48 protein-coding genes and 2 pseudogenes (2 of these 50 only partly in view) are annotated in these 56,869 nt (G+C 70.3%); 10 read left to right on the top strand and 40 right to left on the bottom strand.

What is annotated here, in order from left to right; all coding sequences use genetic code 11:
* A protein-coding gene (gene acnA, locus AB0M26_RS10505; protein WP_365257711.1) for an aconitate hydratase AcnA crosses the window boundary here: on the bottom strand, positions 1–2,518 show its 5' portion. It extends 227 nt beyond the left edge of the window; the window shows 2,518 of its 2,745 coding nt (coding positions 1–2,518); its start codon is at positions 2,516–2,518; its stop codon lies beyond the left edge, outside the window.
* Between the two features lie 480 nt (positions 2,519–2,998).
* On the opposite strand from acnA, the gene AB0M26_RS10500 reads away from it, so the two are divergent.
* Positions 2,999–4,528, top strand: a complete 1,530-nt coding sequence (locus AB0M26_RS10500) for a UDP-N-acetylglucosamine 1-carboxyvinyltransferase (protein WP_365257708.1) — start codon at positions 2,999–3,001, stop codon at positions 4,526–4,528.
* Between the two features lie 128 nt (positions 4,529–4,656).
* On the opposite strand, the gene AB0M26_RS10495 is transcribed toward AB0M26_RS10500, so the two are convergent.
* From AB0M26_RS10495 to AB0M26_RS10485, 3 genes and pseudogenes are all read right to left on the bottom strand, one after another.
* The gene (locus AB0M26_RS10495) at positions 4,657–5,178 is read right to left on the bottom strand and encodes an integrase (RefSeq protein ID WP_365257706.1); all 522 of its coding nucleotides are present in this window, start codon (positions 5,176–5,178) and stop codon (positions 4,657–4,659) included.
* A complete protein-coding gene (locus tag AB0M26_RS10490; protein ID WP_365257703.1) occupies positions 5,175–5,537 on the bottom strand; it encodes a hypothetical protein in 363 nt (120 codons plus the stop codon). Before AB0M26_RS10490 ends, AB0M26_RS10495 begins: the two co-directional genes overlap by 4 nt.
* A 2-nt stretch (positions 5,538–5,539) precedes the next feature.
* Positions 5,540–6,282, bottom strand: a pseudogene (locus AB0M26_RS10485) (IS5 family transposase).
* A gap of 378 nt (positions 6,283–6,660) precedes the next feature.
* Between AB0M26_RS10485 and AB0M26_RS10480 the strand changes: the two are divergent.
* The gene (locus AB0M26_RS10480) at positions 6,661–6,933 is read left to right on the top strand and encodes a transposase (protein WP_365257700.1); all 273 of its coding nucleotides are present in this window, start codon (positions 6,661–6,663) and stop codon (positions 6,931–6,933) included.
* Positions 6,934–7,495: 562 nt separating this feature from the next.
* On the opposite strand, the gene AB0M26_RS10475 is transcribed toward AB0M26_RS10480, so the two are convergent.
* A complete protein-coding gene (locus AB0M26_RS10475) occupies positions 7,496–10,918 on the bottom strand; it encodes a hypothetical protein (protein WP_365257698.1) in 3,423 nt (1,140 codons plus the stop codon).
* Between the two features lie 331 nt (positions 10,919–11,249).
* Here AB0M26_RS10475 and AB0M26_RS10470 point away from each other — a divergent pair, with 331 nt between their 5' ends.
* Positions 11,250–11,714, top strand: coding sequence for a sporulation protein (locus tag AB0M26_RS10470; protein ID WP_365257695.1), 465 nt, complete (start codon positions 11,250–11,252; stop codon positions 11,712–11,714).
* On the opposite strand, the gene AB0M26_RS10465 is transcribed toward AB0M26_RS10470, so the two are convergent.
* Positions 11,689–12,027, bottom strand: coding sequence for a hypothetical protein (locus AB0M26_RS10465; protein ID WP_365257692.1), 339 nt, complete (start codon positions 12,025–12,027; stop codon positions 11,689–11,691). The two genes, AB0M26_RS10470 and AB0M26_RS10465, sit on opposite strands and share 26 nt — an antisense overlap.
* Positions 12,028–12,182: 155 nt before the next feature.
* A complete protein-coding gene (locus AB0M26_RS10460; RefSeq protein WP_365257689.1) occupies positions 12,183–12,317 on the bottom strand; it encodes a hypothetical protein in 135 nt (44 codons plus the stop codon).
* A gap of 197 nt (positions 12,318–12,514) precedes the next feature.
* On the opposite strand from AB0M26_RS10460, the gene AB0M26_RS10455 reads away from it, so the two are divergent.
* Positions 12,515–12,910, top strand: coding sequence for a hypothetical protein (locus AB0M26_RS10455; protein WP_365257686.1), 396 nt, complete (start codon positions 12,515–12,517; stop codon positions 12,908–12,910).
* A gap of 109 nt (positions 12,911–13,019) precedes the next feature.
* A complete protein-coding gene (locus AB0M26_RS10450; protein ID WP_365257683.1) occupies positions 13,020–13,739 on the top strand; it encodes a response regulator transcription factor in 720 nt (239 codons plus the stop codon).
* Positions 13,740–14,062: 323 nt separating this feature from the next.
* Here the strand turns inward: AB0M26_RS10450 and AB0M26_RS10445 are convergent, their stop codons facing one another.
* Together AB0M26_RS10445 and AB0M26_RS10440 are read right to left on the bottom strand one after the other, a co-directional pair.
* Positions 14,063–14,494 carry a RidA family protein gene (locus AB0M26_RS10445; RefSeq protein ID WP_365257680.1) on the bottom strand — a complete coding sequence of 144 codons (432 nt, stop codon included), beginning with the start codon at positions 14,492–14,494 and terminating at the stop codon, positions 14,063–14,065.
* On the bottom strand, positions 14,491–15,651 hold the full coding sequence (locus AB0M26_RS10440; protein WP_365257753.1) for an acyl-CoA dehydrogenase family protein: 1,161 nt from the start codon (positions 15,649–15,651) through the stop codon (positions 14,491–14,493). Before AB0M26_RS10440 ends, AB0M26_RS10445 begins: the two co-directional genes overlap by 4 nt.
* 123 nt (positions 15,652–15,774) lie before the next feature.
* Here AB0M26_RS10440 and AB0M26_RS10435 point away from each other — a divergent pair, with 123 nt between their 5' ends.
* The 3 genes and pseudogenes from AB0M26_RS10435 to AB0M26_RS10425 all read left to right on the top strand — a co-directional run bounded on the left by AB0M26_RS10435 (position 15,775) and on the right by AB0M26_RS10425 (position 18,962).
* Positions 15,775–17,469 carry an AMP-binding protein gene (locus tag AB0M26_RS10435; RefSeq protein WP_365257677.1) on the top strand — a complete coding sequence of 565 codons (1,695 nt, stop codon included), beginning with the start codon at positions 15,775–15,777 and terminating at the stop codon, positions 17,467–17,469.
* A 4-nt stretch (positions 17,470–17,473) separates the two neighbouring features.
* A complete protein-coding gene (locus tag AB0M26_RS10430; protein ID WP_365257674.1) occupies positions 17,474–18,301 on the top strand; it encodes a PaaX family transcriptional regulator C-terminal domain-containing protein in 828 nt (275 codons plus the stop codon).
* A 107-nt stretch (positions 18,302–18,408) separates the two neighbouring features.
* Positions 18,409–18,962, top strand: a pseudogene (locus AB0M26_RS10425) (Uma2 family endonuclease).
* Between the two features lie 12 nt (positions 18,963–18,974).
* Here the strand turns inward: AB0M26_RS10425 and AB0M26_RS10420 are convergent.
* The 30 genes from AB0M26_RS10420 to AB0M26_RS10275 form a co-directional block, all read right to left on the bottom strand.
* Complete coding sequence (locus AB0M26_RS10420) at positions 18,975–21,281, bottom strand: bifunctional salicylyl-CoA 5-hydroxylase/oxidoreductase (protein ID WP_365257750.1); 2,307 nt, start codon at positions 21,279–21,281, stop codon at positions 18,975–18,977.
* Positions 21,282–21,295: 14 nt separating this feature from the next.
* Entirely contained in the window at positions 21,296–22,123 is an 828-nt protein-coding gene (locus tag AB0M26_RS10415; RefSeq protein WP_365257671.1) for an enoyl-CoA hydratase family protein, read from the bottom strand.
* 236 nt (positions 22,124–22,359) lie between these two features.
* Positions 22,360–23,370, bottom strand: coding sequence for an ornithine carbamoyltransferase (argF, locus tag AB0M26_RS10410; RefSeq protein ID WP_365257669.1), 1,011 nt, complete (start codon positions 23,368–23,370; stop codon positions 22,360–22,362).
* A 101-nt stretch (positions 23,371–23,471) separates the two neighbouring features.
* Positions 23,472–24,701 carry an arginine deiminase gene (locus AB0M26_RS10405; RefSeq protein WP_365257666.1) on the bottom strand — a complete coding sequence of 410 codons (1,230 nt, stop codon included), beginning with the start codon at positions 24,699–24,701 and terminating at the stop codon, positions 23,472–23,474.
* Positions 24,702–24,781: 80 nt separating this feature from the next.
* Complete coding sequence (locus AB0M26_RS10400) at positions 24,782–26,503, bottom strand: acyl-CoA dehydrogenase family protein (RefSeq protein WP_365257663.1); 1,722 nt, start codon at positions 26,501–26,503, stop codon at positions 24,782–24,784.
* A 238-nt stretch (positions 26,504–26,741) separates the two neighbouring features.
* The gene (locus AB0M26_RS10395) at positions 26,742–27,290 is read right to left on the bottom strand and encodes a PadR family transcriptional regulator (RefSeq protein ID WP_365257660.1); all 549 of its coding nucleotides are present in this window, start codon (positions 27,288–27,290) and stop codon (positions 26,742–26,744) included.
* Positions 27,291–27,664: 374 nt separating this feature from the next.
* Positions 27,665–30,307: a polynucleotide kinase-phosphatase gene (locus tag AB0M26_RS10390; protein WP_365257657.1), complete on the bottom strand. Its 2,643-nt coding sequence runs from the start codon at positions 30,305–30,307 to the stop codon at positions 27,665–27,667.
* The gene (locus tag AB0M26_RS10385) at positions 30,304–31,812 is read right to left on the bottom strand and encodes a 3' terminal RNA ribose 2'-O-methyltransferase Hen1 (RefSeq protein WP_365257654.1); all 1,509 of its coding nucleotides are present in this window, start codon (positions 31,810–31,812) and stop codon (positions 30,304–30,306) included. The genes AB0M26_RS10390 and AB0M26_RS10385 overlap by 4 nt, the downstream gene beginning before the upstream one ends.
* Positions 31,813–32,014: 202 nt before the next feature.
* Positions 32,015–32,926: a homocysteine S-methyltransferase gene (mmuM, locus tag AB0M26_RS10380; protein WP_365257651.1), complete on the bottom strand. Its 912-nt coding sequence runs from the start codon at positions 32,924–32,926 to the stop codon at positions 32,015–32,017.
* Positions 32,927–32,935: 9 nt separating this feature from the next.
* Positions 32,936–33,859 (bottom strand): LLM class F420-dependent oxidoreductase, encoded by a 924-nt coding sequence (locus AB0M26_RS10375; protein ID WP_365257648.1) that lies wholly within the window; start codon positions 33,857–33,859, stop codon positions 32,936–32,938.
* 41 nt (positions 33,860–33,900) lie between these two features.
* The gene (locus AB0M26_RS10370; RefSeq protein WP_365257645.1) at positions 33,901–34,371 is read right to left on the bottom strand and encodes a DUF6099 family protein; all 471 of its coding nucleotides are present in this window, start codon (positions 34,369–34,371) and stop codon (positions 33,901–33,903) included.
* A 138-nt stretch (positions 34,372–34,509) separates the two neighbouring features.
* On the bottom strand, positions 34,510–34,896 hold the full coding sequence (locus tag AB0M26_RS10365) for a nucleotide pyrophosphohydrolase (protein WP_365257642.1): 387 nt from the start codon (positions 34,894–34,896) through the stop codon (positions 34,510–34,512).
* On the bottom strand, positions 34,893–36,119 hold the full coding sequence (locus AB0M26_RS10360) for an ATP-binding protein (RefSeq protein ID WP_365257639.1): 1,227 nt from the start codon (positions 36,117–36,119) through the stop codon (positions 34,893–34,895). The genes AB0M26_RS10365 and AB0M26_RS10360 overlap by 4 nt, the downstream gene beginning before the upstream one ends.
* 75 nt (positions 36,120–36,194) lie before the next feature.
* A complete protein-coding gene (locus tag AB0M26_RS10355) occupies positions 36,195–36,596 on the bottom strand; it encodes a cell division protein SepF (protein WP_365257636.1) in 402 nt (133 codons plus the stop codon).
* Positions 36,597–36,866: 270 nt separating this feature from the next.
* Complete coding sequence (locus tag AB0M26_RS10350; RefSeq protein WP_365257633.1) at positions 36,867–38,294, bottom strand: alpha/beta hydrolase; 1,428 nt, start codon at positions 38,292–38,294, stop codon at positions 36,867–36,869.
* A gap of 196 nt (positions 38,295–38,490) precedes the next feature.
* Complete coding sequence (locus AB0M26_RS10345) at positions 38,491–40,164, bottom strand: AMP-binding protein (RefSeq protein WP_365257630.1); 1,674 nt, start codon at positions 40,162–40,164, stop codon at positions 38,491–38,493.
* Positions 40,165–40,182: 18 nt separating this feature from the next.
* Positions 40,183–40,749, bottom strand: a complete 567-nt coding sequence (locus AB0M26_RS10340; RefSeq protein WP_365257627.1) for an isoprenylcysteine carboxylmethyltransferase family protein — start codon at positions 40,747–40,749, stop codon at positions 40,183–40,185.
* Between the two features lie 12 nt (positions 40,750–40,761).
* Positions 40,762–43,122: an MMPL family transporter gene (locus AB0M26_RS10335; protein WP_365257624.1), complete on the bottom strand. Its 2,361-nt coding sequence runs from the start codon at positions 43,120–43,122 to the stop codon at positions 40,762–40,764.
* Entirely contained in the window at positions 43,115–44,020 is a 906-nt protein-coding gene (locus tag AB0M26_RS10330; RefSeq protein WP_365257621.1) for a 4'-phosphopantetheinyl transferase superfamily protein, read from the bottom strand. Before AB0M26_RS10330 ends, AB0M26_RS10335 begins: the two co-directional genes overlap by 8 nt.
* Positions 44,017–44,619 carry a ferritin-like domain-containing protein gene (locus AB0M26_RS10325; RefSeq protein WP_365257618.1) on the bottom strand — a complete coding sequence of 201 codons (603 nt, stop codon included), beginning with the start codon at positions 44,617–44,619 and terminating at the stop codon, positions 44,017–44,019. The genes AB0M26_RS10330 and AB0M26_RS10325 overlap by 4 nt, the downstream gene beginning before the upstream one ends.
* Positions 44,616–45,731 (bottom strand): SDR family oxidoreductase, encoded by a 1,116-nt coding sequence (locus tag AB0M26_RS10320; protein ID WP_365257615.1) that lies wholly within the window; start codon positions 45,729–45,731, stop codon positions 44,616–44,618. The genes AB0M26_RS10325 and AB0M26_RS10320 overlap by 4 nt, the downstream gene beginning before the upstream one ends.
* Positions 45,728–46,630 carry a hypothetical protein gene (locus AB0M26_RS10315; RefSeq protein WP_365257612.1) on the bottom strand — a complete coding sequence of 301 codons (903 nt, stop codon included), beginning with the start codon at positions 46,628–46,630 and terminating at the stop codon, positions 45,728–45,730. The genes AB0M26_RS10320 and AB0M26_RS10315 overlap by 4 nt, the downstream gene beginning before the upstream one ends.
* Complete coding sequence (locus AB0M26_RS10310; RefSeq protein ID WP_365257609.1) at positions 46,627–46,890, bottom strand: hypothetical protein; 264 nt, start codon at positions 46,888–46,890, stop codon at positions 46,627–46,629. Before AB0M26_RS10310 ends, AB0M26_RS10315 begins: the two co-directional genes overlap by 4 nt.
* Positions 46,877–47,776 carry a diiron oxygenase gene (locus tag AB0M26_RS10305; protein WP_365257606.1) on the bottom strand — a complete coding sequence of 300 codons (900 nt, stop codon included), beginning with the start codon at positions 47,774–47,776 and terminating at the stop codon, positions 46,877–46,879. The genes AB0M26_RS10310 and AB0M26_RS10305 overlap by 14 nt, the downstream gene beginning before the upstream one ends.
* Positions 47,773–48,735 carry a 3-oxoacyl-[acyl-carrier-protein] synthase III C-terminal domain-containing protein gene (locus AB0M26_RS10300; RefSeq protein ID WP_365257603.1) on the bottom strand — a complete coding sequence of 321 codons (963 nt, stop codon included), beginning with the start codon at positions 48,733–48,735 and terminating at the stop codon, positions 47,773–47,775. Before AB0M26_RS10300 ends, AB0M26_RS10305 begins: the two co-directional genes overlap by 4 nt.
* A 594-nt stretch (positions 48,736–49,329) precedes the next feature.
* Positions 49,330–49,614 (bottom strand): hypothetical protein, encoded by a 285-nt coding sequence (locus AB0M26_RS10295; RefSeq protein ID WP_365257600.1) that lies wholly within the window; start codon positions 49,612–49,614, stop codon positions 49,330–49,332.
* 4 nt (positions 49,615–49,618) lie between these two features.
* Positions 49,619–49,780 carry a hypothetical protein gene (locus AB0M26_RS10290; RefSeq protein ID WP_365257597.1) on the bottom strand — a complete coding sequence of 54 codons (162 nt, stop codon included), beginning with the start codon at positions 49,778–49,780 and terminating at the stop codon, positions 49,619–49,621.
* A 171-nt stretch (positions 49,781–49,951) separates the two neighbouring features.
* Complete coding sequence (locus tag AB0M26_RS10285; protein WP_365257594.1) at positions 49,952–51,487, bottom strand: aldehyde dehydrogenase family protein; 1,536 nt, start codon at positions 51,485–51,487, stop codon at positions 49,952–49,954.
* A gap of 49 nt (positions 51,488–51,536) precedes the next feature.
* Positions 51,537–52,928 (bottom strand): VOC family protein, encoded by a 1,392-nt coding sequence (locus tag AB0M26_RS10280; RefSeq protein WP_365257591.1) that lies wholly within the window; start codon positions 52,926–52,928, stop codon positions 51,537–51,539.
* Between the two features lie 31 nt (positions 52,929–52,959).
* Positions 52,960–54,129 (bottom strand): FAD-binding oxidoreductase, encoded by a 1,170-nt coding sequence (locus AB0M26_RS10275; RefSeq protein WP_365257747.1) that lies wholly within the window; start codon positions 54,127–54,129, stop codon positions 52,960–52,962.
* Positions 54,130–54,371: 242 nt separating this feature from the next.
* Here AB0M26_RS10275 and AB0M26_RS10270 point away from each other — a divergent pair, with 242 nt between their 5' ends.
* Both AB0M26_RS10270 and AB0M26_RS10265 read left to right on the top strand, forming a co-directional pair.
* Positions 54,372–55,283: a LysR substrate-binding domain-containing protein gene (locus AB0M26_RS10270; RefSeq protein ID WP_365257588.1), complete on the top strand. Its 912-nt coding sequence runs from the start codon at positions 54,372–54,374 to the stop codon at positions 55,281–55,283.
* Between the two features lie 552 nt (positions 55,284–55,835).
* The gene (locus AB0M26_RS10265; protein ID WP_365257585.1) at positions 55,836–56,453 is read left to right on the top strand and encodes a TOPRIM nucleotidyl transferase/hydrolase domain-containing protein; all 618 of its coding nucleotides are present in this window, start codon (positions 55,836–55,838) and stop codon (positions 56,451–56,453) included.
* A gap of 50 nt (positions 56,454–56,503) precedes the next feature.
* Here AB0M26_RS10265 and AB0M26_RS10260 read toward each other — a convergent pair whose 3' ends face one another.
* Positions 56,504–56,869, bottom strand: the 3' end of a protein-coding gene (locus AB0M26_RS10260) for a diacylglycerol kinase (protein WP_365257582.1). Its footprint extends 516 nt past the window's final position; 366 of the gene's 882 nt are visible here — the last part of the coding sequence; the start codon falls outside the window, past its right edge; the stop codon is at positions 56,504–56,506.

Below are 56,869 nucleotides of genomic sequence, written 5' to 3'. Positions count from 1 at the left end.
ACTGCAGCGGCAGGACGCCCATGCCGATGAGGTTCGAGCGGTGGATGCGCTCGTACGACTCGGCGATGACGGCCTTGACGCCGAGCAGCGCGGTGCCCTTGGCGGCCCAGTCGCGGGAGGAGCCGGAGCCGTACTCCTTGCCGGCGAGCACGACCAAGGGGGTGCCCTGCGCGATGTAGTTGCGCGAGGCGTCGTAGATGAAGGAGACCGGTCCGCCGTCCTGGGTGAAGTCGCGGGTGTAGCCGCCCTCGGTGCCCGGCGCGATCTGGTTGCGCAGGCGGATGTTAGCGAAGGTGCCGCGGATCATGACCTCGTGGTTGCCGCGACGGGAGCCGTAGGAGTTGAAGTCACGCCGCTCGACGCCGTGCTCGGTGAGGTACGTGCCGGCCGGGGTGTCGGCCTTGATCGCACCGGCCGGGGAGATGTGGTCGGTGGTGACGGAGTCGCCCAGCTTGGCGAGCACGCGGGCGCCCGCGATGTCCTCGATGGGGGTGGTCTCCATCGTCAGGCCCTCGAAGTACGGGGGCTTGCGGACGTAGGTGGACTCCGGGTCCCATTCGAAGGTGTTGCCCGTCGGGACGGGGAGCGCCTGCCACTGGGCGTCGCCGGCGAAGACGTCGGCGTAGCTGGTGGAGAACATCTCCTGGCCGATCGCGGAGGCCACGACCTCCTCGACCTCCTTCTCGGAGGGCCAGATGTCCTCGAGGTGGACCGGGTTGCCGTCCTTGTCGGTGCCCAGGGCGTCCTTGGTGATGTCCACCTTCATGGAGCCGGCGATGGCGTATGCGACGACGAGCGGTGGGGACGCCAGGTAGTTCATCTTGACGTCAGGGTTGATCCGGCCCTCGAAGTTGCGGTTGCCGGACAGCACGGAGACAACGGCGAGGTCGGCGTCGTTGACGGCCTTGGAGACCTCGTCCGGCAGCGGACCGGAGTTGCCGATGCAGGTGGTGCAGCCGTAGCCGACGAGGTTGAAGCCCAGCTTGTCGAGGTACGGGGTGAGGCCGGCGCGGTCGTAGTAGTCCATGACGACCTTGGACCCGGGGGCCAGGGTGGTCTTGACCCACGGCTTGCGGGTGAGGCCCTTCTCGACCGCCTTCTTGGCCACCAGCGCGGCGGCGACCATGACGTACGGGTTCGAGGTGTTGGTGCAGGAGGTGATCGCGGCTACGGTGACGGCGCCGTGGTCGATCTCGTACTGGCTGCCGTCGGGGGCGATCACCGGGGTGGGCTTGGTCGGCATGCCGTTGGTGACGGCCGGGGCGTCGGAGGCCGGGAAGGACTCGATGCCCGCCTCGTCGAGGTCGGCGACGGGGACGTAGTTGCGGACGTCCTGCGCGAACTTCTCGGCGGCCTCGGCCAGGACGATGCGGTCCTGCGGGCGCTTCGGGCCGGCGATCGAGGGGACGACCGTGGAGAGGTCCAGCTCCAGCTTCTCGGAGAAGTCGGGCTCCGCGGTAAGGGCATCCCCGCCGGAGGCAGGGGAAGGGTCGAGCCACAGGCCCTGCTCCTTGGCGTACGCCTCGACGAGCGCGAGCTGCTCCTGCGAACGACCGGTGAGCTTCAGGTAGTTGATGGTCTCGGCGTCGATCGGGAACATCGCGGCGGTGGAGCCGAACTCCGGCGACATGTTGCCGATGGTGGCGCGGTTGGCCAGCGGCACGGACGCGACGCCCTCACCGTAGAACTCGACGAACTTGCCGACGACGCCGTGCTTGCGCAGCATCTCGGTGATCGTGAGGACGAGGTCGGTGGCGGTGGTGCCGGTGGGCAGCTCACCGGTCAGCTTGAAGCCGACGACGCGCGGGATGAGCATCGAGACCGGCTGGCCGAGCATCGCGGCCTCGGCCTCGATGCCACCGACGCCCCAGCCGAGGACTCCCAGGCCGTTGACCATGGTGGTGTGCGAGTCGGTGCCGACGAGGGTGTCGGGGTAGGCCTGGCCGTTCCGGACCATGACGGTGCGGGCCAAGTGCTCGATGTTGACCTGGTGGACGATGCCGGTGCCGGGGGGCACGACCTTGAATTCGTCGAAGGCCGTCTGGCCCCAGCGCAGGAACTGGTAGCGCTCCTTGTTGCGGCCGTACTCCAGCTCCACGTTCTGGACGAAGGCGTCGGGGGTGCCGAAGCGGTCGGCGATGACGGAGTGGTCGATGACCAGCTCGGCCGGGGCCAGCGGGTTGATCTTCGCCGGGTCGCCGCCGAGCTCCTTGACGGCCTCGCGCATGGTGGCGAGGTCGACCACGCACGGCACACCGGTGAAGTCCTGCATGATCACGCGGGCCGGGGTGAACTGGATCTCCTGGCTGGGCTGGGCGCTCGCGTCCCAGCTGCCCAGCGCGCGGATGTGGTCGGCGGTGATGTTCGCGCCGTCCTCGGTGCGGAGCAGGTTCTCCAGCAGCACCTTCAGGCTGTACGGCAGGCGGGCGGAGCCCTCGACCTTGTCCAGCCGGAAAATCTCGTACGACTCGTCGCCCACGCGCAGTGTGCTGCGGGCGTCGAAGCTGTTCGCCGACACGACAGTCTCCTTCATCAATTGCGCGTTACTCACGCGATCCTGCCGCCCCGGCTCATGGCCGATCCGCTAAGGTAAGGCTAAGTTAGGTAACCCTTACCGATGGGCGGCGGCGGTGCGCCTCTCGCAAGATATCTCGATGTCGAGATAACTCTAGTACATCACCGCTGCCCGGTCATGCCCCCACCGCTGGCCAGGCACGAAGCGCGCGGCACTCACGGCGCCCCTCGGTGCCCCCCGTATCCCAGGCGAGGACGGGGGCCGTCGCGGGCGCGCCCATGCGGGACGCAACCGGCCACACCTCCCGGAACCGTGCGGACCGTGCGGACCGTGCGGACCGTGCGGACCGTGCGGTGAAAGCATCGTGACACGCATTGTGCCGACATCAAGAGCCGCAAGAGGAGGTCGCTTTATACCGTTGCGACCGAAACACACCACGACACGATGTCATCCTCATCTCATATCTGAGATAGTCTCGACCTCATGGCAGACGACTACCTCGTACGCATCGGCAAGCTCATCCGTGACGCGCGGCAGCACCGGGGGTGGACGCAGACGCAACTCGCCGAGGCACTGGGCACCAGCCAAAGCGCCGTCAATCGGATCGAGCGCGGGAACCAGAACATCAGCCTGGAGATGATCGCCCGCATCGGTGAGGCGCTCGACAGCGAGATCGTCTCCCTCGGCTACGCGGGCCCGATGCACTTGCGGGTCGTCGGCGGGCGCCCCCTGTCCGGCAGCATCGACGTGAAGACGAGCAAGAACGCGTGCGTGGCGCTGCTGTGCGGTTCGCTGCTCAACTCCGGCCGCACCACGCTCCGCCGGGTCGCGCGGATCGAGGAGGTCTATCGCATCCTCGAGGTGCTGGGCAGCATCGGCGTCCGCACGCGGTGGCTCAACGACGACGGCGACCTGGAGATCGTCCCGCCGGCCAAACTCGATCTCGACGCGATGGACATGGCGGCGGCGCGCAGGACCCGGAGCGTCATCATGTTCCTGGGCCCGTTGCTGCACCGCACGGAGCAATTCCGCCTTCCGTACGCGGGCGGCTGCGACCTCGGAACCCGCACCGTACAGCCCCATATGACGGCCCTTCGGCACTTCGGTCTCGAAGTCACCGCGACCGAAGGCACCTACCACGCCCGGGTCGACCGCACCGTCACGCCCGGCCGCCCCATCGTGCTGACCGAGCGCGGCGACACCGTGACCGAGAACGCACTGCTGGCCGCGGCACGCCACGACGGTGTGACGGTCATCCGCAACGCCAGCTCCAACTACATGGTCCAGGACCTGTGCTTCTTCCTGGAGCAGCTGGGTGTCAAGGTCGAGGGCATCGGCACCACGACCCTCACCGTGCACGGCACGTCGGCCATTGACCGCGATGTGGACTACGCGCCGTCCGAGGACCCGGTGGAGGCGATGAGCCTGCTGGCCGCGGCCGTGGTCACGGAGTCGGAACTGACCATCCGTCGCGTGCCGGTGGAGTTCCTGGAGATCGAACTTGCCGTTCTGGAGGAGATGGGCCTCGACACGGAGCGCACGGCGGAGTACGCGGCGGACAACGGCCGCACCCGGCTGACCGACCTCACCGTACGGCCGTCAAAGCTGCGGGCGCCGATCGACAAGATCCACCCGATGCCGTTCCCCGGCGTGAACATCGACAACGTGCCGTTCTTCGCGGCGATCGCCGCAACGGCCGAGGGCTCGACCCTGATCCACGACTGGGTCTACGACAACCGGGCCATCTATCTGACGGACCTCAACCGCCTCGGCGCGGACGTCAAACTCCTCGACCCGCACCGCCTGCTGGTCGAGGGCCCGACGCGCTGGCGTGCGGCCGAGATGATGTGCCCGCCGGCGCTGCGACCCGCCGTGGTCGTCCTGCTGGCGATGATGGCCGCGGAAGGCACGTCCGTCCTGCGCAACGTCTATGTCATCAACCGGGGTTACGAGGACCTGGCGGAGCGGCTGAATTCCGTGGGCGCGCAGATCGAGATCTTCCGCGACATCTGAACGGCGCGTGCCGCCGCACCTGGCTGACCTGCTGCTTAGCGCGTCAGACAACGTGCGGCGGCATCTCTGGGACTGGAGTTTTGGGCCTGCGGCGGGCTGCGGGCCACGCTCCGGGGCCCTACCTACGGCTACGCGAAAACCGCGTCGATGGCGGCGCTGCCCCGTGCGCCGGCGCGGGGCAGGAAGTGGGAGTACTTCCGCAGCGTGAAGCCGGGGTCCGAGTGCCCAAGCCAGCGTGCCAGGGAGACGACCGATTCGCCAGCCTCCAGTTCCTCGGAGGCGTAGAAGTGGCGCAGGGCGTGGAAGCCGTGCTCCCGGGACGGCTCCCACACGCGAGCACCGTCGATGCTGCCCTCGTCCAGCGGGGCGATCACTCCCGCCGTGGCCAGAGCGGGCTTCCACACGTAGGAGTTGAAGTAGTTCCGGTTGATGGTCTTCCGCTCGCGTCCCGTCACCAGGAGGCTGTAGGTCCTCGGCCGCCGGTGTTTGGCCTCCACCGGCGTCTCGGCCGGAGTCGGGTCGTCCCAGGGCAGCGTGACCGGCACCGGCGCGAACAGCTCCATATGCTGCTGGATGGCCCGGGCCACGCTGGTCGGCAACGGCACGTCCCGGACCTTGCGGCCCTTGGGGAGTGCGAAACACACCTTCACCGCACCACCTTGACCTGCCGCCGGACGTGCACGACTTCCTTCTCGAAGTCGATGTCGTCCGCCGAGAGACCGAGCGCCTCCCCTTGGCGGAGCACGAGACCTGCTCCGATCACGAGAAGGAGCCGGTACCGGTCCGGCAGGGCCTCCCGTACCGCCAGAACCCGTTCGGGCGGCCACGCTTCGACCCTTCCGGGTGCGGCGGCCCGAGGGCCGACCGTGCTGGACCGGCATGGGTTGCGTCCCAGGCGTCGGTCCTCGACCGCAGCCCGGAGGACGCTGGAGAGAGTCGCCCAGACCAGACGGATGGAGGTCGGACCGAGGTCCTTCTCCAGCCGCTTCTTCCAGTGAGCCTTTTCCAACCTCAGTTTGAGCAGGTCAGGTGCAGGGTGAGGACGGCTTGAACGAGGTTGGTGATGCGGGTTGTGGAGCATCGCGGCTTGCGCAGGAGCCGCCAGGTCTTGAGGGTGGCCGTGGCTTGCTCGACGAGTGCGCGGATCTTCGCGTGCGAGCGGTTGACGGCCTGCTGACCTGTGGAAAGCGTCTCCCAGCGACCCCAGTAGGGCACCCGTATGCTGCCGCCGGCGCCTCGGTAGGCCTTGTCGGCCCAACACTCCACGGCGGCTTCCTCCAGGGCGTCGATGATGCCGTGGGTTCGCGCGGCCTTGATGTCGTGGACTGCTCCAGGCAACGCGAGCGATGCCCACAGCAGCCGCCCCGCCGGATCGGTGATCACCTGCACGTTCATGCCGTGCTTCTTGTGTTTCCCGGAGTAGAAGGGCCGGTCGGCGGCGATCCGGTCGATCGGCAGCAGCGTCCCGTCGAGGATCACGAATGCCTTGGTGGACGCGGTCTTCATCGCTTCGGCGAGGGTCGGTGCGAGGGCGGCCAGGACATCGATGGCCTCGGCGATGTACCGGTAGGCAGTCGTGGTGCCGACGCGAATCCGACGGCGAGTTGAGCGTAGGTATGGCCGGAGCGCAGGTGCGCGAGGACAAGCAGGGCCTGACCCCCCACGCTCACCCGGCGCCAACGTGTTCCGCGTTCCTGGCGGCGGGCCCGCAGGTGAGCGGACAGGAAGCGCAGGGTCGAGGTGGACACATCGATGCCGGACGGTAGACAAGCACGCGGAAGCTCCTGATGGACAGGCGATCTTGGTCGTGAACCCGTCTACCAGGAGCTTCTTCACGTCCGGACACCGCCCTCCAGCCCAACTACCCACCCATCCAGCCAGGTTGGAAAAGGCTCATTGAAGTGGACGACTTCGGCCCGGCCCTCGCTGATGGCCACCTCCTTGGACACAGCGACGGATGCCGAAACGCCACAGCGGTGAAACGTGTGACGGCACCGATCCGATCGAGGGACGGGAACCAGCAGGACGCCGGCTCTCGCATGTCACCGGCCGCCACCTCGTTGGGTGCATGAGGACTCCAGCCCTTCAGATACGGCTGGAGTTCATCTGGTGTCGGAGCACGCAGAGTCGGCATGCCCGGAGGATGCCAAGGAAAGATCGGCCGCATCCTGCTGACCGCGTGGATCGCCAAGGAGTGCCTGCGCAACCTCCTCGCCCTGGCCCGCACCGGCGCCGACCGCCACCCCATCGGCCACGCGCGGTGGAGGTTCCTGACCTGGTACGCGGACGCCGATATCCCCGAAGTCCGCCGGCTCGCCGTCACCGTCGGCCGCTGGTGGACCGAGATCTCCGCGTTCATCGACTCCGGCCACAGCAACGCCAAAGCCAAGGGATCAACCGCGTGATCAAGCTCGGGCACCTCCGCACCGCTCAACTTTGAAGACCCGCGTTGTCAGGGGAGAGCCGCGCGGCGTGCCGGTTCGGCGACGACGAGCCGCCCCCTTCCGGGTCGGCCGGTGCAGGGCCTGCGGGGCCACCGGGGTGGGGCGAGGTCCCGCCCCCACCACACTCCCACCGGCAACGACGACAGCGGGCACGCCTTCCTGGGTGAGCCGCCACCGCTGCACCCGCGAATTCCCCTTCTTCCGCATGCCACTCCCCTACGTCACGGCCTGCGGGCGGTCCTCAATGACATGGACCACCCCTGGTCCCGGTCGGCTGCTCGGGCCAGGGGTGGCCCTTTTGTCCGAAGCGTTCCCACTCTCCCCTCGGCGGGTGGGAACGGCACCGGATGACTTCTGGCTTGGCTGGCTGACGCAAGGAAGAGCCGCGAAGACCTCAGCTCCTGGAACGAGGAGCCCCCAGCGGCGGTTTCACTTCGCTAGGCCATTGGGGTCCCGTCCCCTGGACCAGCCAGTGTTGACCCCCTTGTGGGACAAGCCCGAGGTCGGTGGTGTCAGCCCCGCTTTACCGGTTGGTTGTGCGGATGTTGGTGGAGTGGTCGATGGCGGTGCAGTGGGTGTGCGTGGTGCTGCTGCCGGTGGTGGAAAGGGTGAGGTTGTTGGGGTTGGCGCAGGCGTTGTCCTGCCGGCCTTCCTGGGCGATGTTCTGCTGGAACAGCCCGGCCGTGCTGGAGCCGCCTTCAGCCTGGGCGCCGCCGCCGATCTCTGCGGTGCCCAGATTCGCGGAGTGGTCCAGCGTCTTGCAGCCCACCCTCGACCGGCCACCGTTCCCGGTGATATCCGTTTCGTTGGGGTTGTCGCAGGCGTTGTTCTGCCGGCCTTCCTGGGCGATGTTCTGCTGGCTCACGGTGGCGCCTGTGCTGGAGCCGCCTTCGGCTCGAGCGCCGCCGGTGACCTTCTTTGTTCCCAGGTTCTCGGACTCATCGGTTGTCTTGCAGCGGCTCTCAAGCCGGCCCTCGGTCGCCGTAATTGGCGAGTTGTTGAAGTTGGCGCAGGCGTTGTTCTGCCGGCCTTCCTGAGCGATGTTCTGCTGAACCACGGCGCCGCCTGTGCTGGAGCCGCCTTCGACGCGGGCGCCACCGCTCTTGACCAGCACCTTCTTGCTGAAGGAGCGGTCTTTGTTGCCGCAGTTGCGGTCCAGGCGGTTGTCGGTCACCACAAAAGGCGATTGGTTGAGGTTGGCGCAGGCGTTGTTCTGCCGGCCTTCCTGGGCGATGTTCTGCTGGTTCAGCAGACCTGTGCCGGAGCCGCCTTCGACGCGGGCGCCACCGCTCTTGACCAGCACCTTCTTGCTGAAGGAATGGTCCTTGTTGTGGCACGTACGGTCCAGCCGACTGCGGGTCACACTGAATTCAGTAGCGTCGTTGAGGTTGGCGCAGGCGTTGTTCTGCCGGCCTTCCTGGGCGATGTTCTGCTGATTCGCGTTGCCAGCGGTGCTGGAGCCGCCTTCGACGCGGGTGCCACCGCTCTTGACCAGCACCTTCTTGCTGTACGAGTGGTCCTTGTTGCCGCACCGGTTCTTCACCTGGACATCCTCCAGCACAAAATCGGTGCTGTTGGGTGACGCACAGGTGTTGTTCTGCCGGCCTTCCTGCGCGATGTTCTGCTGCTCGAGGGCAATGGCTGTGGCTGAGCCGCCGTTGGCCTTGGCACCGCCGTTCTTGACCATCACCTTCTTGCTGTACGAGCGGTCCTTGTTCCCGCAACGGTCATCCACCTGGCCACGGTTCAGGTCGTCGAAGAAGCTCCTGTTGAGGTTGGAGCAGTTGTTGTTCTGCCGCCCTTCCTGCGCCACGTTCCTCTGCCTGGCCACCGTTGGCCCGCGCCCCCCGTTGGCCTCGGCACCGCCGCTCTTGTTCACCGTGTGCTTGCTGAACGAGTGGTCCTTGTTCCCGCAACGGCTTACAAATCGGGCATCGATGATACTGATGAAACTGTCGTTGGGGTTGGAGCAGTTGTTGTTCTGCCGCCCTTCCTGCGCCATGTTCTGCTGGTTCACGTTGCTGGCTGAGCCGCCTTGGGCTCGCGCACCCCCGCCCTTGTTCACGGTGTGCTTGCTGAACGAGTGGTCCTTGTTCCCGCAATGGCTGTCCAGCCGGCTCCTCGTCAGTCTGATGTCCGTGCCGGCGTTGGTGTTACCGCAGGTGTTGTTCTGCCGGCCTTCCTGAGCGATGTTCTGCTGGCTCAGCGCGGCTGTTGCGCTGCCGCCGTTGGCTCGGGCGCCACCGCCCTTGGAATAGGTGTGCTTGCTGAAGGAGTGGTCCTTGTTCCCGCAACGGCCCTCCCGCCGACCCTCCGTCACAACGATGGCAAACAGCTCGTCGTTGGTGTTGCTGCACGTGTTGTTCTGGCGGCCTTCCTGCGCGATGTTCTGCTGGATCAGGCTGTTGGCTGAGCCGCCGTCTGCTCGCGCACCGCCGCCCTTGATATGGGTGTGCTTACTGAAGGAGAAGTCCTGGTCCGCACAGCGGCCCTCGACCCGGGTCTCCGTCAGGTCCACAAACGGGACGTTGGGGTTGCTGCAGATGTTGTTCTGCCGGCCTTCCTGCGCGATGTTCTGCTGATTCACATCGGCTCCCTCGCCTGTGGCTGAGCCGCCTTGGGCTCGGGCGCCGCCCCCCTTGATACGGGTGTGCTTGCTGAACGAGGCGTCCTTGGTCCGGCAGTGGCTTGTTTCCTGGCTGCCCGCTAGCGTGTTGGTGAGCGCGGCGTTGGTGTTGTTGCAGGTGTTGTTCTGCCGGCCCTCCTGCGCGATGTTCTGCTGGTCCACGCTGTTGGCTGAGCCGCCTTGGGCTCGGGCGCCGCCCCCCTTGATACGGGTGTGCTTGCTGAACGAAGTGTCCTTATTCCGGCAGTGGCTTGTTTCCCGGCTGCCCCCCTCCACCGTGACCGGGGAGTTGTTGGGGTTGTTGCAGGTGTTGTTCTGCCGGCCCTCCTGCGCGATGTTCTGCTGGTTGACGTCACTGAGTGTGCCGGAGCCGCCTTCGGCTCGGGCACCGCCCCCCTTGATACGGGTGTGCTTGCTGAACGAGAAGTCCTTGTTCCCGCAACGGCTCCTCTCCTGGCCACCGGTGAGGCTGGAGAGGTTACGGTTGTTGCAGGTGTTGTTCTGGCGGCCCTCCTGCGCGACGTTCTGCTGTTCCACGAAGCTGGCTGCGCTACTTCCGCCCTCGGCTCGCGCGCCGCCGCCCTTGATACGGGTGTACTTGTTGAGGGAGCCGTCCTTGTTCCCGCAACGCAGGACCTGGCTGCCGTCTGTCAGCGCGAGGTTCGCGTCGTCGGGGTTGTTGCAGTTGTTGTTCTGCCGGCCTTCCTGCGCCACGTTCTGCTGGATCATGGGAACGGCGGCGTTAGAACCGCCTTCTGCCCGGGCGCCACCCCCCTTGATACGCGAATGCGTGCTCAGCGAAATGTCCTGGTCTGTGCAGCGGCCCTCCACCCGGCTGCTGTCCAGCGTGATGGACGACTCGTTGACGTTGTTGCAGCTGTTGTTCTGCCGTCCGCGCTGGGCGATGTTCTGCTGAACCACGCTTGCGGTCGATGAACCGCCTTGGGCGTGGGCGGGACCGTTGTGGACGCGGGAGAGCGCTGTCAGGGAACCGTCGGTGGTCACGCACCGGCCCGTTGCCCGGCTATCGGTGAGCGTCACCGCTCGTGGTCCGAATACACCCCCCGTGTTGGGGTTGTTGCAGTTGTTGTTCTGCCGGGCGGACTGCGCGAAGTTCTGCTGGAAGAGATCCGCGCCGGTGGACGATCCTCCCTCCGCCCTGGCCCTCGCCTTCCCATGGGCAGGGCCTTTGTCGGCAGCCTTCGCCTTCCCGTCATGCGCGGGGCCCTTGTCGGCGAATGCCGTCGTGGATCCTGCTACTCCCCATCCGCTTACTGCCAGGACCAGCATGGTGGCGGTCGCGATCTTGTTTGCTCGCATCCCCGATCTCCCTTGTGTCATCAGCCGGGCAAGCCATTCCCCCTTCCTTGTTCAACGTCGTTCCGGCCTTTTCTGACATGGCACTACCGCGTCCCTCACCCTGACAGCCCAGCCCCTTCCCCCGGATGCGATGTGCCTTGCGGTAATAGCTGTAACGCGTCACCCATCCGGCGGTCTTTGGGAACTTCTCTACCGCGTCAGGTAGTTCTGGTGCCGACGGCTGCGGCGGGCTTCACCGCCGGGCCGTGCAACGACCAGTGCGATCAGTGAAAGAGCGGCACCGTCATGGTGTTCAACGGCTGCTCCGGGCCTTCGGTGTGGGCGGTCCTCGGTGGACACGGTGCTGGACGGCGATGCCGTGCCGCCGGGCGGGGCACTGTCGGGGAAGGTGCATCTGCAGGGCGGCGGTTCGGCCGTGGAGATCGAGCACATGACCCTGGAGCTCGTCGCCCGGGTCGAAGCCGAACACGAGGAGGGCGAGAGCGAGGGCTTCGTCGTCTTCGAGCGGTGCACTGTCGGCGGCGGGTCCCGGCTCGGTGAGGAGGAGCACCGCACCGTGCCGTTCAGTGTGACGCCGCCGTGGGAGACGCCGGTGAGCGAGCTGTACGGGCAGCCGCTGGGCATTGTGCTCGGCGTGCGCACCGAGCTGGCCGTGGCCGGCGCGGAGGAAAAGGCGACCTCGACGCGCTCACCTCCGCCCGCTGCCCTGTTCACCTTCGGCCGTGAGGACAGCTCGACCGCGGCGCGGTCAGGCGCCTCGTCGCGTCTCTTTATCGAAGCTGCTGGAGCCGGGTGACGCGCTGGCCGCGACCGCAGCGTCGGACCTGGAGTTCGTCTCCTCGGTGCCGTTCGGCGGCACCTACGTCCTCGACCACCTGTGGCACCAGTTGAAGATCGACCAGATCGTGGGCCGGGTCGGACAGCCCAAGCATGGCCGTCGCCGGGACATGACGGCCACCGAGCGGGTGCTGTTCGCCCTGGTCGCCAACCGGGCGCTGGCGCCTTCGTCCAAGCTCGCCGCCGCGGACTGGATCACCCATGACGCGCGCATCGACCGCCTGGCCGAGATCGGCGAGCAGTCCTGCTATCGGGCGATGGACTGGCTCCATGAAGTGACCGACGACCTGGAGAAGCAGGTCTTAAGACAAGGTCGCCAACCTCCTGTAGCTGGATGTGGCCGAGTAGCCAGGGGGATCTCACCCCTCGGCTCTCACAGATCCGTACGTGACAGTCTCCCGTCATACGGCTCTTGTCGTTCTGATCATCAGACCGATACGGCGTGCATGGTCAGACGCCATTGGGCGAACACGCGGGCGTATCGCCGGGCGATCTCCTGCATCTTCGCGACGGCCTTCCGTTTGGCCACGAGCCGCTCGTACTTCTGGCGGATCCAGCGCACAGGTCTGCATGGGGGCCTCGAAGGCAACGTGTGGCCGAGACCAAGAAGCACTCCTGGGTCCGCATCCCCCGCTTCGACTACAACCCCTCCGACCGCCTGCGCTTCATCCCTCCGCGGCGAATCCCCACCGAGCCAGCGAATGGGCCGACACCCCCGACCGCCCCCTGGGAGGCCAACTCGCAGAGATCGCACAGGAAGTGACCCTCCTCGGAGTAGCCGCCGAACGCAAGCGGCTGGCAGACCTGGAGACGGCCAGACAGCAGAGACTGCGTTGGGAAGCGGCGATGCAGCAGGCTCGCCTCGACTACGCCGAGGCATGCCACGTGAAGCACCTCGAGATCCAGGCGGAAGCATGGCACCACGCGACGCGGCTGGCCGAATACGTGGCCTCCGTCCGAGCCCAAGTAGAAGCCCTGCCGGCCGGGCAGGAAAGGACCAAAGCCGAGGCATGGCTCGGGTTCGCCTACGCACATCTCGAGCGCCTGAACCCTCCGAGTACGGCTCCCTGGCTACCCGATGTCCCGGAACCCCGGCCTGACGACCTGCGGCCCTTCCTCCACCACTGGAGCCCGCACGGCCCCAACTCCTACTGACTCGGCAATGTTCCGGCAAAGCCCTCGGCCAGATCCCAGCCCTCGCGGGCTACTGACCTGCAGCCCAACACCTGACGACACGTCAGGACGTGCGTCAGACATGCGCCGTATGCGTCAAACGTGCGTCAAGGTATCGTCCGTAACGCGCATAACGCGCATAACGCGCACCACACGGGCGGTCGTCGCCGACGACCAGGCCATGGTGCGCAGTGCCTTTGTGAATCTGCTGGCGACGCAGGACGACATCGACGTGGTCGGTGAGGCGCGGAACGGGGAGGAAGCGGTCCGGGTGGTGGCCGAGCGGCGCCCGGACGTCGCACTGCTCGACATCCGAATGCCGGGGATGAACGGCATCGAGGCCGCCCGCACGATCCTGGCCCCGCCCTCCGGGGGGACGAAGGTCCTGATGCTCACCACCTTCGGCCTGGACGAGTACGTCTACGACGCCCTGGCCGCAGGGGCCAGCGGCTTTCTGCTCAAGGACGCGACCTTCGCCGAACTGCTCCATGCGGTACGGGTGGTCGCGGACGGCAACGCCCTGCTGGCCCCCGAGGTGACGAAACGCCTCATCGCCGACTACGTCCGCCGGCGGCGTCCCGGGCCTCCCGCGGCCTCCACCGGGGATCTCACGGCGCGCGAGGTCGAGGTGCTGACCCTCATCGGCCAAGGCCTGTCCAACGCCGAGATCGCTCAGGCCCTCACGATCAGCGACAACACGCTGAAGACACACATCAACCGGCTGTTCGGCAAGATGCGGCTGCGGGACCGGGCGCAGGCGGTGATCCTCGCCTACGAGCTGCGTCTGGTCGTCCCGGGCGCGGCGGACTGACCCCACGCCCCGCCCGGTTCCGTACGGCCACACGCCCCGTTCCGGACTGCCACACGCCCCCCGGTCCCGTACGGTCACACGCCCCCCCGGTCCCGTACGGCCACATGCCCCGCCCGGTTCCGTACGTCCGCGGGCCGCCGCGCGCCGGTTGTTCCGACCATGGGCGTTGTTGACGCTCGCGGGGGCTGATCAAGGGTGAAGACCTCCGGCGTGGTTGAGGTGTCCGGGCGCCACACCACGCGCTGAGGTCTTCATGTCGCACCGTAATGCCCGGCTGACCGTGCACGGGCGGCTGCTGGTCGATCGCGTCCGGTCGGGCGGCGCTACGGCAGGACCGCGAACCCGTCCACCTCCACCATCGCCTGCTCGTCCCACAGCCTGACCACCCCGATCACCGCCATCGCCGGGTAGTCCCGCCCCGCCAACCGCCGCCAGATACGGCCGATTTCGGCCGCGTGGCGGCGGTAGGCGGCGACGTCCGTGGCGTAGACCGTGACGCGCGCCAGGTGCTCCGGTCCCCCGCCCGCGGCACGCAGGGCCGCGAGGAGGTTGGTGAGCGCCGTCCCGAACTGCTCCGGCAGCGTGTCCCCCACGACTTTGCCGTCGCCGTCGAGGGCCGTCTGACCGGCCAGGAAGACCAGTCGGCCGCCGGTCGCCTGCACGGCGTGGCTGAAGCCGGTCGGAGGGGACAGCTCGGGCGGATTGACACGCGTCAGGGCGGGACCGACCGGTCCGCCGTCCGTGTGCTCGCTCATCGGTACAGCTCCTTCGCGATGATGGTGCGCTGGACCTCGGTGGCGCCCTCATAGATTCGCGGGGCCCGGACCTCGCGATAGAGGTGCTCCAGCAGATGCCCTGTTTGCAGGGCACGGGCGCCGTGGATCTGGACCGCCGTGTCGACCACGTACTGCGCCGTCTCCGTGGCGAGCAGCTTGGCCATGGCCGAACGCTTGGCGACATCGGGGGCGCCGCTGTCGTACGCGGCCGCGGCGGCGTGGACGAGCAGCCGCGCCGCCTCCGTACGCGTGGCCATCTCGGCGAGCTGGTGGGAGACGGACTGGAGGTCCTTCAGCGGCCCGCCGAACGCGGTGCGCCGCGCCGCATGCGCCAGGGCGGCGTCCAGCGCGGCCTGCGCCATCCCGACGGCGAACGCGCCGACGCTCGGGCGGAAGAGGTTGAGGGTCCGCATGGCGACGCCGAAGCCCTGGCCGGGTTCGCCAAGGACATCGGCGGCGGTGACCGGAACGCCGTCGAAACGCACCGCGCCGATGGGGTGCGGGGAGAGCATGTCGAGCCGTTCGCCCGACAGGCCAGGGCGGTCGGCGGGCACGAGGAATGCCGTGATGCCCCGGGCGGCCGCGCCCTCACCCGTGCGGGCGAAGACGCTGTAGAAATCGGCCTCGGGGGCGTTGGAGATCCAGCACTTCTCGCCGTTCAGCCGCCAAGCACCGTCTCCGTCGGGTTCCGCCGCCAGCTCCAGCGCCGCCGCGTCGGAGCCCGCGCCCGGCTCGCTCAGCGCGAACGCGGCGACCGCCCGCCCGGCCACCACCCCGGGGATCCAACGCTCCCGCTGCTCGTCACTGCCCGCCTGGACCACCGGGTACGCGCCCAGACCCTGCAGGGCGAGCGCGGTCTCCGCCTCCGTGCACTCCCGGGCCAGGGACTCGCGCAGCAGGCACAGGTCCAGGGCGGAGACGCGCCGTCCCTCCGCGGGGACGCCCGACGGCGCGCCCGGCTGCCGTCCGGGGAACACCCGCTCCAGCAGGCCGAGTTCGCCGAGGGCCGCCACCAAGGGCCGGTTCACCCGCCCGGGCTCGCCCTTCTCCGCGAGCGGCCGCAGCCGTTCCGCGGCCAGGCCGCGCACCTGCGCGCACCATTCCTCTTGCTCCGGATCGAGCGCGAACACGGGCATCTGCACCCTCTTCTCGTATCGCGGGCTGTTGACTGTCGTCACCATCACGTTACGCTCGTCTGCAACCGCACGGGCCTGAATCCACCCCATTCCAGGACCGGCGTTCGAGGGGGCGCATCCGCCATGGAGCTCAAGCCGTCAGCTCACCAGGACACCTTCGCACGCGATCATCTGCCGCCGCCGGACCAGTGGCCGGAGCTGCACTTCGACCTGCCCGCTCTGCGCTACCCGGACCGGCTCAACTGCGGCGCCGAGCTGCTGGACGCCACGGTGGAGCGGTTCGGCGCCGACCGGCCGGCGTTCGTCGGCGGCGCGGGCGAGGTCTGGTCGTACGGCGAGCTGCGCGCCCGGGTCGACCGGATCGCGCATGTCCTCACCTCCGATCTCGGCCTCGTACCGGGCAATCGCGTCCTGCTGCGCGGCCCCACCACGCCCCATCTCGCCGCCTGCTGGCTCGCCGTGATGAAGGCGGGCGGGGTCGCCGTCACCGTACTCGCCTCGCAGCGCCCGCTGGAGCTCGCCGGCATCTGCGAGAAGGCCCGGGTCCGGCACGCGCTGTGCGACATCCGCTCCGTGGACGACCTGGTCAAGGCCGAGGTCCCGGACCTGCGGATCTGCACCTACGGCGGGGAGGGGTCCGAGGACCTGCTCTCCCGGAGCGCGTCCTACCCCGAGGTCTACGAGGCGGTCGCCACCTCCGCGGACGACGTGGCGCTCATCGCCTTCACGTCCGGCACCACGGGACGGCCCAAGGGGTGCATGCACTTCCACCGCGATGTGCTCGCCATCGCGGACACCTTCTCCGAGCACGTCCTCAAGCCGCGGCCCGACGACCGGTTCGCGGGCAGCCCGCCGCTCGGTTTCACCTTCGGCCTCGGCGGGCTGGTGATCTTCCCGATGCGGGCCGGGGCAAGTGCGCTGCTGCTGGAGCAGGCCGGACCGCGGCAGCTCCCGGAGGCGATCGAACGCCACCGGGTGTCGGTCCTCTTCACCGCCCCCACCGCGTACCGGGTAATGCTCGACCTGCTCGACACCCACGATCTGTCCTCGCTGCGCCGCTGCGTCTCGGCCGGGGAGAACCTGCCCGAGGCCGTCTGGAGCGCCTGGCGCGAGCGGACCGGGATCCCCGTCATCAACGGCATCGGCGCGACCGAACTGCTGCACATCTTCATCTCGGCCGCCGACGAGCTGATCCGGCCCGGTACCACCGGTGTCCTCGTGCCCGGCTTCCAGGCCCGGGTCGTCGGCGCGGACGGACTGCCCGTCCCGGACGGGGAGCCCGGGCTGCTCGCGGTCCGCGGCCCGACGGGCTGCCGCTATCTGGCCGACGAGCGGCAGCAGGAATACGTCCGGGACGGCTGGAACATGACCGGCGACACCTATGTACGGGAGCCCGACGGCTGGTTCCGCTACGTGGCCCGCGCCGACGACATGATCATTTCCGCCGGGTACAACATTGCCGGACCCGAGGTCGAGGACGCCCTGCTCCGCCACCCCGACGTCCTGGAGGCGGCGGTCGTCGGCCGCCCGGACGAGGAGCGCGGCCAGGTCGTCGTGGCCTACGCGGTCCTGCGCGAGGGCGCGCGCCGCGACGGACAAGCCGTGTCCTCCCTGCGGGAGTTCGTCAAGGCGGGGATAGCGCCGTACAAGTGCCCGCGCGAGATCGTCTTCCTCGACGCGCTGCCCCGTACGGCGACCGGCAAGCTGCAGCGCTTCCGGCTCCGCGACGCGAACGGCGGGCCGGCGGCTACGGAAACCGGACGGGCGGGGGCGGACGCCCGACGGACAACCGCACCGTCCGCTCACCCTCTAAAGTGATCACGTGGCCGAGCACACCCCGCGTTCCCTGATCGTCACGCTCTACGGTGCGTACGGGCGCGGGCGCGCACCCGGGGACGGACCGTTGCCGATCGCCGCGCTGATCCGCCTCCTGGGAGCGGTCGATGTCGACCCGCCGTCGGTGCGCTCAGCCGTCTCCCGGCTGAAGCGGCGCGGGCTGCTGGTCCCGGCCCGTACGCCCGGCGGCGCGGCCGGTTACATGCTCTCCGAGGGCGCCCGGCAGCTTCTGGACGACGGCGACCGCCGCATCTTCGGCCGCCGGTCCCCGCGGCTCTCCGACGGCTGGGTCCTGGCCGTCTTCTCGGTCCCCGAGCAGGAGCGCAACAAGCGCCATCTGCTCCGCTCGCGCCTGGCCCGGCTCGGCTTCGGCACGGCCGCACCCGGTGTGTGGATCGCCCCCGCGCATCTGCTGGAGGAGACCCGCCACACCCTCGACCGCCTCGAACTCGCCCCGTACGTCGACCTGTTCACCGGTACGCACACCGGCTTCGAGCCCACACCCGGTGCGGTGGCGCGCTGGTGGGACCTGGACGCTATCGCGAAACTGCACCGGGCGTTCCTGGACGAGCACGCGCCGCTGCTCCGGCGCTGGACGTCCCGCCGGACCGCGGACCGCGCGGAGGCGTACCGCGACCATCTGCTGATGCTCGACTCCTGGCGCCACCTCCCGTACGAGGACCCGGGCCTGCCTCCGGAGCTGCTTCCCGCCGACTGGCCGGGCGGGCGCAGCTCGGAGGTCTTCACGGCTCTCCACGCGAAACTCCGCACCCCGGCGGCGGCACACGCGAGGAGCGTGCTGTCGGAGGCGTGACCGCGGGCGCTGGTGATCGTTGGTTCATCCGACCGCTTCCCCGCGCGGGGACTGTTCTGACCATGTCGGGGCGGACCTTTGGTGACCAGGAGGGAGCAGCGATGGCGATGCCCGCAATGGAGCATTCCGGCCAGGCAGAGGGGGACTCCATGCTTGCTGCCTTCCTCGAACTCACGGTTCCCGAGGGCTACCGCGCCGAGCTCATCGAGGGGGAGATCGTCGTGACCCCGCCGCCCGACGGAGACCACGAGGACATGGTCGGCCGACTGATCGGGCAGATCAGCCGACATTCCGCTGCGGACCTCTACGCAGCGGGCACCAAGAGGCTCATCACGCCACTGGGTCGGTTCATCCCGATGCCACCATCGGCCCCACCGGTACGTTCCGCGGCATGGATGCATGGGCAAAACCCGAGGGCGTCGTGATGACGGTGGAGGTCACGTCCCCCCGCCCCGACAAGGACCGTGGCCCCAAGCGGCGCGGCTACGCGGCCGCGGGCATCCCCTTCTACCTGCTCGTCGACCGTTCGGACGGCACCGTGACACTGCATGCCGAGCCTCATGACGGCGACTCCAAGCAGTCCACCCGCGTACCCTTCGGCAAGCCCTTGGACCTGCCCGAGGCGTTCGCCTTCGCCCTCGACACCGCGGTTTTCGCCTGATCCGTTGTTCCGTCAGCTGCTCCGGCCCGTGCCCAGGCTCAGCCTCGGCTTCGGGGCGTCCGTGCGGCCCGTCGGCGGGGTGCGGCTGCCTGCCTGGTACGGCAGGGGCCAGGGGGCGCCGGGGCCGGTGTAGCCCTGTTCGGCCGCGGCGTGAAGCGTCCAGTGCGGGTCGTAGAGGTGCGGGCGGGCGAGGGCGCAGAGGTCGGCGCGGCCTGCGAGCACCAGTGAATTGACGTCGTCCCAGGAGGAGATGGCGCCGACCGCGATGACCGGAATGCCCAGGGTGTTGCGGATCCGGTCGGCGTACGGCGTCTGGTATGAGCGACCGTACTCCGGCCGCTCCTCGGGCACGACCTGTCCGGTGGAGACGTCGATGGCATCCGCCCCGTGGGCGGCGAAGGCGCGGGCGATTCCGATCGCGTCCTCGCTCGTGGTGCCGCCCTCCGCCCAGTCCGTGGCCGAGATCCTGACGGTCATCGGACGGTCGTCCGGCCACACCGACCGTACGGCGTCGAAGACTTCGAGGGGGAAGCGAAGCCGGGCGGTGAGGTCGCCGCCGTAGGCGTCGGTGCGCCGGTTGGTCAGCGGGGAGAGGAAGCTGGAGAGCAAATAGCCGTGGGCGCAGTGGAGTTCGAGGAGATCGAAGCCTGCGTCCGCGGCGCGGCGGGCCGAGGCCGTGAACTGTTCGCGGATGTCCGCCAGTTCAAAGGCGCCCAGCGCATGCGGCACCTGGTTGACGCCAGCCCGGTACGGCAGCGGCGAGGGGGCGACCACCGGCCAGTTGCCGTCCGGGAGCGGCTGGTCGATGCCCTCCCACATCAGCCGGGTGGAGCCCTTGCGGCCGGAGTGACCGAGCTGGACGCCGATCGCCGTGCCCGGCGACGCGGCGTGCACGAAGTCGGTGACGCGCCGCCACGCCGCCTCGTGCCCGGGCTCGTACAGGCCCGCGCAGCCCGGGGTGATGCGCCCCTCGCGGCTCACGCACACCATCTCGGTCATGACCAGTCCGGCGCCTCCGAGGGCGCGCGCCCCGAGGTGGACGAGGTGGAAGTCGCCCGGGACGCCGTCACCGGCGGAGTACATGTCCATGGGCGAGACGACGACGCGGTTGCGCAGGGTCAGACCGCGGAGCCGGAACGGCGTGAACATCGGCGGTGTGCCGGGTTCCACGCCCTCGTCGCGCTCGACGGCGGCGACGAACCCCGGGTCGCGCAGCCGCAGATTGTCATGGGTGATGCGGCGGCTTCGGGTGAGCAGGTTGAACGCGAACTGCCGCGGCGGCTGGCCGAGATACGTGCCGAGGTCCTCGAACCACTCCAGGCTCGCGCGGGCGGCGCGCTGCGTCGACTCGACGACGGGGCGCCGCTCGGCCTCGTAGGCGGCCAGTGCGGCGGGCAGGTCGGGCTGCTCCTCCAGGCATGCGGCGAGCGCGAGGGCGTCCTCGACTGCGAGCTTGGTGCCGGAGCCGATGGAGAAGTGGGCGGTGTGGGCCGCATCGCCGAGGAGCACGGTATTGCCGTGCGACCAGCGCTCGTTGACGACCGTGCGGAAGGCGATCCAGCTCGAGTTGTTGCCCCGGAGCGGGCGGCCGCCGAGTGCGTCGGCGAAGATCTTGGCGCACGCTTCCGTGGACTCGGTCTCGTCGAACCGGTCGAGGCCGGCGCCGCGCCAGACCTCCTCCCGCATCTCGACGATGACGGTGGACGCACCGTCGGGGTGCGCGCCCGTGCCGGGGCGTGCGTAGGGGTAGCCGTGGAGTTGCATGACGCCGTGCTCGGTCTCGGCGATCTCGAAGCGGAAGGCGTCGAAGGCGAAGTCGACGGCGAGCCAGATGTAGCGGCAGCGGTGGGTCTCGATACGGGGGCGGTACGCGTCGCGGTGCGCGTCCCGCGTCAGGCTGTGCACCCCGTCGGCGGCGATCACCAGGTCGTGGCTCGCGGCGAGTTCGGCCGCGGGCGGCGCCTCGGCGCGGAAGCGCAGCTCGACCCCGAGGCCGCGGCAGCGCTCGTGGAGGATTTCCAGCAGCCGGCGGCGCCCGAGGGAGGCGAAGCCGTGACCGCCGGAGGAGAGGGTGCTTCCGCGGTGCACGACGTCGATGGCGTCCCAACGGACGAACTCGGCCTGGAGCGCGCGGTGGACGACGGGATCGGCGTCCTCGATGCCGCCGAGCGTCTCGTCGGAGAGGACGACACCGAAGCCGAAGGTGTCGTCGGGCGCGTTGCGCTCCCAGACGGTGACGTTCCGCGCCGGGTCGAGGCGTTTGAGGAGCGCGGCAGCGTACAGCCCGCCGGGCCCGCCCCCGATGACGGCGACCCTCATCGGACCCGGCACGGCTACTTGCCCTGCCACTTGGGTTGCCGCTTCTCGGTGAACGCGGCGTGGAATTCGGCGTAGTCGTCGCTGTTCATCAGGAGCGCCTGGGTCGAGGCGTCCATCTCGATCGAGGCGGCGAGCGGCATGTCGAGCTCGGCCGTGAGCAGGGCCTTGGTCTGCGCGTGGGCCAGGGCCGGGCCGTCGGCGAGCCGCCGGGCGAGGGCGCTCGCCTCGGCATGGGCCTGCCCCTCCTCGGCGAGCATGCTGATGAGACCGATACGTTCGGCCTCGGGCGCGCGCACCGGCTCGCCGAGCATCAGCAGCCGGGTGGCGTGCCCGAGCCCGACCACGCGCGGCAGCAGATAGGCCGCGCCCATGTCCCCGCCCGACAGCCCGACCTTGGTGAACAGGAACGCGAAACGGGCCGACGGATCGGCGACCCGGAAGTCGGCGGCGAGCGCCAGGACCGCGCCCGCGCCCGCAGCGACGCCGTGCACCGCGGCGACCACCGGGAACGGGCACTCGCGGAGCGCCCGAACGACCTGCCCGGTCATGCGGTTGAAGTCGAGCAGTCCGGAGGTGTCCATGGAGAGCGTGGAGCCGATGATCTCGTCGACATCGCCGCCCGAGCAGAAGCCCCGGCCCTCTCCGCCGAGCACCAGGGCGTGTACGGACCCGTCGCGGGCGAGTTCGGCGATGAGGTCGCGGAGGTCGGCGTACGCCTCGAAGGTCAGGGCGTTCAGTTTGTCGGGCCGGTCGAGCGTGACGGTCGCGACTCCCTCGTCCCGGGTGAGGCGGAAGTGCCGCCACTCCTCGGTCGCTCGGGCGGAACCGGTGAACGGGCTCATGGAGTGCGGCCTCCTTCGGCCGGACGGCTGTTGCCTGCCCACCGAAGCTATCACCTCTTCATGACCATCGTCACGAGTACGCGATACGACGACCGAGACCGGTGCCCGCTCCGGGAACAGGGTGATGCAGCACGGGACGGGTCACGGTAGGCGCGGCCGCGGGCGGCCCGATCGAGCAAAGGAGCAGCCGGGCCGGCCGGCAGAACCGACCATCGGCAGAACGTCGGGCCGTACGGTCAGGCCACGGGCCCGGCGAGTGTGGCGACCAGCACCGCCTTGATCGTGTGCATCCGATTCTCGGCCTCGTCGAAGACCACCGAGTGCTCCGACTCGAAGACCTCGTCGGTCACCTCGAGCGAGGTCAGCCCGTGCCGCGCGTGGATCTCCCGGCCGAGCGCCGTGCCGAGGTCGTGGAAGGCGGGCAGGCAGTGCAGGAACTTCACGTCCGGGCGGCCGGTGGCGCGCAGCACGTCCATCGTGACCGCGTACGGCCCGAGCAGTTCGATCCGCTCGTCCCAGACCTCCTTCGGCTCCCCCATCGACACCCAGACGTCGGTGGCGATGAAGTCCGCTCCCCGCACGCCCTCGGTCACGTCCTCGGTGAGGGTGACCCGCGCGCCGGATGCGGCAGCCAGGTCGCGGGCCCGGGCGATGATCCCGTCCGCGGGCCACAGCCGGCGGGGCGCCACGATCCGTACGTCCATGCCGAGCAGCGCCCCGGTGACGAGGTAGGAGTTGCCCATGTTGTTCCGCGCGTCGCCGAGGTAGGCGAGGGCGAGCGACTCCAGCGGGGCCTCGCCGTGCTCGGTCATGGTGAGCACATCGGCGAGCATCTGGGTGGGGTGCCAGGTGTCGGTGAGGCCGTTGAGGACCGGGACCCCGGCGTACTCCGCCAGCTCCTCCACGACGTCCTGGCCATGGCCCCGGTACTCGATGGCGTCAAACATCCGGCCCAGTACGCGGGCGGTGTCCTTCACCGACTCCTTGTGCCCGATCTGCGAGCCGGCGGGGTCGAGATAGGTGGTGGAGGCGCCCTGGTCGGCCGCGGCGACCTCGAAGGCGCAGCGGGTCCGCGTGGAGGTCTTCTCGAAGACCAGGGCGATGTTCCGGCCCCGCAGCCGCGGCACTTCGTCACCGGCGCGCTTGGCCGCCTTCAGCTCCGCCGCCAGTTCGACGAGATGACGGAACTCCTCGGCGGTGAAGTCCAGCTCCTTGAGGAAGTGGCGGCCCGTGAGGTCTGTCGCCATCTGAGGGCTCCTCGGTCACGACTGGGAAAGGTTCGATGGAAGTGTATACGACGATTCGCATTCCTATACGAGCCCCTCCACGGGCCGCCTGCCGCGGCCGCCTACTGCACGGGGTCCCGCTCCACGGGACAGCTCATACACCGCGGCCCGCCCCGCCCCCGCCCCAGCTCGCCGCCGGGGATCTCTATCACCTCGATACCGTGCTTTCGCAGGAAGGTGTTGGTGGTCGCGTTGCGGTCGTAGGCCACGACCACACCGGGCTCGACCGCCAGCACATTGCACCCGTCGTCCCACTGCTCCCGCTCCGCAGAGTGCACGTCCTGCGTCGCGGTGAGGACTTTGATGCCGTCGAGTCCGAGCGCGGCCGCGATGGCCCGGTGCATGTGCTCCGGCGGATGGTCGGTCACCTTCAGCTCCTGGTCGCCCGCGCCGGGCTCGATGGTGTACGAGCGCAGCATCCCCAGGCCCGCGTACTGCGTGAAGGTGTCCCCGTCGATCATCGTCATGACCGTGTCCAGGTGCATGAACGCCCTGGCCTTCGGCATGTCGAGCGCCACGATCGTGTGCGCGGAGCCCGCCGCGAAGAGCCCGCGGGCCAGCATCTCCACCGCCTGCGGCGCGGTCCGCTCGCTCATCCCGATGAGCACCGCGCCGTTGCCGATCACCAGGACGTCTCCGCCCTCGATCGTCGACGGATAGGCGCTCTGCCCCTCCGACCAGACGTGGAAGGCCCCGGACTGGGTGAACAGCGGGTGGTGCCGGTAGATCGCCTCGGCATGCACCGTCTCCCGCTGCCGGGCGGGCCAGCGCATGGCGTTGATCGACACACCGTCGTAGACCCAGGCGGAGGTGTCCCGGGTGAAGAGGTGGTTGGGCAGCGGAGCGAGCAGGAAGTCGTCCATGTCCATCACGTGGAACCGGACGGAGACCGGCTCGGGGTGCCGCTCCAGGAACTCCCGCTTGGTCATGCCGCCGATCAGCGCTTCGACGAGCTCGGGTATCGGCAGGTGCTCGAAGGCGGCTCGCAGATGTTCGGTGGCCAGCGGGCCGTACTCCTTCTCGTCGAAGACCCGGTCCAGCACCAGCTTGCGCGCCTCGGGGACCTCCAGGCTCTCGGTCAGCAGATCGCCGAGAAGGTGGACCTCGACGCCGAGCTCGCGGAGCACATCCGCGAAGCCGTCGTGCTCCTGCCGCGCCCGTCGCACCCACAGCAGGTCGTCGAAGAGCAGTGCGTCCTTGTTGGACGGAGTGAGCCGCTTCAGTTCCAGGTCCGGGCGGTGCAGGATGACGCGGCGCAGCCGCCCGGCCTCGGAATCCACATGGAATGCCATGCACCCATCCTGGCCGAGGCGGGCGGCCTGCGCGGCTTTACTCAGGCCTTCTTTTCGTACACCGCCCTCAGGGCCTCATCTCACGGCTTCATCTCGTACGCGCCCGAAAGCGCCTCGACCCGGGCCCAGACACGGGCTGAGCGTTCGGCGTCGGTGACGGGGCGGCGGACCGCGCCCAGCGCCCACTCCTGCTGTGCCTCGGTGGCCGAGTCCTTGCCGTGCAGTTCGACGGCGTGGGCGGAGAAGTCGCGGACGAGCACGGAGAACAGCTCGTCGAGGACGTCCCGGTCCAGGCCGGTGAGCTCGGCCTGCTCCAGGATGAGCTGGCCGTGGACGACGAGCGCGAAGAGCTGGCCGAGGGCCAGGAGCAGGTCGAGGTCCTTGGCCTGCTCGGCGTCGGGGGCTGCGGTGGTGATGAGCGTGCACAGCGCATCGGCCTGCTCGCGGAGGCGGGCGACGTTGGGCAGCTCGGCGTGGGCGTCGTAGGCCGCGCGCCAGTCGTGGAACTGGATGGCGCCCAGCCCGCGGGCCGGGCCCTGGCGGAAGAGGAAGTCGTCGTCCGCCGCGTCGTGGCGCGTGGGGACCGGCGCGTACTCGGCCGGGTTGAGGAGGTAGTTCCCCATGAACTTCAGGATCAGGGCGAGGTTGACGTGGACCGTGCCCTCCAGCTTGGGCAGGCCGCGGATCTCGACGGCGGCCTGGGAGAAGTAGGTGTCCTTCTCGAAGCCCTTGGCGGCGATGACGTCCCACAGGAGGTCGATGACCTTCTCGCCCTCGGTGGTCACCTTCATCTTCGTCATCGGGTTGAAGAGGAGGTAGCGGCGGTCCGCGGCGCTCGCGCTGCGGAAGTAGTCCACGGCCCGGTCGCTGAACAGCTTCATCCCGACGAGTCGGACGTAGGCGTCGGTCATCTCCCGGCGCACATGGGCGAAGTCGGTGACGCGGCGGCCGTAGAGGATGCGGTTGTGGGCGTGGGTCACGGCCTCGTACATCGCGTGCTCGCAGATGCCGACGGCGCCCGTGCACAGGTTGAACTTGCCGACGTTGACGGTGTTGAGCGCGGCGTCGAAGGCGGCGCGGCCCGTGTGCAGTACGTCCTCGGGGCGCACGGGGTAGCGCTCCAGCCGGAACTCGCTCACGTACTTGCCGGAGTCGACGACGTTCTTGACCAGGTGGTAGTCGGGGTGGCGGCTGTCCGCGGCGAAGAAGACGTAGCCCTCGGGGCCCTCGATGTCGGAGCGGCGGCCGAAGACGGAGACCAGCCCGGCCGCGTTGCCGTTGCCGATGTAGTACTTGGAGCCGGTTGCGTGGAAACCGCCGTCGGCTTCCGGGGTGAGGATCATGTCGGTGCTGTAGATGTCGGCGCCGTGCGACTTCTCCGACAGGCCGAACGCGAACACCTCGCCTTGGTCGAGGAGTTCGGCGGCACGGGCGCGGGCGCCGGCGTTGTCGCTCTGCCAGACCGGGCCGAGGCCGAGGATGGTGACCTGCCAGGCGTACCAGTAGTCCAGCCCGTAGAAGCCGAATATCTCGTTGAGGGCAGCGATCCGGGCGGTGTCCCAGCGCTTGTCCTCCTGGCCCGCCGCGTCGGCAGCCGGGGTGAGGAACGTGGCGAAGAGGCGCTCCTTGGCGGCGAACGCGAGGAAGTCCTCCAGCCAGACACGGCTGCGGTAGTCCTCGATCAGCCGCCGCTTGCCGCGCTCCTCGAACCAGTCGACGGTGGCGCGCAGCAGACGGCGCGTCTCGGGGTCGAAGTGGGCGGGGTCGTACGTGCCGGGGTTGAACAGCAGGGCATCGGCCATGGTGCGAGCGCCTTCCTGGGCGAGGTGAGAGGGGCGTGCTGAGGTGAGCGGATGACGGACTGGTGCCGGCCCCGCCGAGGTCCGCCCGGTGGCGAGCGTTCTGGTGCGGTCGGATGCAAGGCACCGGACCGGCCTCGTAGTGGGCCCGCTCGGCCGATCCGGTAACGCAGCAGACGGCCGTGCCAGGGCGGCGAGCGGGGGCAACCTTGGCGGGGCGGCATGAGCGGCGGGGATGGCACTAGGCGCGGCCGCCGATACGGCGCAGGGTCGCCAGGACGTCGTCGAGCCAGTCGAGGGACATGCGTTCGTAGGCGATGCCGCCGCGCAGGACGACGTGCTGGAGCTCCTGGCCGGTGTCGAGTGCACCGGGGTCCGGGAAGTCCCGTTTCTCCCCGGAGAGATAGCGCGCGAGCCGTTCGGCATGGCCGGCCCGGTGGCGTTCCACCTCGGCGATGAGCGCCGTGGGATCGTCGAACGCGGCACCGCGGACCTTGACCGCCAGGTCGTGGCGGACGCTTTCGGGCTCCACGGGTTCGTGCAGCCAGACCGAGAGCGCGGCCCGGCCCTCGTCGGCGACGGAGTAGACCTTCTTGTCCGGCCTGCCGTCCTGCTGCACATCGCGGACGTCGATCCACCCGTCGCTCTCCATGCGTTTGAGCACGCGGTAGATCTGCTGGTGGGTCGCCGTCCAGAAGTGCCCGATGGACCGGTCGAACCGCCGGGCCAGCTCGTATCCCGAACCGGGCTGCTCCAGCAGGGAGACGAGGATCGCGTGCTCGAGGGCCATGCCCGCAGTCTGCTATGCAACTCGTTGCATAGACAAGAGTGCGGCCGTCCGGTGAGACACGGCTCACTCGGGCGGATCGTGTCCGCGGCGGTGTCGGCTCGGCCGACGGCTCACGTCGGCCGACGGCTCGGCCGGCGGATCGCGGCTCGGATGTCGCGGCTCGGCCGGCGGATCTCGCGGCCCGGATGTCGCGGCTCGGCCGGCGGATCTCGCGGCCCGGATGTCGCGGCTCGGCCGGCGGATCTCGCGGCCCGGATGTCGCCGGTCACCGGTCGAGCTCGCGGGTCGGAGGTCACCGATAGGAGGTCGCCTCAAGAGGGCGTGAACGCCGTGGGGCCGGAACGCACCTCCGCTCCGGCCCCACATGTCCACCACTACAGTCGCGGGTCCACCGGCTCCGACTCCAGTGCCAGCACCGCGAAGACCGCCTCGTGGACCCGCCACAGCGGCTCACCGTCCGCAAGCCGGTCGAGGGCCTCCAGCCCGAGGGCGTACTCGCGCAGGGCCAGCGAGCGCTTGTGGCCCAGATGCCGAGCGCGCAGCCGCTCCAGATTCTCCGGCCGGGTGTACTCGGGTCCGTAGATGATCCGCAGGTACTCGCGGCCCCGGCACTTGATTCCCGGCTGGACGAGCCGCCCCGAGGCATCGCGCACGAGCGCCTGCAGCGGCTTGACGACGATCCCTTCGCCGCCCGCCTCCGTCAGTTCCAGCCACCAGTCCGTGCCCGCCCGCACCGAGCCCTCGTCACCGGTGTCGACCATCAGACGCCGCGTGGTCTGCAGCAGCCCGGAGGCGTCGTGGTCGATCAGCCGGTCGATCAGGGCCAGTTGTTCGTCGTGCGGGAGCCCGGCGAGGCTACGGCCCTGGACGGCGAGGATCTGGAACGGCGCGAGCCGCACCCCGTCGAGGCCGACCGTGGTCCAGCAGTAGCGCCGGTACGCCTGGGTGAACGCGGCGGCGTCCGCGGCCCGTTCGCGCTGAGCTGCCTCCAGGCCTCCGACGTCCACGCCGCGCGCGGCCGCCGCGCCGAGCGCGGCGAGCGCGGCCGGGAAGGCGGCGCCGGAGGCGGCGCCCACCGCTGCGTACTGTGTGCGCAGCAGGCCCGACGCCTTCAGCGACCACGGCATCAGCTCCGCGTCCAGCAGCACCCAGTCGGTGGAGAGCTCCTCCCACAGACCGGCGCCAGTCACGGCGGCGCGGAGCGTTGCGAGGATCTCCTCGGTCACGGCCGCGTCGTCGAAGAACGGGCGGCCGGTACGGGTGTGCAGCGCGCCGGTCGGGCCGGACCCACCACCGGCCGGGTCCGGAAGGCCGAAGTGCCGCGCGGCCGCGTCGGCGTCACGGCACACCAGCGCCACCGCCCGCGACCCCATGTGCTTCTCCTCGCACACGACCTGCCCGACACCGTCCGCCCGGTAGGAGGCGAAAGCCTCCTCCGGGTGCTCCAGAAAGCCCTCCCGCTTCGATGTCGCGGTCGGCGCCATGGTCGGCGGCAGATGGGCGAGCAGCCGCGGGTCGACGGCGAACCTGCTCATGACTTCCAGCGCCGCGGCCGCGCTCTCCTCGCGCACCGCGATCCGCCCCGCGTACCGGGTCTCCACCACCCGTCGCCCGTGGACGTCGGCGAGGTCGAGCGGCCGGCCTTCGTGGCCGCCGGGGGCCTGCGGTTCGAGCGGCTTCGCAGGCTCGTACCAGACCTGCTCGGCGGGCGTGTCGACGATCTCGCGCTCCGGCCAGCGCAGCGCGGTCAGTCGGCCGCCGAAGACCGCCCCGGTGTCCAGGCAGATCGTGTTGTTGATCCATGAGGTGTTCGGGACGGGCGTGTGGCCGTAGACCACGGTGGCGCGGCCGCGGTAGTCCTCGGCCCACGGGTAGCGCACCGGCAGGCCGAACTCGTCCGTCTCGCCCGTGGTGTCGCCGTAGAGGGCGTGCGAGCGGACCCGTCCCGAGGTACGGCCGTGGTACTTCTCGGGCAGCCCGGCGTGGCAGACGACGAGCCTGCCCTCGTCCAGCACGTAATGGCTGACCAGGGAGTCGATGAACTCCCGTACGCGCTGGCGGAATTCACCGTCCTCGCGTCCGAACTGCTCGATCGTCTCGGCCAGTCCGTGGGTGTGCCGGACCGTGCGGCCCTTCAGATACCGGCCCAGCTTGTTCTCGTGGTTGCCGGGCACGCACAGCGCCGTGCCCGCCTCGACCATGCCCATCACCAGGCGCAGCACGCCCGGGCTGTCCGGGCCGCGGTCGACCAGGTCGCCGACGAACACGGCCCTACGGCCCGGCGGCGGCACGGCGCCCACGGGGCGGCCCAGCTCGTCCCGCTCGATGCCGTAGCCCAGTCTGCCGAGCAGGGTCTCGAGCTCGGAGCGGCAGCCGTGGATGTCGCCGATGATGTCGAACGGCCCGGTGAGGTGGCGCAGGTCGTTGTAGCGGCGTACGAAGGTGATCTCCGCGGCCTCGATCTCCTCGGTACCGCGCAGGACATGCACCTTGCGGAAGCCCTCCCGCTCCAAGTGCCGCAGCGAACGGTGCAGTTCGCGGCGGTGGCGGCGGATGACGTGCCGGGACAGGGCGGCCCGGTCGGGCCGGGCCGCGTTGCGCTCCGCACAGACCTCCTCGGGCACGTCGAGGACGATGGCGACCGGCAGGACGTCGTGTTCGCGCGCCAGACGGACGAGCTGTTTGCGGCTGTCGGACTGGACGTTCGTCGCGTCGATCACCGTCAGCCGTCCGGCCGCGAGCCGCTTGCCCGCGATGTAGTGCAGGACGTCGAAGGCGTCGCGGCTGGCGCTCTGGTCGTTCTCGTCGTCGCTGACCAGCCCGCGGCAGAAGTCCGACGAGATCACGGAGGTGGGCGTGAAGTGCCGGGCCGCGAAGGTGGACTTGCCGGAACCTGTGGCGCCGACGAGGACGACCAGGGAGAGGTCCGTGACGGGCAGCGTGCGGCTACCCCTCCGGCGTGTGCGCTCCCCTGTGGTGGTCTCGGTGGACTCCGCGGCACTCTCTTCCGTCGTCATACGGTCTTCCCCTCCTTCGTGGTCTCGCGGCCGCCGGCGCCTGCGGCCGGGCGCGCGGTCTCGTGATGTTCGGCCCGGTGGAAGACCGCCATCTGGGTCGGCGGCCCCACCTCCGGGTCATCGTCCCCGACGGGGGTGAACCCGACGCCGTAGCCATACCGTTCGGCCACTTTCCTCGACCAGGCGCGGAACTCCTCCCGCGTCCACTCGAAGCGGTGGTCCGCGTGGCGCAGGTGCCCGGCCGGGAGAGATTCCCAGCGCACGTTGTACTCGGCGTTCGGGGTGGTGACGAGGACGGTCCCCGGGCGGGCGGCGCCGAAGACCGCGTACTCCAGGGCGGGCAGCCGCGGCGGGTCGACATGCTCGATGACCTCGCTCAGCACGGCCGCGTCGTATCCCCTGAGCCGTGGGTCGGTGTACGCGAGCGAGCCCTGCAGCAGCCTCACCCGCTCCGCCTGGCGCTCTCCCATCCGCTCCAGCCGCAGCCGGCGGGCGGCCGCCGTCAGCGCGCGCACGGACACGTCCATGCCCACGATCTCGGTGAACCGGCCGTCCTGGTGCAGCGCCTGCACCAACTGGCCCTGTCCGCAGCCGAGATCCAGCACTCGGCGCGCTCCGCACTCCCGCAGCGCGGCGACGATCGCCTCACGCCGCCGGACGGCCAACGGCACCGGCTTCTCCTCGGTGTCCGTCGCCTCGTCGACCGCGTTGTCGATCTCCTCGACCTCGGTGTCGTCGGCGTCGGCGAGCCGGACGAGTTCCAGCCGCTCCATCGCCTCCCGGGTCAGGCCGCTGCGGCGCGCGAGATAGCGGCTGGTGATCAGCTGCTGCTCCGGATGCACGGGCAGCCAGCCGTCGCCCGCACGCAGCAGCTTGTCCACCTCGTCCGGGGCGACCCAGTAGTGCTTGACGTCGTCGAGCACGGGGAGCAGGACGTAGAGGTGGCGCAGCGCGTCGGCGAGCGGCACCTCGCCCTCCAGGGTCAGCCGTACGTAGCGCGAGTCGCCCCACTCGGGGAACGCCGTGTCCAGCGGCACGGCTTCGGCCGTCACGGTCCAGCCCAGCGGCGCGAACAGGCGCGTGACGAGCTCGGGGCCGCCCCTGGCGGGCAGCGCGGGCACCTCGATGCGCAACGGCAGCGGCCGGTCCGGCAGTTCGGGCCTGGCCTTGCACTGTCCCTTGATCGCGCTGGCGAAGACACTCCTGAGCACGACGGCCAGCAGCGACGAGGCGGTGTACGGGCGGTCGTTGACGTACTGGGCGATTGCCGTGTCGGGTGCTCCGCCCCACCCTTTGGCCCTGCCGCGGCGCACCAGGGCCACCGGGTCCACCACCAGCAGCAGCGCGGCGGTGCAACGCTCGGCCGTCGCCTCGGGATAGAGGACGTGTGCGGTGCCGTGCGCGGTGGAGAACGCCTGCGCCTTGCCGGGATGCTTGTGCAGCAGGAATCCCAGGTCGGTCGCGGGGCGTTCAGGGCTGCCTGTGGTACTGATCGTCAGGAACACATGTCCGAGTATGGACGGATGCGCACTGCGGCAACCAGGAGTTTTCCTACTCAGGCGCGAGGCCCCGGGATCACGGCGGCGCTGCGGCGGAGCGCGACCGGCGCGTCGCGCCGGTCGCGTACGAGGAGCGGTTCGCGCCGCGGGCGAGGGCAGTCCTCCCGCCCGTACGAGGAGCTCGGGCCTGCCGCGGGCAGCGCCCGGTTCACCGTCCGAGAGTCCGCGCGACGTCGGCGATCAGGTCCGGTCCGACCCGGCAGCAGCCGCCGATGAGCCTGGCCCCCCCGTCGCGCCAGTCCGCCGCGCGCGCGGGATCGTAGGTGACACCTCCGCGCCATCCACGCGCGTGCGCGTCCCACGCCTCGCCGCTGTTGGGGTAGACGACCACCGGCTTGCCGGTGACCTCGGCGGCGATCCGCACCGCGCCGTCCGCGTCGTACGGATCGCAGCAGTTGACACCGGCCGCGATGACCTGCTGACGGTCCGCGGCGAGGGCCAGCGCCTCCGTCAGGGGCTGACCGGCGCGGGTGGCCTCCCCCCGGACCGTGTACGAAAGCCAGACCGGCACCCCCGTCCCCTCGGCCGCCCGCAGCAGCGCCTCCGCCTCGTCGGTGTCCGGCACGGTCTCCAGGGCGAGCACATCGGGCCCGGCCTCGCACAGCGCCTCGATCCGTGGACGGTGGAAGCGCTCCAACTCGCGTACGCTCAGCCCGTAGCGACCGCGGTACTCGCTGCCGTCGGCGAGCATCGCGCCGTACGGGCCGACGGAGGCGGCGATCCATACCTCGTCGTCCCGGCACGCGGCCGCATGCCGCGCGAGTGCCACGCTGCGCCGCAACAGCGCGGAGGTCTCCTTCCGCCCCAGCCCCCGCCGGGCGAAGCCCTCGTACGTCGCCTGGTAGCTCGCGGTGATGAGCACCCGCGCCCCAGCCGCCGCATACGCGGTGTGCGCCGCCTCGATCTGCGCGGGCGCGTCGGCCAGCAGCCGCGCCGACCAGAGCGCGTCGGACAGATCGCAGCCCTGGTCGGCGAGCCGGTTGGAGAGCCCGCCGTCCAGGACTACCGGTCCTTCGGCGAGGGCGGCGGCAAGTGAACGGGCGCGGACGCGGGCGGACATGACGGCTCCTCAGCCGATCTGGGACTGCACCTGTGAGGCGATGAGCTCCAGATGGTCGAGGTCGTGGAGGTCGAGGAGCTGGCAGTAGATCCGGGAGGAGCCGACCGCCGCGTACCGCCCGATTTTGTCGACGACTTCGTCGGGGGAACCCGCGAGCCCGTTCTCCTTGAGCTCGCCGACCTCCCGGCCGATGGCCGCGGCCCTGCGCGCCACCTCGGCGTCGTCCCGGCCGACGCAGACGACGAGTGCGTTGGAGTACACGAGGTCGCCGCCGGGGCGGCCAACCGCCTCGGCTGCAGCCCTGACCCGCCCGAACTGCTGCTTGCTGGTCTCCACGGACACGAACGGGACGTTGAACTCGTCGGCGTACTTGGCGGCGAGCTTCGGCGTCCGAGATGCGCCGAGGCCGCCGATCAGCACCGGCACCTTGGCCTGTGCGGGCTTCGGCAGCGCGGGCGAGTTCTCGAGCTGGTAGTACGTGCCCTGGTAGCCGAAGGTCTTGCCCACCTCCGTGGCCCAGAGGCCGGTGACGATCTCGAGCTGCTCCTCCAGGCGGGCGATCTTCTCCTTGGGGAACGGGATGCCGTACGCCCTGTGCTCGTCCTCGAACCAGCCCGAACCCAGGCCCAGTTCCACCCGTCCACCGGACATCTGGTCGACCTGGGCGACCTGGATGGCGAGCACGCCGGGCAGCCGGAACGTGCCGGCGGTCATCAGCGTGCCCAGCCGGATCCGCCGCGTCTCGCGGGCGAGACCGGCCAGGGTGATCCAGGCGTCCGTGGGGCCCGGGAGCCCGTCGACCGAACCCATGCGGAGATAATGGTCGGAGCGGAAGAAGGCGTCGAATCCGAGGTCCTCGGCGGCCCTGGCGACAGAGAGCAGCGTGTCGTAGCTCGCCCCTTGCTGGGGCTCGGTGAAGATGCGCAGATCCATGCATCCATCCTGCACCGGGCCTGTGCCGGTCCCCCACCGCGTCAGGACGGTTCCGCCGCGATGTCCGGCTGCAGCCGCTCCCGGGCCTCCAACTGGCGCAGCAGTCCCCGCACCCGGTCGCTCGACTCGTCGGCGGCGTCGATGGCCTCGATGCACTGCCAGTAGAGCGACTCCTCGTCCGCCCCGCATGCCACCGCGACAAGCGCTATCCCCACTTCCCCGAGCAGCCCGCCGAGCCTCTGCAGAACGGTGCGCGCATCCTGCACTCCGGTCAGCTCGGCCGCCCGCGCCCGGCCGCCGGGAGGGCTGCGGAGGGCCCCGCACGCCCGGCCACCCGCCTCGCTCAGCCCCCGTGCCTCCGACCGCAGCTCCAGCGGCCCGTTGACCGCGAGGTGGCTGCCCACGGCCTCCGCCAGGGCCTGCGCCTGCCACGCCTCGGCCACGATGTCCTCGACCTGCCGCGTCCGCGCCAGGGCATGGCGGGTGGCTCCGATCAGTCCAACCGCATCCATCCGCGCGTCCCCCTTACGCTCCGTGCTGACCTCCGGTCGAGGTCGTTACCCAACCACTACCCAGCGTGATGGATAATCATCAGAAAAGCCAGGGGGATTCCGCAAATTGTGGACAACTAAGCGCTGTCATGACCGCTCTCACTCCAGAGAGTGACGATGAGTCCGCTCACTCTGCGAAACCGGGAAGCGGTGCTCATTGCGGTCGATCTTCACCGACAGGGCCCCGAGCGCGTCGATCCCCAACACCTCGCAGAACTGCAGCAGATACGCCATCACATCCGCCACCTCGTCGGTCACGCGGTGAGCCGTCCCCGGATCCTCCATCACCCGCGCGGACTCCTCGGGCGTGAGCCACTGGAAGATCTCCAGCAGCTCCGACGCCTCGACACTCAGTGCTGTCGCCAGGTTCTTCGGCGTGTGGTACGGCTGCCAGCCCCGCGCCTCCGCGAACGCGGCCAGCCGGCGCTGCAGCGACGCCGGATCGCCGGGTCCGTCTCTCCTACCGGTCTCGGATGTCTCGTTCACGCACCCAGGTCTACCACCGACACCCCCGGCACCGCCGAGGCCGCCTCGGCGTCCCGCACCGACCCCACCAGCTGTACGTGACCGCGCTCCCCCATCCGTACGGCCAGCGCGAGGAGTTCACGCGCCTGCCGCCGGTCCATGCAGCGGTCCAGCCCGTCCGCGAGCACCGTCAGCGTCTGGCGTGCGGGCAACACCTCGGCAGCCGGGTCCATCTCCAGCACACCGGGGCCGGTCAGCAGCACCAGCGCCAGGGCCAGGTACCTCAACTCCCCGTCACCCAGCCGCCCGACGGGTGTGACGCCCTGTGCCCCCCGGTCCAGCACGGCCCGTACGTTCCCGTCGCCCAGCCACTCCGCGGCCAGATCCTCCACCGCTCCCCCGCAGCCCGCCCGGCAGGCGGCGACGAGAGCCGCGTGCCGGGTCGCGCACTCCGCGCGCGTACGCCGCAGCACTTCGGCCAGATTCCCGCAGCCGCGCCACAGGCGTCCCTCCCCCACCGCGACAGGCGCGCGCATCGTCTCCGGCTGCGGGTCGCAGACGAATGCCGCGCGCAATGCCACGACGGTCTGCTCAGCGGCGGCCAGGACCATGCGCTGGCCGGCGGTCTTGCCGGCGACACGCAACGGCAGCAGTGCCGTACCCAGCCGGTCATCCGGCAGCGGGGCCCGCGTCACCGGTACGGCGCCCGCGGTGTGCCAGGCCGCCTGGACCGTGCTGCGCCCCGGGTCGCGCAGCGCGGTGGACAGCAGGATCTGCCCGTCGCAGGTCAACCTCTCGCCCACCACCCGCAGTTCGGGCTCGGCCTGGACGGCGACATCGAGACGGACCACGCCGGCGGGCCCCCCGACCGTGCAGCCGATCCGGAAGCCGCGGCGGTGCTGGGCGTCCGGCCGGGCCCGCTCGGGCACACACGCGGCGGCATCGGGGAACACCTCGCCGAGCGTGGCGCCTCCGCCGAGCCGCGACAGCGCGGCGTACGCCTCCAGGGCGGTGGACTTGCCGCTGCCACTGGGCCCGGCTAAGACGGTCAGCGGACCGAGGGTGAAGACGGTGCCCCGGTGCGACTTGTAGGAGGAGAGCCGTAGTTCGGTCACGGTCGGCCGGTCGGCCGCAACCGCAGGCCGCGGCCCTGGTGTCGGCGCGGCCGGGACGGGGGCCGTGGTGGTGACGGTGCGGTCGGCAGGAGCATTGGCGAGGGTTCCGCAGAGGTGGGATGTGTCCATGAACCGGACCGTAAGCAGGGGCAGTTCCGCCGAACCGTTCCACCGCCACCGCCTTCCCACGATCGGGGTACCCGGTCAGTCGACGGCCGCAGCTCCCAGAGGAGGCGCCTCGACTTCCGTCCCGGCCGGGGTCAGCAGGAAGACATTGGTGTCGACGCGGTGCATCCGGGCCCCCAGACCGAAGGCGACACCACTGGAGAAGTCGAGGACGCGCTTGGCGACGCCCGGCTCCGCGGCCGTCAGGTCCACCAGCACCGGCGACTGCTCCATCAGGCAGTCCGCGATCTCGCGCGCGTCGGCGAAGCACTGCACCCTGAGCACGACGAAGCGCCGGTCCGGTCCGGTCTCCGCCCGCGGCCGCCCCCGTCCCGGCAGCGTGGGCTCGCCCGGCCAGGACGGCCAGGAGTCGCCGCCGCGCAGCGGTACGACGTCGGCGAGCCCCTCCCACTGCTCATCGGTGACGTCATGCCTGTTCACCGGACCTCCCCGCGGATGAACTCGCTGGATATCACCATTCGGCCCACCCTAGTGACCGCGGTCCGATGATCGGGCGGAGCAACACCAGGCACACCCGTAGGTGTGACAATGGCCATTCCCGGCGACACCGGAGCGGACCGTCACCAGCGGTACGACTGGGGGCGGTTGTGGTGGTGCCCGCCGGAAGTCCCATGCTCTGGAAAGGAGTTGGGCCGTCCCCGGTTCAGGGGACGGCCCAATTCCCGGTCGGCACGGCGCCGGCCGCGGATGTCAGACGTGCAGGGTGCGTTCCAGCCAGTCGAAGACCGTCTCGCAGTGCGTCTGCGGCGCCATCGGCGAGCAGTGGAGCTGTGCCCCCTGTGCGCGGGTGAGCTTGATGTACTTCTTCGGCGAGCGGAGCAGCTTGTACATCGCCTTCGGCTGGCCCGGGTAGAACTGCTCGTCGTCGTAGTCCAGGACCAGTGTCGGGCACTGGATCTGCGGTACGACCTTGGTGATGTCGAGCGCGATGACCCTCTGGGCGGGAGTCCAGAAGTCGGTGAAGATGCGGCCCTGCCGTGCCGCGCGCATCACCGCGGGGTCGAACGGCTGGAACCGCTTCTTGAGGAGGAAGGCCATCTCGGGGGTGAGCGTCGGGACGATCTCCTCGTTCCAGTACCGGTTGGTCTCCTCCTTGGTCGGCTTGAGGACGCTCCGGGCCTCGGGCGGGAAGGCCAGCCACGGGGAAAGGCAGCCCGGCATGCTGACCAGCGCGGCGATGCGGTGCTCGAAGGCAGCAGCCTGGCCGACGAGGTCACCGCCCATGCTCAGCCCCGTGAGGGCGATGCGCTTGTGGTCGACATCGCTGCGCTTGCTCAACCAGTTGACCAGCGGCTTCACCACATGGTCCCAACGCGGGGTGAAGAACGTCCCGTTGACGAAGAGCATCTGCCCCTGGCCCGGGCCGTCGTAGACCAGCGCGTTCCAGCCGCGCGCCATGGCGGCGGCGACACCGTAGGTCCACATGTCGACGTTCTGGCCGTCGCTGCCATTGGTGAGGATCACCGTGGGGCGGGGCCTGCCGGAGGTGTCGGGGCGGAAGAACCAGACAGGCATCGGTACCTTGCCCCAGTTCACGGTCGCCTGCTCGGCGGCCGGGCTCCAGTGCTGGGTGAAGGTGTCCCACTGCTCGCGGGTCGCCCAGTAGACGTTCTTCTCGGCGCCCGGGTCGTCGGTGCCCAGGACGTAGAACAGCGCCTGGGCGTAGTACTGGGACGCGCGGAGCGCCTGGGCCCGCTGCGTCTCGTGGTGCCCGCTCCTGCCGGCCGCCGCCGCGGAATCGGCCAGCCGGTCGCCCCAGGCGAGGAAGGTGTCGGTGTACGTCTGGTTGCTCAGGCCCGCCGCGTTGATGGCGTTGACCGCGGTGAGGACCTCACCGACCTGCGAGGCGCCGTACCCGGCTCCACCGAGCGCAAAGAGGCCGGTGAAGTTGAACCCGGGATCGTCGAAGAGCTGCATCGCTCCGGGGGTGGGGTTGTCGGCGGGCTTGGACGGAGCCGAGTGGCCGGCGGCGAGGGGCGTGGGCCGGGGGACGGGGGCGGCGAGCGCCGAACCGCCGATCGCGGCTGTGACGGCGGCCGTTCCCGCTCCCGCGACGAGACCCCGGAGAGCGACACGCCTGGTCGGGTCCTGGCCCGGAGGTGTGGAAGCGTTGATCATCCCGGCACCGTAGGAGGGCCTGCGACCCGGCCCCGGGCCGCCACTCGCGCCCTGCGCCGAATGGCCGCGCAGCGCACCCCTTTCGCGCTGCCGTACCGAACGAGTGCGGCGTTCGCGCAGGGCCCCCGTCACCGGTGGGGCGCGGGAAACCTTCGCGGAAGAGCCGTCGGCAGTCCCGGGGGAAGGACGCCGGACGTCACCCCGGGCCGTAGGCCTGCACGTGCGCGTGGGTGAGCTCCCCGTGGTGGAGGCGCTGCCACATCCACCGACGGCGTGGCTTGCCGCTCGAGGTCTTGCTGATGAGTCCGCGCCGGCCGGCGACCACGGTGATCGATGGCTCGGGACCGAGTTCGGTGCGGAGCAGTCCGACGACGTCGTCCGCCCATCGGCCCGGCCGGGTCTCGGCGAAGACCACGACACCGGCGCGGCCGCGGTCGACGGTGCTCACCACCAGGACACGGCTCCTGGCCAGCCCGGCGGTCGCGGCGACCTTGATGTCGAGGTCCTCGACGTACACATGGCGGCCGCGAAGCTTCAGGCTCTCCCCCATACGCCCCAGTACATACAGGTCGTCCCGGTGGAAGAAGCCCGCGTCGCCGGTGCGGAGTTCGCCGTCGACGAAGCGTGAGGACCCGGCCTCCCGCCCGGCGTGGTATCCGTCAGCGACCGAGCTGCCGGTGACGGCGATTTCACCGAGGTGCCCGTCGGGGAGCGTCCCTCCCCCGTCGTCGACGACGCGGATCCTGATGCCGTCCCGCTCCTGGGGGCGGCCGTGGCCGATCAGCCAGCCAGGACCGTGCTCGCCGGGCCACTCGCCGAGTCGGGCCTCCCCGACGATCGGGACTTCCGCGCCCATCCGCATCCCGCTCCACTCCGGGAGGACGATCCGGGGTACGCGGTCCACCGGTGGAGAGGTCACGGCCAGCGTGTTCTCGGCGAGGCCGTACGACGGCTGGAACGTATGTGCCGACAGTCCCGTACCGGCGGCCAGGCGGGCGAACGCTTCCAGTGCGGCCACGTCCGTCGTTTCCGCTCCCACGCAGACGGAGCGCCACTGTGACAGGTCCGCCCCCTCCAGCCACTGGGGGCGTACGCGGCGCGCGGCGTAGGCGAAGGCGAAGGAGGGCGACGCGGTGATGACGGCCTTGCCCGGGGTGAAACAGCCGAGCCACCGCTCCGGCCTCCTGATGAACTGCTCGGGGCGCATGAGCCACAGAGGGGCCTGGCGGGCGACCGGGAAGAGGAAACAGCCGATGAGCCCCATGTCGTGGTGGAGGGGTAGCCAGGACGCCACGCCGTCCCCCGGCTGCCAGCCCGAAATCCGCTCCAGAACCCGGAAGTTGGCGTGCAGGTTGTCCCAGGAGACCCGTACGCCCCTGGGTGCGCCGGTGGAGCCCGAGGTGAACTGCAGGAGAGCGATGTCGCCGGGGGCCCTGGGCTCCAGCTCGTCCCGTCCCTCTCTGAAACGCCACGGTGCGCCGGGGCGGCCCGCCCGTTCCATTGCCCCGGCGACCAGGGGGGCGAACTCGTCGGTGGTGACGGTGAGGACGGGCGCTGCCTGTTCGAGGATCGAGGCGACGTGGGCGATGTAGTCCTCGTCGGTCCGGAAGGACGGAGGGGCGACCGGGCAGATGGCGCCTCCCGCAGCGAACACCCCGAAGACGGCCGAGATCATCGGGTATCCGGTGGGCAGGAGCAGCGCGACGGCGTCCCCGGGGCGGACCCCGGCGCCGGCGAGTGCGGAGGCGACCCTGCGGGAGGAGGAGGCCAGTTCGGGATAGCCGCTGAAGTGCCAGCCCTCGGTGTCGGCGGCCAGATGCACACCCGTTTCGGGGGCGGGTGCGGTGAGCCATGCGGTGAGCGTGGACATCTCGGGCCTCCCCCGGTCTCAGCCGACGCCCGGACGCGGGAGGAAGCGCCCGGTGCGTTGCATGTAGCGGCGGTACTCGGACCCGAACTCCGAGGCCGAGAGCCGCTTCTCCTCCCGTCTTGCGGTGATGTCCAGACCGATGACCCCGTAGGCGAGGCATCCGATCGTCACCGGATGCGGAAATGCGGCCGCGCCGGCGAGGAAAGCGGCGATGAAGGACGCGTAGAAGGGGTGCCGGATCCAGCGGTACGCGCCGTGGGTGACGATGCTTCCGGGGGCGTCATTCTCCTGGTGCCACAGCGCGATCGGTGTGCGGTGCGTTCCCACGGTGAGGAAGGTCAGGGCGATCGAGGAGGCGCTCAGCGGAACCGCGACCAGCTGCAGCACGGGGGTCCAGCCGCCGGGCAGGGTCGGTACCCACCGCGCGGCGAAGGCGAAGGCGAGGAACACCGGTACCCCGAAGAACGGCAGGGCGGTCATCCACCAACGGGCGTTGAGCGAGCCGTCCTTGCGGAAGAAGACGCGCGGCAGCGCGCCGATGGCCAGGAAGTTGATCAGGAGCAGCAGGAGCACGGACGCGGTCATGGGATCGGTCCCCTATCTGTCGGATGTGCGGGTCATCGCCACGCCCGTGAGCGCGGGCCCGGGCTGCTGACGCCGGGCCTGGTCCGCCGCGGGGCCGGGCACAGGCGTCCGGGGGGCCGGATGCCGGACCGGTGAGGGCGGGCGGCGGCGCGGCATCCACCAGTTCCAGCGGCCCATCAGCTTCATCGACGCGGGCACGACGATGAGCCGTACGACGGTGGCGTCCAGCAGGATGCCGACGGCCAGGCCGAAGCCGAGTTGCTGGATCGGCATGATCCCGGTGAAGGTGAAGGCGCCGAACACGGCCAGCATCAGGAGCGCGGCACCCGTGATCAGCGGCGCCGTCCTGGACACCCCCCGGGCGACACTGGCGGTGTTGTCCTCGCCGGCCAGATACCCCTCGCGGACCCGGTTCAGCAGGAAGACCTCGTAGTCCGTGCTGAGGCTGACCAGGATGGCCAGGAGCAGGATGGGGACGAAGTTCTGCAGATATCCGAAGTCGTGTCCGCCGAGCAGGCCGAGTCCCAACCCGTGCTGGAAGACCAGGACGAGCACGCCGTACGTCGCGCCCACCGAGAGCAGGTTCATCACGATGGCCTTGACCGGCAGCAGGACGGACCGGAAGGTCGCCAGCAGCACCAGGTAGACCATGAGGAGCATGAGCGCGCCCACGGCCGGCAGCCCTTCGCTGATCACGGCGTTGGCGTCGACACCCTCCGCCGTCTCGCCGCCGACATCGGCACGTACGCCGCCGGAGAGGCGCTGTGCTTCGGTGCGGACCCGGGTCAGCAGGTGCCGGGTGCTTTCGCTCGACGCGAAGTCGTCCGCCACGACTTCGAGGACCGCGGTCCGCCGGTCGGTGGAGACGTAACGGTCGATCGTCCGGCGCGCGTCGGAGGGGAGGCGGGACAGTTCGGTCAGCGCGGAGAACGGCCGTTCCGGCCGGGCCTCCCGGAGCGCGGCCAGCGGCGAGTCGACGCGCCGGACATGGTCGAGCCCGGCCAACCTGCCCTCCAGAGCGGCGACTTGGCGGCCACCGCCGGAATCCAGGGGACGAGGCGACCGGACCACCACCTGGATCGGTGACGCCGTCCCGGGCCCGAACTGCTCCCGCATCGTCTCGAAACCCCAGCGCACCGGTGAGGACCGCGGCAGGATGCGCGCGTCCGGAGTGAAGCTGCGCAGGCTCAGGGCGGGCCCCGCGAGGGCCGCCAGGGCGAGGACGGAGACCATCAGGGAGAGCGCAGGGCGCCGCATGACCCGGTGGGCCAGGTCGTGCCACCGCCCGTCCTCGGTACGGCGGGCGTGCCGGCCGCGCCGCGCCCGGCGGACCGTGCCTTTGAAGATGCGGTCACCGAGCACGTACAGCAGGGCGGGGAGCACGACCACGCTGGCCAGGACGGCGAAGACGACCACGACGACGATGCCCAGCGCGATGGACCGGATGACGTTGAGGTCGACGAGGAAGAGGCTGGACATGGACAGCACGATGACCAGCCCGGAGAAGACCACCGTCTCACCGCTCGTACGCAGGGTGGTCTCCAGGGCGGCGAAACGGTCGCGGCCCTTCCGGAGCTCCTCCTGGAAGCGGGAGATGATGAAGAGCGCGTAGTCGATCCCGACGCCGAGCCCGATCATGAGCGCGGCGTTCTGCACGAAGATCGACAGCTCGAAGCCCCTGGCGATCAGGGACAGCACCCCGAACGCGAGCACCAGCGCGGTCATGCTGACCACGAACGAGGTGACCGTGGCGACGACTCCCCGGTACAGCCACAGAAGGATCAGCAGAATCAATGGGAACGCGATCGACTCGGCGGTACTGAGCCCCTTCTGGCTGAGTGCGTTGATCTCCCCCCAGAACGATCCTGCGCTGACCAGGGCGACGCGCAGGCCGTCCTCGGCGTACCGGTCGGCGACGGCGGCCTGGACGTCCGGCAGGACGCGCCGGGCCGTACCGTCGTCCAGGCGGAGACCGACCAGGGTCACCGCGGTGTGGCGGTCCTCGCCGACGAAGCGGGCGCGGCCGGACGCGGAGAGGGTGTTCCAGCCGTAGGAGCCGACGCTCTCCAGACGCCTGTCCCGCGTGACCTCCCGCATGACCGCCCCGACCCGCTTGCCGAACTGCGCGCTGCCGGCGGCGTGTCGGCCGTCGCGGACGACGAGAAGGATGTTGCTGGCACCCCGCCCGGCGAAGCCCGATTCCATCGCTGCGACCGCCTGCCGGGACTCGGAGCCGGGCACGTACCAGCCGCCGCCGCTGAGCCGGTCGGGAAGCGACAGTGCGGAGAAGCCCGCCGCGGCCAGCGCAACGATCCATACGATGACCAGCTGCCTGCGGAACCTGCGGAGCGCGGCGGCCGACCGTTCAGCCATCCATGCCTCCCGCGGTGCCGGATGGTGGTGCGTTCAGCAGATCGACGAGCTGACCGAGGGTGACGACCTGCCGGAGGTCCGCCTGGCTGAAGGTGGAGTCGAACTCCTCCTGCAGATCCACGGCCATTTCGACCAGCATGAAGCTGTCGGCCGCGAGTTCGTCGAGCGTGGTGTCCTCGGTGAGCTTCTCGCGCGGGGTCCTCAGCGTCTCGCTGATCCGCTCGGCCACGAGGTCGAAGGTGGCAGGCATGTCGCTCCTCAGGTGGTAGGCGTCCTCCGGTGGTTCGCCCTGTTCCCCGGCACGGTCCAGCGCGACCGCCACGGACATGTGCAGGCCCCGGCCGAGCAGGCCGCAGGTGTAGCCGAAGCGGTGTTCGGAGCCGGGGCGCCGGGCGATTCCGGCGCGCGCGGCCGGGTCGAGCGTCAGGTAGTCCCGCAGGAGGGTCCCGCTGTTGGCGGGGTCGGACTTGAACACGGCCTCCTTGACCGTCCACAGCCGTACGTACTCCGCGGCCCTCACATCGGGCGTCAGGCCGGCCAGCCAGTTCTGCTCCGGTTCGCTCAGGAAGAACCGGGCCGCCGACAGCCTCGCCTCCGTGCGGACCGGCTCCAGGTCGACGCCCACGCCCCGGGTCACAGGGCCGAACGCGGCGGCGGCGACGGCGTCGTGGTCCGTGTGGGTGAGGGACAGCCCGGGATGCGGGAACGCGTAGCGGCTCACATCCCGCGGCCGGCCGAGGAGGCCGAGCAGCACACGGAGCGCGTGCCGGGCCACCAGCCACTGCCGGCGCCGCTGCGCGCCGGCGGGGAGGGCATCGAGCAGGCCGCGTTCCCCCGGCGACAACGAGCCTTCCTCCAGCGGCCGGTCGGTCCTCACGGCAAGGACGGGCACTCTCATCCCGGGTGTCTCGCGTCGGTCTCGGAGAGGAAGGCGATGCGCTCGCCGAACTCGGCCAGTGTGGCGGCGTAGACCTCCTCGTCCGCCGCGGTGTAGCGCGTCAGCGTCTGCTCGATCGTGTCCCGGCCGTACTCCCCCGCCATGGACTCCAGCGCCTCCCGTACGTACTTCACGTGCCAGCGCTCGTCCAGCATGATCTTCTCGATGGTGCCGCGGACCAGGGGGTGGGTGCCGGAGTAGCGCTGCTGCAGGCGGTACTGGCCGATGACGCGCTTCTCGAAGACCTGGGTGATCGCCATGACCTCCATGAGGTTGGCGGGCACGCCCACCGCTTCCATGTACCGGTCCTGGTAGCTGCGGGACTGCCGTATCGGACGCAGATCCAGCGCGTCGATGCACTGCGTCCAGTACGAGGCGTGGTTGGCCTCGTCGGAGAAGTGGTGCGTCACGTCCACCACGAGTGGTCCCCGGATCGTCCGGGCCACCCGTCCGAAGAAGAGCGCGCCGTTGATCTCGGACGAGCGGTAATAGCTCATCAGCCACAGATCGTTCTCGGTGACGGACGGTGCCGGGCCCGGGGCGTCGTCGCTTCTGGTCACACGGCCTCCTCGGTTCGGCGGGCTGAGGGCCGACGGCCCCAACGGGTGGCGACCAGATGGCGGGTGACGGCTTCGGCCAGTCCGGCGGGGTCGGGGGCCTCGTAGCCGGGCCAGGCGGCGCGCAGAGCGTCGTTGCGGAAGGTCTTGGCCAGATACAGCTGAGTGCCGAAGGGGGCCAGGGAGGCCAGCGACTCCTCGATGGGACCGCCGCGGAGCCGCGAGGCGGCCTCGACCAGGTCCTCGAAGCCGTCCCGGTCGCACGGCAGGGGGCGCGGAAGGTGGCGCCTGCGGTAGTCCGGGTCCTGCTCGAAGACGTCGAAGACGACATCAAGCAGCCGGCCCAGCGTCAGGGTGTCGGCCGGGTCGGGACACAGGTGGTAGATCCCCTCAGGGCCGGCCGGATCCAGGAGATGGGTGACGGCCGATGCCGTGAAGGCGGCCGTGGCCAGGCTCAGCGGTGTCGATGGGTCACCGGGGACCAGCGAGAGCAGGCCGTAGAAGAAGAGCTTCACCGTGTTGTGGAAGGCGTTGTACTGCACCACGGTGCCGCTGTCGTCGTCGGCGATCACCGTGGGCAGCCGCAGGACCGACAGCGGCAGGTCACCCGCGGAGAAAGCGTGCTCCTCGGCAGCCCACTTGGACCACTCGTAGTGGTTGACGAAGCCGTTGTCGGTATGCCGCGCTTCGGCCACCGTCCCCTTGCGCCGGCCCGCGGTGTAGAGGGTGGAGAGCAGCGCGATCCGCTCAAGGCTCTCGCACCGGGCGGCGAAGGCGCACAAGCGCCGGGTGCCCTCCACATTGACGCTACCCGCCACCTCGGCCTCGACGTTGAACCGCGTCACGGCTGCCGCGTGCACGATGCGTCCGACGGTGCGCTGCGGTACGTCCGACAGGGGGTCGTCCCGCCGCAGGTCCGCCACCACGTAGGCCGTACGGTCCCGTGCCCCGGGGCCGAGTTCGGCCGCGAGCCGTGCACGCTTGTCCGCGAACTCCCCGGCGTGCTCCGCCCGGACGGCCAGGATCAGCTCGTCCTCGCAGGCCTCGAGCAGGGCGGCGGCCACCCGGCGGCCGAGGTAGCCGTCGGCACCCGTGATCAGCGTCGCGCGGCTCACAGCGATCCTCGCACCGTCTCCGCCGCGTCCCCGGGGCACGGCCAGGACGAGGGGTCCGCGCCGTGGCGGTCGGTGATCGCGTACAGCCAGCGCTCGACGCCGAAGGCCAGGCAGGCCGTATGGGCCGGCCGGCCGTCACGGACGATGCCGAAGGCCGTTCCGAAGTGGTCGTGGTGGAGGTTCAGCGAGGCGATGGCCAGATCGCCGCCGTAGGTGGCCTCGTGCTTGGTCGGCTGGAGCCGCTGCATGAGGAACTTGGGATTCTGCAGTGGCCGGAAGAACGGGTCTGTGGCGGGGAGGAATTCGGCCGGCAGCTCCATCGCCGAAAGGAAGGCGGAGAGGACCGTCGCGGCCTTCTCCAGGAAGGCGGCGCTCTCCTGGGCGCTTCCGATGCAGACGATTTCCCTCATGGAAAAGCTCCACTGCCGCCGGAGCGGCACGTACGCGGTCTCCTGGCGGAAACAGGTGTTGCGGGTAGTCAGATGGAGCGGAGCGGCGAGCCTTTCGTCCTGGTGGCTGCTGAACAGGTGGTAGCAGGCGGCCGGGGTGAGCACGTCGGAGACCGGAGCGAGCCGCCCGAGCCGCACCTCTCCGGCCTCCCCGAGCATCTCGCTCTCCAGGAAGCCGTCGAGATGCCCGGGGTCCATCCGGACCGGGAAAGTCGCCTGGTGAGGAAAGGAGTTGAGGTAGTCCACCCGCTGGAGGCGTTCGGCCGGGAGCGACGCCGGATGTCGCTCCTCCTGGGCCCGCCAGATCCCGGCCAGCCGCTGGAAGGCCCGGTCACAGTCCTCCGCCAGCGCGAGCAGCGGACCGCGCAACCCGGCCTGCCCGGAGGGATGCCAGCACAGGCCGAGACCGGTGAGCATCGCGTACCGATCCGGAACCGTTGTCGCGCTCATGACGGTGCCCGGGAGCGGACGAAGCGCCGTACGAGGGTGTCGATGTCACGGAAGTCCCCGGCGCGCATGTCCTCGACGTCGATCGGTTCACCGCGCAATCGCTCGAGAAGCAGTAGCAGTTCGGGCACGTGCAGGGAACGCAGATGGCGCCGTTCGAAGAGAGGCGTGGTGTCCGTCAGGGACCCGCCGTCGAGATCCTTCGCCTTGCCGAGCACCCAGGAGCGCAGCGTTTCCCGGATCTCCCGTTCAGAAGGGGGCATGAGGCTCCTCGGTGAGAATCCCGGTGGACACCAGATACCGCACGCACTTCGCGGACACCCTCCGCCGGTGCTCCCGCTGCGCGGGCGCCGCCCACGCCTCGTCGGCGAGTTGCCACGGCCGGTCGAGACCCGCGTCGGCATAGACGTCCGGGTTGTAGTACTCGCGCCAGCTCGCCACGAGGAAATCCGTCAGGTGGCCCCGGACATCGGCGGTCACGTCCGCGTCCCAACCGTCCGCGCAGGCATCCCACAGCGCCTGAACGATGCTCCGTCCGAAGACGAGGTGCCGTGACTCCTCGACGTGGTGGTTGTTGTTGATGAACCGCGCCACGGGATGCACCCGCTCGTCCCGGCCCTGGATCCAGTTGTAACGGTCGACGATCTCCTCGAAGATCATTGTCCTGGCGAAGAAGAGGAAATCCTCCACATCGCGGGGGCGGGAATGCTCCATCCAGATCTGGCGGCTGGGATAGACCCTGGCGTATCGCGTGCAGAATCCGCCGAAGAAGATGCTGTGCTTGTTCTCCTCGTCGAGGAAGTTGTGCAGATAGTCGGCGACGTCGGCCAGATCCCGGCGGTAGAGACGAGCGGCCAGCCCCTGCATCAAGCTCTTCTCACCGTGAATGTTCAGACTGAAGAAGTTGGCCGCTTCGTAAAACGCCAGCCGGCGCCGCGTCGGTTCGTCGAGCTGTTCCCATACGGGCGTCCCGTAGAGGCTCAGCAGTTCCGGCGAACCGAACCACTCCCGCTCGGGATCCACCGCAGCCGGCCATTCCACCGCCGTATACGGATTCTGGTACGAGCGCTGCGAGAGATGCGCGAGCCTTGCGGTGGTTTCGTGCATCGACGCAATCGCCTCGCTCAGGCGGGAGCGGGAGGGTGTCATGAACCCACCGCCTCGAGAACGAGGCACTGCCAGTTGAGGCCGAAGCCCGCCATCACCACGGCCAGGAGCTGCCCCGGGCGCAGCCGCCCGGACTCAACGAGCTGCACCAGATTGACGACGTTGTCGGCCGAGATGACGTGCCCGACATCCGGCATCGAGGGGCACCACACCCGCTCGAACGGCACCCCGAGCACCCGGCACAGGATCTGCCACGCCTTGCCGCTGGTGTTCTGCGGCACCACCCAGTCGATGTCCGCGGGGGTCAGCCCCGCGCGGGCGACGGCCTCGGTGAACACACGGTGCGTGTAGGAGAAGTAGGCCCCCACCGTCTCGTCGTCGCTCGCCTGCCCCAGCGCCCCGTTGGTGATCTGGTGGGAGGCGAGAAGCCGGAAACCCGACCTGCGGCGGCTGACGACACAGGCCGCACCGCCGTCGGAAATGAGGTTGTACGCCTGCTCGTAGAGCGCCCCGGGCGGAAAGCGGTCCGCCGTCACGCACAGCACACTTCGCCAGGCAGGCTCGGACAAGAGCATCGCCCCGGCCAGCCGAATCGAACCGGGCATCGCCGTGCACGCCTGCTGCGTCAGCCCCATGACGACGGCGTCGTCCAGACGGAAGTCGGCCTGCAGCCGGCCGGCCGGGAAATCCATCAGGTGCTTGACGTCCCGGGTGCGCTCCCATGCGGCGGAATCGCCGATGTTTGCATTGAGGGGAATGCACGTCGCGTAGACGATCGCATCGATATCGTCCAGCCGCCCGGCCCGTGCAAGCTGCTCGGTCGCTCCCCTGGCCAGTTCGTACGGACTGGTTTCGGGCTCACAGACGTGGTGCCACCGGAAACCGGCCGATTCCAGGTCCTCGGCCTCCGACCGCAACTTCCCGGCCGCGGCCGAGTCGGCCACGTGGATCTTCTGCTCACCGAGCGAGTAGGCGAAGGAATCGACGTGAACATCGTGCACGGTGATACCTCCTGAGCGAATTCCTGCCGAGGGAGACCAGGTGGTTGCGCGCGAAGAGGATTCACGCCCGGTGGCACGGCGACACGGTGAAGAAGGAGGGGCCGGGCCCGATCCGAAAGCCCCGGCTCATCCAGAGAGGACAACGGTGACAATTCTGATCCTGTCGGCCCTGGGGAATCACCTAGTCCGGCTCAGCGGGCCGAATCCCCGATACGGCGTCACCGTGTTCGACCGCCGGCGCAATGCCGCGTCCCCCGCCGCACGCGACCGGCCCCCCGCCGTCGCGGCTCCGGCGGGACGGCCCCGAGGCCGGTGCCGGCCCCGCCGAGGAGGGGCTCATCGCCTCACCGCGGCCGGTACGCGAAAGACCGCCGCTTCCTTCGAAACGGCGGTCTTTCGCGGCCGTGTTGATGCGCCGGGGGCCCAGGGGCATGCGTTCGGATCACCGAGCGGACCCGCCCCGCGTCCTGCGCTGCCCTCGTGCTGGTGCGGCCCTGGAAGACGACGGGTCGGAGAATCCGGAGTCCTCCGCGGCGCACGAGGACTGGACCCGAGCTTCGCCGCCACCGACGAAGCCGCCACTGACGCAAGTGCCTAGTCGTCGACGGACGACAGACGTGCCGCCTGCCCGGACCTGACCGTCTCGACGGCTCTTTGGTGCACGGCCCGGCCGGTCGTCTCGGTCTCGGCCGGAACCGGGCTGCCCGCCACGGTGTACCAGTCCTCCGCCCCGGTGTACTGGACCGCGACCGCCGCCTCCCCTTCCAGCCATGTCGTGTGCACGGTGAGGTCACCGGTGATCGTTCCGACCTCTTCGGTCAGCACTCCGCCCCGCCCGGCGATCACGCCGGCCGTCGTCCATGTCGCCCAGGTGTCCACGGCGTCAGACCTCGATGTGTGCGGGGACGGTGTCCGGGGCTCCGGCGGCGGAGCAGCGCCTCGCGCTGCCGGTGACCGTCCGGCGGCGGTGGCGGAACAGCGCGGCTCGGGCCGGGTCGCTCGGGCCCGGCTGCCGACCACGAGAAGGTGTGTACAAGGCAGCCATCTTCCTATTTTCACCCCGGCCCTGCCAGATTGCATCTCCTGGACCGGACGGGTTGCGCCGCGGGGGTCCGGAGACCGTACGGCCCCTCCGCGGCCGCCCGGGCCCTCCGTGCGACCGCCCCCGCCGGGGGGCTGTTCCGAGCCGGGGCGGCCGGGCGGTCGCCGGAGGCGGTCAGAGGAAGCTGACATTCTGCGCGAGTGCCAACTCGCTCGAGTAGTTGATGGTGTTGGTCGCCGGGCGCATGTACGCACGCCAGGAGTCGGACCCGGACTCGCGTCCCCCGCCGGTCTCCTTCTCGCCGCCGAAGGCCCCGCCGATCTCGGCACCCGAGGTGCCGATGTTCACGTTCACGATGCCGCAGTCCGAGCCCTCCGCGGACAGGAACCGCTCGGCCTCCTGCTGGTCGCGGGTGAAGATGCTGGACGAGAGCCCCTGGGGCACGTCGTTGTGCAGGTCAATGGCCTCCTGAAGGGTGTCGTAGGTCAGGACGTAGAGGATGGGCGCGAAGGTTTCCTCACGGACGACGGCGGTCTGCTGCTCCATCCGGACGACGGCGGGCTCGACGTATGCGGCACGCGGTGCCGTACCGGACGGGCGCCGGCCGCCGCCGGCGAGGACCGTGCCGCCCTCGGCCCGGGCCCGGGTCAGCGCGTCCTCCATGGCCTCCTGCGCCCCCTCGGAGATGAGCGGCCCGACCAGGGTGCTCTCCTCGAAGGGGTCGCCGATCGGGAGTTTGCGGTACGCGGTGGTGAGCCGGTCCACCAGGGTGTCGGCGATATCGCGGTGGACGATGAGGCGCCGCAGCGTCGTGCAGCGCTGGCCGGCGGTGCCCGCCGCGGCGAACACGATGCCCTGGACCGCGAGGTCGAGGTCCGCGGAAGGGGCGACCACCGCGGCGTTGTTCCCGCCGAGTTCGAGCAGGCCGCGCCCGAAGCGGGCCGCGACGCGCGGCCCGACCTCGCGCCCCATCCGGGTCGACCCGGTCGCACTGACGAGCGCCACACGGCGGTCGTCGACGAGCCGTTCGCCCAGATCCCGGTCGCCCAGCAGCAGGGCGTGCACGTCCGCGGGAGCGCCGACGTCGTGGGCAGCGCGGGCCAGCAGCCGACTTGAGGCGAGGGAGGTCAGCGGGGTCAGCTCGGAGGGCTTCCAGACCACGGTGTCGCCGCAGACCAGGGCGACCGCGGTGTTCCACGACCACACCGCGGCGGGGAAGTTGAACGCGGAGATCACGCCGACGACGCCGAGCGGGTGCCAGGTCTCGGCGAGGCGGTGGCCCGGGCGCTCGGACGCGATGGTGCGCCCGTAGAGCTGGCGGGAGAGGCCCACGGCGAAGTCGCAGATGTCGATCATCTCCTGGACCTCGCCGAGCGCCTCCGACCTGATCTTGCCCGCCTCGACGGTGATGAGGTCGGCGAGGTCCCTCTTGTGCTCGCGCAGCAACTCGCCCAGGCGCCGTACCAGTTCACCGCGGCGGGGAGCCGGGGTGACGCGCCAGGTGCGGAACGCCTCGGCGGCCGCCCGGACCGCCTCGTCCGCCTCGGTGGACGTGGTGGCCCGCAGACCGAAGAGGTCCTCGCCGGTGATCGGCGTCCGCGCCGCGAAGTCGCTCCCCTCGGGGGCCTCCGCGCCCACGCGCCGCAGGGCGGTGCGTGCCCGCTCGCGCAGGTCCTCGGTGGTCGGGAGGGTGACGTCTGTGGCGGTCATTCGGGGTCCTTTCGGGTTCCGTTGGGTGTGGACGGGTGGGCGGACGGCGTCAGGCCGTGGGTGGGCCCGGCATGTCCAGTTCCCGGGCCAGCTGTTCCAGAGACCGGTTCTGCTGCCGCTCGTACAGGGAGAAGGGGTCGAGCACCTCGCGACCGACGGCTCCGGAGAGCCAGTCGCTGTCGTAGCGGACCGCGGACAGGCTGTCGTTGCGCGAGCCCTGGTCGCTGAGGTTGGACTGGAAGATCCCGGCGGCCGACCGCGGCAGGAAGTCCTCGTAGACGATGGGCCGTGCCTCGGCCCAGCCCTGGTCGAGGAGGCCGGCCAGGTCGGCGGGAGGGCGGCTGCCGTCCCCGGGACGGCCGGGCACCGCGTGGTACGTGAAGAACGCCTGGCCGGATGCGGCCAGTTCGCGTTCGGTGGCGGGAAGGTTCTCCTCCCACAAGGCGCGGGCGATCTCCTGGCGGTCCCCGCCGTCCTTCGCCGCCCGGTCGTCGATACGGGTCAGCAGGTCGTCGTAGAGCACCCTGCCGCGCCGGGTGAGGGCGATGCCGCGGGCCTCGACCTCGCCGAAGCGCACTCGCAGCGCCCCGCTGATCACGCGGCCGTCCGCGGTGCGCATGGGGCGGGGTTCGGCCAGGGCGCGGAAAGAGGTCTGGCGCAGCAGGATGTCGGGGCCGCTCCAGCGGGGCGGCCCCTGGATGGTGTCGATCATCGTGATGCCGCGTTCGGTCATCCGGCGGTACAGCTCGTCGATGTCGAGGACGCGCGGAGTGAGGTGGTTGATGTGGGTGCTGCGAACGCCGCCGATGTCCGCGGCGACGGCGGAGACCCGCTCCAGGGTCTCGTACCAGCCCTGGTCCAGCGGCTCCGTGGACAGTTCGAAGGCCTGAACGGCGAGGTGGAGGAAGCACTCGGCCTCGACGTCGGGCAGCTCGCCCTCGGCCTCGGCGCGGTCGGCGAGGGCGAGCAGTTCGGGCGGGAAGAGCTGCCGTTCGGCGAGGAACCGCTCCAGGCGCTTGCGCAGTTCGGTGTCGAAGAACCGGGGGTCGGCGGGGGTGAGCATGGAGGTGAAGACGCGGAACGGGTTGCGGGCCAGCTCGTCGGCATCGACCGGGCGGAAGGCGGTGGAGACCACTGGCACGGCGCTGGCGGCGGCCTCGCGCAGGTCGTAGAACCCGACCGGGCGCATGCCCAGCGCCCCGAAGATCCGGGCGACCTGGTTCAGTTCGTCCGGGGTGCCGACCCGGATGGCGCCGTGGCGCTCGGCGGTGACGCGGCTGATGGAGCCGAGGCGTTCGGCGCCTGCGCCCTCGGCGCGCAGCACGTCCTCGTTGACCTCGCGGGAGACGTCGACGAGCGTCGTGTATGCGGGCACCTCCCGTCCGTACATCTCGGAGAGCCGGAACGCGAACGCCGCGCGCAGTTGCCACTGGCTGAACATGGGCTGGTCTCTGCCTTTCGGTCGGTACGGCTCAGACGATGTGGGCCTCGGGACGGATATCGGCACTGGGGGTGAACCGGTCGACGGCGAGCGGGGTGACGTCCACGACCGGCGTTCGGTCCAGATGCAGATCGCGCACGATCTCCCCGACGGCCGGGGCCTGCAGGAAGCCGTGGCCGGAGAAGCCGGTGGCGTAGAGGAAGTTCTCCGGTGAACGGGCGCGTCCGATGAGCGCGTTGTGATCGGGGGTCACCTCGTAGAGTCCGGCCCATCCGCCGGAGATCTCCACGTCCGCCAGTGCGGGCGCGCGGCGGCGGGCCGCGGCGCGGAACAGCTCCATCCATTCGGGCGTCCAGGTGGTGTCGAACCCCTCCTCCTCGTCCGGGTCGGCGAGCCCGAACAGCAGACCGTCGTCGCTGTTGTGGAAGTACGCGCTGGAGGAGAAGTCGATAGTGAAGGGGATGCGGGGGGCCGGCGGGTCGAACGGGACGCTGAAGGCGAGCTGGCGCCGTACGGGGCGGACCGGCATCTCGACCCCCGCCATCCGGCCGACCCCGGCCGACCACGCCCCGGCCGCGCAGACGACGGTGGAGCAGCGGACGGTTCCGCGGCTGGTGTGCACGGCCGTGACGCGCTCGCCGGTGGTGTCCATGCCGGTGACGGTGGTGTGCGGGGCGATCACGACGCCGGCCTCGGCAGCCGCCCCGGCGTACCCCTGGACGACCAGCCCGGGGCGGGCGTGGCCGTCGGCCGGGGACCAGGCGCCGGCGAGCAGGCCGTCGGTGCTCACGTACGGGCACAGGCGCCGCGCGTCGGCGGGGCCGATCATGCGGCTGGGGACGCCGAGTTCGTTCTGGATGCCGACGCTGATCCCGAAGTCGGCGGCCTGCCGCTCGGTGGTGAGCAGGAACAGATAGCCGACGGTGTCGAGGATGATGTTCGCGCCGGGGCGCCGGGGGAAGTCGCGGTAGGCGCGCAGGCTCCGGTCGCCGATCTCGATGTTGAGCGGGTCGGAGAACTGTGCGCGGACGCCGCCGATGGGCTTGCCGGAGCTTCCGCTGCCCAGCGCTCCCCGCTCGACGACGACGATGTCGGTGATCCCTGCTTCGGCGAGGTGGAAGGCGATGCTGGTGCCCATGACGCCCCCACCGACGATCACCACCTCGGCGGTTCCGGGGAGCGGGCCGGGCGTGGATGAGATGGACAAGACCGATCCCTCTCTGTGGCCTGGTGGCCCGCCGGGCCGGGGCCCGCGGGGCGCGGGGGGCAGCTCGCATGAGTACGTGCCGGGCTCGCCGGCGGTACGGGCCGGGACCCGCGGAGTGCGGCGCGGGGCCGGCAGGACGGGAGAGGTTGCTGCTCAGCGGCTCCGGGCCATCGTGTACCCCTCCGACCATTGACGTCCATGAACAGTTATTCCACTCGACCTATTAGCGTGGCTGTATGGAGTGGACGAGCGCGCAGTTGCGTTCGCTGGTCGAGCTGCCCCGCCGGGGCACCATCACCGCCGTGGCCCATGCCCTCGGCTACACCCCCGGCGGCGTCTCACAGCAGATCGCGGCGCTGGAGAAGTCGACGGGGATGCGGCTGCTGCGCAAGGTGGGCCGGCGGGTGGAGCTGACGGACGCCGGGGCCACGCTCGCCGCGCACGCCGAGCGGATCCTGGCCACCGAGGCCGAGGCCGTCGAGGCGATGGAGCGGGCGCGGGGCGAGATCGCGGGCGTGCTGCACGTGGGGCTGTTCGCGACCGCCGCGGCGGAGATCCTGCCGCTGGCGCTCCGCCGGGTCCGCGAACAGCACCCGGCCCTGAGCGTGCACAGCCAGGACATGGACGTCGACGAGGTCTTCGACGCGGTTGCCGCCGGGGCCGTCGACCTCGCGCTCGGGCTGGACTACCCGGACGTCCCCATCCCCCGCGACCCGGCGCTGCGGCTGCGCCGCCTCTACCGCGAGCGGTTCTCGCTGGCCGTACCGACCGGGACGATGCCCGGCCCCGGCCCGGTCGGGCTCGCCGACACCCGCGACCTCGGCTGGATCCTTCCGGCGGCCGACAGCTACTACGGGCGGGCGGTGCGGACCGCTTGCCGGCGCGCCGGCTTCGAGCCCGATGTACGGCATGTGGTGACGGATACGGCGGCCACGCTGGCGCTGATCGAGGCGGGCATCGGTGTCTCCACGGTGACGGAGCTGATGCTGCGGCTGCGTGCGTCGGCCTTCGACGTGGTGCCGCTGCGGGAGGATTTCGAGCGGCACATCGTCGTCGTGGTACGCGCTTCGGCCGAGTCCCGGCCGACGGTGGCGGCGCTCGTCGACATCCTGCGCGAACTCGCCGGTGACGAACGGCCGGGTGACTGACTGGCGGGTGACGAAAGAGCCCGGTGACGAAAGAGCCCGGTGACGAACGGCCGGGTGACGAACGGCCGGGTGACTAACTGCCGGGTGACGAAAGAGCCCGGTGACTAACTGCCGGGTGACGAACGGCCGGGTGACGAAGAGCCCGGTGACGAACGGCCGGGTGACGAATGAGGCCGTTGACGACGGAGGCGGTTGACGACGGAGGCGGTTGACGACGGAGGCGGTTGACGACGGAGGCCGTTGATGAGCGGCCAGGTGACCAACCGCTCGCCGGTGTCGTGGCCGTCCCCACCGCCTCCCCCACCGCCCACAGCGCCCCGCACGACCCGCCCGGCTCGACGTCGCCGCGCCGCTGCAGGCCCGGGAGGCGTAAGGCCCCCGCGGAGGAGTGGGTAATTCGACGTGCTCAGCAGGGGCCGCAGTCCCCGGAGTTGAGGCCGCAGGCAGCCGCACGGGAAAGGCGCACCGTCGGGCGCCGACCGCTCACCGCCGATCGACGCGCCGGCGGAAATTCCCTACCGTCACTGCCGTCAAGGGCGGAGACTCGTCCCCATGGCTGACATGGGGTCCTTCCGGGAGGCGGTCACCGCATGGGCGTCCGGTGGCCCCGGCGGCTCCGCGCGCGAGCTGGCCGCGCGGCTGCCCGTCCGGGCAGCCGTCCTGCTCGAAGGGCCCAGCGACGTCGCAGCGGTCAGCGCGCTGGCCGCGCGCCGCGACCGGAACCTGGAGGCCGAAGGGGTCTGCGTCCTGCCGATGGGCGGCGCAATGAGCGTCGGGCGCTTCGCGCACCTCCTCGGGCCACCCGGCCTGGGCCTCCGCCTCACGGGACTGTGCGACGAGGCGGAGCGTCGCCATTACGCCCGCGGCCTGGAGCGGGCCGGTGCAGGACAGCAGGGGTTCTTCGTCTGTGCGGCGGATCTGGAGGACGAGCTCATCCGCGCGCTGGGAGTGTCGCGCGTGGAGGAACTCGTCCGCGCGGAGGGCGACCTGCGCGCGCTGCAGACCTTCCTGCGCCAGCCCGCGCAGCAGGGCCGCACCTCACAGCAGCAGTTGCGGCGCTTCCTCGGCACGAAGAAGGGGCGGAAGATCCACTACGGCCGCGTCCTCGTCGAGGCCCTCGACCCCGACGACGTACCCGCCCCACTGGACGGCCTGCTCGCCGGCCTCTGACCGCCGCGCGACGTCACGGACGAACGGTCAGAGGACCCGAACGAGACCGCCTACCCCGGGACCATCACCGCGACCGCCCGGGGGACACAGCTCACCCGTGCCGGCAGGTTGCCCACGAACTCCCCGTCGGCGTAGCCGAAGACGCCCGGCGAGTCGATCTCCACCGTGCGGGCAGTGTACGTCCGCACCCGGGGGTGTGCGGTGTGCGCGCCCTTGTAGACGCGGGGGAAGACCTTGACCAGCTCCGTCCGCCCCACCGCCTCGACGACGGTGATCGCCAACTGCCCGCTGCCGAGGTCCGCTTCGGGGCACATCTTCATCCCGCCTCCGTAGTACGGGGCGTTCCCGACGGCCACCAACGTGGCGTCCAGCTGCACGGCCAGGCCGTCCAGCCGCAGGGAGAACGGCAGCGGCCG

It is taken from the genome of Streptomyces sp. NPDC051776 (assembly GCF_040681345.1).
Taxonomy (GTDB): domain Bacteria; phylum Actinomycetota; class Actinomycetes; order Streptomycetales; family Streptomycetaceae; genus Streptomyces.
The sequence above is the reverse complement of the archived record's forward strand: the minus strand, read 5'-3'. Positions and strand labels throughout refer to the sequence as shown.

What these genes read in the sequence shown, in the direction of transcription:
- AB0M26_RS10330 (WP_365257621.1), bottom strand. Translation starts at nt 44,020, where the DNA reads ATGAGAGTGCCCGTCCTTGCCGTGAGGACCGACCGGCCGCTGGAGGAA.
- AB0M26_RS10370 (WP_365257645.1), bottom strand. Translation starts at nt 34,371, where the DNA reads ATGGATGCGGTTGGACTGATCGGAGCCACCCGCCATGCCCTGGCGCGG.
- mmuM (WP_365257651.1), bottom strand. Translation starts at nt 32,926, where the DNA reads ATGTCCGCCCGCGTCCGCGCCCGTTCACTTGCCGCCGCCCTCGCCGAA.
- AB0M26_RS10305 (WP_365257606.1), bottom strand. Translation starts at nt 47,776, where the DNA reads ATGACACCCTCCCGCTCCCGCCTGAGCGAGGCGATTGCGTCGATGCAC.
- AB0M26_RS10395 (WP_365257660.1), bottom strand. Translation starts at nt 27,290, where the DNA reads ATGGCCCTCGAGCACGCGATCCTCGTCTCCCTGCTGGAGCAGCCCGGT.
- AB0M26_RS10265 (WP_365257585.1), top strand. Translation starts at nt 55,836, where the DNA reads ATGGCTGACATGGGGTCCTTCCGGGAGGCGGTCACCGCATGGGCGTCC.
- AB0M26_RS10475 (WP_365257698.1), bottom strand. Translation starts at nt 10,918, where the DNA reads ATGCGAGCAAACAAGATCGCGACCGCCACCATGCTGGTCCTGGCAGTA.
- AB0M26_RS10400 (WP_365257663.1), bottom strand. Translation starts at nt 26,503, where the DNA reads ATGGCCGATGCCCTGCTGTTCAACCCCGGCACGTACGACCCCGCCCAC.
- AB0M26_RS10375 (WP_365257648.1), bottom strand. Translation starts at nt 33,859, where the DNA reads ATGGATCTGCGCATCTTCACCGAGCCCCAGCAAGGGGCGAGCTACGAC.
- AB0M26_RS10450 (WP_365257683.1), top strand. Translation starts at nt 13,020, where the DNA reads ATGCGTCAAACGTGCGTCAAGGTATCGTCCGTAACGCGCATAACGCGC.
- AB0M26_RS10310 (WP_365257609.1), bottom strand. Translation starts at nt 46,890, where the DNA reads ATGCCCCCTTCTGAACGGGAGATCCGGGAAACGCTGCGCTCCTGGGTG.
- AB0M26_RS10435 (WP_365257677.1), top strand. Translation starts at nt 15,775, where the DNA reads ATGGAGCTCAAGCCGTCAGCTCACCAGGACACCTTCGCACGCGATCAT.
- AB0M26_RS10315 (WP_365257612.1), bottom strand. Translation starts at nt 46,630, where the DNA reads ATGAGCGCGACAACGGTTCCGGATCGGTACGCGATGCTCACCGGTCTC.
- AB0M26_RS10350 (WP_365257633.1), bottom strand. Translation starts at nt 38,294, where the DNA reads ATGATCAACGCTTCCACACCTCCGGGCCAGGACCCGACCAGGCGTGTC.
- AB0M26_RS10445 (WP_365257680.1), bottom strand. Translation starts at nt 14,494, where the DNA reads ATGAGCGAGCACACGGACGGCGGACCGGTCGGTCCCGCCCTGACGCGT.
- AB0M26_RS10335 (WP_365257624.1), bottom strand. Translation starts at nt 43,122, where the DNA reads ATGGCTGAACGGTCGGCCGCCGCGCTCCGCAGGTTCCGCAGGCAGCTG.
- AB0M26_RS10420 (WP_365257750.1), bottom strand. Translation starts at nt 21,281, where the DNA reads ATGAGGGTCGCCGTCATCGGGGGCGGGCCCGGCGGGCTGTACGCTGCC.
- AB0M26_RS10465 (WP_365257692.1), bottom strand. Translation starts at nt 12,027, where the DNA reads ATGGAGCCAGTCCATCGCCCGATAGCAGGACTGCTCGCCGATCTCGGC.
- AB0M26_RS10340 (WP_365257627.1), bottom strand. Translation starts at nt 40,749, where the DNA reads ATGACCGCGTCCGTGCTCCTGCTGCTCCTGATCAACTTCCTGGCCATC.
- AB0M26_RS10270 (WP_365257588.1), top strand. Translation starts at nt 54,372, where the DNA reads ATGGAGTGGACGAGCGCGCAGTTGCGTTCGCTGGTCGAGCTGCCCCGC.
- AB0M26_RS10290 (WP_365257597.1), bottom strand. Translation starts at nt 49,780, where the DNA reads ATGGCTGCCTTGTACACACCTTCTCGTGGTCGGCAGCCGGGCCCGAGC.
- AB0M26_RS10280 (WP_365257591.1), bottom strand. Translation starts at nt 52,928, where the DNA reads ATGTTCAGCCAGTGGCAACTGCGCGCGGCGTTCGCGTTCCGGCTCTCC.
- AB0M26_RS10480 (WP_365257700.1), top strand. Translation starts at nt 6,661, where the DNA reads ATGCCCGGAGGATGCCAAGGAAAGATCGGCCGCATCCTGCTGACCGCG.
- AB0M26_RS10405 (WP_365257666.1), bottom strand. Translation starts at nt 24,701, where the DNA reads ATGGCATTCCATGTGGATTCCGAGGCCGGGCGGCTGCGCCGCGTCATC.
- AB0M26_RS10285 (WP_365257594.1), bottom strand. Translation starts at nt 51,487, where the DNA reads ATGACCGCCACAGACGTCACCCTCCCGACCACCGAGGACCTGCGCGAG.
- AB0M26_RS10415 (WP_365257671.1), bottom strand. Translation starts at nt 22,123, where the DNA reads ATGAGCCCGTTCACCGGTTCCGCCCGAGCGACCGAGGAGTGGCGGCAC.
- AB0M26_RS10440 (WP_365257753.1), bottom strand. Translation starts at nt 15,651, where the DNA reads ATGCCCGTGTTCGCGCTCGATCCGGAGCAAGAGGAATGGTGCGCGCAG.
- AB0M26_RS10390 (WP_365257657.1), bottom strand. Translation starts at nt 30,307, where the DNA reads ATGACGACGGAAGAGAGTGCCGCGGAGTCCACCGAGACCACCACAGGG.
- AB0M26_RS10345 (WP_365257630.1), bottom strand. Translation starts at nt 40,164, where the DNA reads ATGTCCACGCTCACCGCATGGCTCACCGCACCCGCCCCCGAAACGGGT.
- AB0M26_RS10500 (WP_365257708.1), top strand. Translation starts at nt 2,999, where the DNA reads ATGGCAGACGACTACCTCGTACGCATCGGCAAGCTCATCCGTGACGCG.
- AB0M26_RS10360 (WP_365257639.1), bottom strand. Translation starts at nt 36,119, where the DNA reads ATGGACACATCCCACCTCTGCGGAACCCTCGCCAATGCTCCTGCCGAC.
- argF (WP_365257669.1), bottom strand. Translation starts at nt 23,370, where the DNA reads ATGGCGACAGACCTCACGGGCCGCCACTTCCTCAAGGAGCTGGACTTC.